We start from the raw sequence: 56860 nt of genomic DNA on the forward strand, positions 1-56860 counted from the left end.
GAGACACCTGATGTACGCACACGAGCAGCAGTCCCGGTACCGCGCCGCCGAGCTCCGCCGCCAGGCCGAGCAGCACCGGCTGGCCCGGGCGGCGAAGGCCGCCCGCAGGTCCGGCCGCGACGAGCGGGCCGACTACCGCAGCCAGTGGGTCAAGGCCGCCTGACATGGGCGGGTCGACCCCCACCCCGACGGCCCGTGACATCCTCGGGGATGCGCAGGCCATGGTCGTGAGCCCGGTGTTCGTCGGGCGCACGCACGAGATGAAGACGCTTGACTCCGCGCTCGCCCGCGCCGCCGCGGGCGAGCCGCAGGCATTGATCGTCGGCGGCGAGGCCGGCGTCGGCAAGAGCCGGCTGCTGGAGGAGTTCCTGCGCACCGCCCGTACGGCCGGTGCCGTGACCGCCGTCGGCGGCTGTCTGGAACTCGGCGCGGACGGACTGCCGTTCGCCCCCCTGGTGACGGCGCTGCGCAGGCTGCAGCGCGAGCTGGGCAGCGACGCCCTGGCGGCCGCGGCCGCCGGTCGCGAGGCCGAGCTGGCGCGGCTGCTCCCCGATCTGGCGCCCGCCCCCTCCCCGGCGGACGCCGAGGGCCGCGCCAGGCTCTACGAGGTCACCGCCCGGCTGCTGGAGCGGCTGGCCGCCGGCCGGACGGTCGTCCTCGCCCTGGAGGACCTCCACTGGGCCGACGGCTCCACCCGCGACCTCGTCGGGTATCTCTTCCGCACCCTGCAGGACACCCGGCTGCTCCTGCTGCTGACGTACCGCTCCGACGACGTCCACCGCCGCCACCCGCTGCGGCCCTTCCTCGCCGAGGCCGACCGGTCGCGCACCGTCCGCCGGATCGAACTGCCCCGGCTCACCGAGGAGGAGACCGCCGGGCAGATCGCCGGTATCCGCGGCCGGCCCGACGCGGATCTGGCCCGGCGGATCCACGCCCGCGCCGAGGGCAACCCATTCTTCGTCGAGGAGCTCGCCACCGGCTCCGGCGGCTGCATCGGCGACTCGCTGCGCGATCTGCTGCTGGTGCGCGTCGAGCGGCTCCCCGACCGGGCCCAGCAGGTGGTGCGGATCGCCGCCGAGGGCGAGTCGCGGATGGAGTACGGGCTGCTCGCCGCCGTCTGCGGACTGTCCGAGGACGACCTCCTCGACGCCCTGCGCGCGGCCGTCGCCGGACAGGTGCTGGTCCCCGTCGAGGACGATCGGGCGGGCGGCTCGTACCGCTTCCGCCACTCGCTGCTCCAGGAGGCCGTCTGCGACGACCATCTGCCCGGCGAGTGCGCCCGGCTGCACCGCCGGTTCGCCGAGGCCCTGGCCGCCGACCCCGGGCTGGTCGGCCGCGAGGAGCAGCTCACCCGGTTGGCGTGGCACTGGTACTACGGGCGGGAGCCCGCCAAGGCACTGCCCGCGGTCCTCGACGCCTCGGCCCAGGCCCGGCGGCGGTATGCCTACGCCGAGCAGTACGCGCTGCTGCACCGGGCGCTGGAGCTGTGGGACGAGGTGCCGGCGGAGGTGCGGGCCGGGGTGCGGCCGTTCGACGCCGCCGAGAACTATCCGGCCGGGTCCGCGGCCGGCGCGGTGGCCGGGGCGGACCTGCTGGCGGAGGTCGTCGTCGCGGCGCGCTACGCGGGGGAGTTCGAGCGGGCGCTGACGGTCGCGCGGCGGGCGCTGCGGCAGCTGGGGGAGGAGTATCCGGGGCTCCTCGAGGACGCCGGCGGCGCGGTCCCGGACGGGGTGCGGGAGCGGGCCGCGTGGTTCTGGCTGCAGCGCGAGCGGCTGGCCCAGGACCTGGGGCGGGGCGACGGACACGAGGAGCTCTCCCGGGCCCGGCGACTGGTCGCCGATCTCGCACCGTGCACCGTCCGGGCCGAGGTGCTCACGGCGGACGCCTGCCGGATGATGCTGACGGAGGCGGGCCCCGCCGCCCTGCGGGCCGCGGAGCGGGCCCGGACCCTCGCCGCCCGTACCGGACCCGAGGCCGTGGAGCTGGGCGCTCGCGTCACCCGGGCCGTCCTGCTCTGCGAGACGGGGGAGACCGAGCGGGGCATCACCGAGCTGACGCTGGCCCGGGAGCGGGCCCGGATCGGCGGATATCATCACGCGGCCGTCCGCGCGGAGATCAACCTCTCCGCCGAGCTCGCCGCGCTCGGCCGCTCGGCGGAGGCCGTCGAGATCGCGGTGACCGGGGCCCACACCGCGGCCGCCCAGGGACGCCGGGACTACCAGGTGTTCTGCCTGGTCAACCAGATCGAAGCGCTCATCCCGCTGGGCCGCTGGGACGAGGCCGCCGCCGTCGTCGAGCGGGCCGCGCAGATCCGCACGGCGGGTGTGGAGCCGCGCGCCGGCATCGGGTTCCACGGTGTCCGGCTCGCCCTGTGGCGCGGGCGGACCGAGGGCATGCGCGAGCGGATCGACGCGATCGCCGACGACCTCGGCCCGCTCGCGAGGCGTCCCTCCGCCGCCCTGGCGTTCGCGTCGGTGCGGATCGAGCTGGCCACTGCCCTGGGCGACTTCACCGCCGCCCGGGGCGAGGCCGAGCGCGTACTCGACATCGGCTGGACGCCCGGCACCCATGTACTCGCCTGGCCCCTGCTGCATCTCGCCGCCGCCGCGGAGTCCGCCGGCCGGGGGCTGACCGCCCTGGACGAGGGACGGCCGGAGTTCCTGCGCCGGCTGCGTGCCACCGCCGCGGGACTGCCGCGCGCCGCGCCTGTCTGGGCGGCGTACGCGCTGCTCGTCGAGGCCGAGGCGGACCGGGCCGAGGGCGTGCTGCGGCCGGGGCCGTGGCAGCGCGCGGCGGCGCTGTTCGAGTCGCTCGACCGCCCGTATCAGCTGGCCCTGGCCCGGCTGCGGCGTGCGGAGGCGCTGCTGGGGACCTCGGGGCGGCCGTCCGCCGATGCCCGCGCCCGGGCGCGGGAGCTGCTCGCGGATGTGCACGAGACGGCCGCCCGGCTGCGCGCGGTGCGGCTGCGGGAGGAGGCTGACCAGCTCGCGTCCCGCACCAGGGTGCCGTTCACGCGCATCCCCCCGCCGCCGGCCCCGGACGACCCGCTGTCGCCGTTCGGCCTCACGGCGCGGGAGCGGGACGTGCTGCGGCTGGTGTCGCTGGGGCGCACCAACCGGCAGATCGCGGGGGAGCTGTTCATCTCGCCCAAGACGGCGTCGGTGCATGTGTCGAACCTGATGGCGAAGCTCGGGGTCTCGGGGCGGGGTGAGGCGGCGGCGCTGAGCCATCGGCTGGGGGTGTTCTGAGGCGTCAGTCCCGGGTCTTCTCCGCCGCCTCGCGGGCCGCGTGCTCCAGCCGGTCCCGGTAGGCGTCCCACCACGCCGGATCGGCCGACGGCAGGGCGGAGTTGTCCGGCCGCCAGCCCGTCGCGCCGTCCAGGTGCTCGCGGAGGATGTCGGCGTGGCCCGCGTGGTGCTGGGCGTCGGCGAGCACCCGGACCAAGGCGTGGTGCAGGGTGATCGTGTCCGCGCCGGCGGGCCACCACGGCACCCGGCCGACGGTGTCCGGGGCCAGGGCGGCCACCGTCGCGTCGGCGTGCGCCCACACCCGGCGGTAGAGCCCGGTGATGTCCTCCCGCGACTCCCCGGCCGTCGCCCACATGTCGGCGTTCTCCGCCGCCTGAGCCCCGGTCCACGGCAGCGGCTCCGGGAAGGGGCGGCCGAACGCCGCGCCCAGATAGCCCGCCTCCACCCCGGCGGCGTGCTTGACGAGGCCCAGCAGATTCGTTCCGGTGGGCGTGAGCGGGCGGCGGATGTCGTACTCGCCCAGCCCGTCGAGCTTCCACAGCAGGGCGTCGCGGGCGAACTGGAGATAGCGCAGGAGATCGGCCTTGGCGTCAAAGACTGTCATGGGGCCAGTCTGACGACCGGTTTCCGGGCCGGGGTGTCTCCCCCCTCCCTGACCCCCTGTGGCATGCTCACCACGTGCACCGGACATGCGTCAGCCCCGTACTCGTCGGCCGCAGGACCGAGCTCGACCGGCTGCTCGCCGCCCTCGCGAACGCCGCCGCGGGGACGCCCCAGCGGCTGCTGATCGCCGGCGAGGCGGGCATCGGCAAGACCCGGCTGCTGGAGGAGTTCCTCGCCGCCGCCCGCCGCGACGGCGCGGTGACCGCCGTGGGCGGATGTCTGGAACTCGGCGCCGAAGGCCTGCCGTTCGCCCCCTTCGCGACCGCCCTGCGCACCCTGCACCGGTCCCTGCCCGCAGAGGTCGCCGAGGCCGCCGCCGGCCGCGAGGCGGAGCTGGCCCGCCTGCTGCCCGATCTGGCGCCCGCCCCGCCCGCTGCCGACGGCGACCGCTACGACGCCGAGAGCAAGGGACGGCTCTTCGAACTCACCGGACAGCTGCTGGAACGCCTCGCCCGGGACCGTACGGTCGTGCTGGCCGTCGAGGACCTGCACTGGTCCGACCGTTCGACCCGTGAGCTGCTGGGCTACCTGGTCCGTTCGGTGCGGAGCACCCGCCTGGCGGTGCTGGCCACGTACCGCTCCGACGACGTCCACCGCCGCCACCCCCTGCGCCCCTTCCTCGCCGAACTGGAACGGCTGCGCACCGTCGAGCGCATCGACCTCGCCCGCCTCACCCGCGACGAGGTCTCCGGCCAGCTCGCCGCCATCACCGGCCGCCCGCCGGCGCCGCGGCTGGTCGACGAGGTGTTCCGGCGCTCCGACGGCAACCCCTTCTTCGTCGAGGAACTCCTCGCGCTCACCGGCGAGGGCGGCGCCGACCTCAGCAGCTCCCTGCGCGACCTGCTGCTCGTACGCGTCGAAACCCTCCCCGAGGAGTCCCAGCGGGTGCTGCGGCTGGCCGCCGAGGCCGGCTCCACCGTCGAGTTCGGGCTGCTCCTCGCCGTGTCGGGGCTCGGCGAGGAAGAGCTTCTCGCCGCCCTGCGCCCCGCCGTCGACGCCGGACTGCTGCGCCCCGCCGAGGACACCGCCGACGGCTACCGCTTCCGGCACGCCCTGCTGCGCGAGGCCGTCGGCGACGATCTGCTGCCCGGCGAACGCCCCCGCCTCAACCGGCGCTACGCCGAGGCGCTGGAGGCCGACCCCGCCCTCGCCCGGCCGGAGGAGCGGGCCGGCCGGCTGGCCAGCTACTGGCACCGCGCCGGGGACGCCGCCCGGGCGCTGCCCGCCGCGCTGGAGGCGGCCGGGGAGGCCTGCCACCGGCATGCGTTCGCCGAACAACTCGTCATGCTGCGGCGGGCGATCGAACTGTGGGACCGGGTGCCGCGGGAAGACCTCCCCGGGCTGACCGGCGGCTGGGCCGAGGCGTACCCGGCGCGCGCGGAGAGTCACACGCCCGCCGACGACTACCTCGACCTGCTCGCCGAGGCCGCGGTCGCCGCCCGCCTCGACGACGACGTGGAGAGCTCCGCGACGCTGGTGAAGCAGGCCCTGCGGACCCTCGACGACACCCGGGACCCGGAGCGCGCGGCCTGGTTTTGGCTGGAGGCCTCCTGGCACACCATCGCCGCCGGCCGCGGCGACGGCTGGCGCGAGCTCGCCCGGGCCATCGAACTGGTCGAGGACCGGCCGCCGTCCGCCGTCAAGGCCGACGTGCTGGCCCGCGCCGCGCTGTGGCGGATGCTCAACACCCCCGACGAGGAGGGACTGCGGCTCGGCGAACAGGCGGCGGACCTCGCCCGGCACGTGGCGGCGCACGAGGTCGAGCTGCAGGCCAGGATCACCCTCGCCGTCCTGCACTCCGACACCGGGGACCACGACCGCGCCGTCCGCGAGCTGTACGGGCTGCGCGAGGAGGCCGCCCGGACGGGCGCGCCCGGGCCCATCGCCCGCGTGCACACCAATCTGACGTCCGTGCTGTGCCTCGCCGGACGCTTCCGGGAGGCGATCGAGGCGGGGCGGATCGGTCTGGAGGCAGCCGCCCGGGCGGGGCTGCGCGACGCGCTCGCGAGCATCGGGCAGAACATGGTCGACGCGCTGCTGTCCGTCGGCGAGTGGGACGAGGCCGAGCGGCGCCTCGTCCAGACCCGGCCCTACCAGGGCCAGGCCCGCAGCCGGGCGGGCGGTGACCTGGTGGCGGCGTATCTGGCGATGTACCGGGGTGACCTGGAGCGCACCGCCGAGCTCTTCGCCCGTTCCCGGACGTACATCAGTACGGAGAAGCTGGAGCCGCAGGCCGAGTTTCCCGTCGCGCTGGTCGAGGCCTGGGTGGCGCGGCAGCGGCGGCGGTTCGACGAGGCGCGGACGGTGGTACGGGACGCGCTCGCGCAGCGGCCGGAGTTCGGGCACGAGGCGAGCGTGTGGGCGCTGATGGCGTCCGCCGCCGAGGGCGAGGCGGAGGCGCAGGGTGACCCGGCGGCCGCGGCGGGCCGCGCGCGGTTCCTCGACGATCTGGCGGCGGCGGCCGCCGAGCTGCCCGCGCCGAGCACCCTGGCCCGGGCCGACGCCGCCGCGTTCGCGGCCCAGCTGGCCCGGGCGCGCGGCGGCGCCGACGCCGGCCTGTGGACGGCGGCCCTGGCGGCGCTCGAGCCCGTGGAGCGGCCGTACGAGCGGGCCCGGCTGTCGCTGCGGCTGGCGGAGACGCTGCTCGCCTCGGGCGGCAACCGGGAGCGGGCGGCCGAACTCCTGCGTCCGGCGCGGGAACTGGCGGTACGGCTCGGGGCGGAGCCGCTGCTCACGGAGGTGGACGCGGTGGCGGCGCGGGCGCGGCTCTCGTTGACCGCGGACTCGGATGCGGACTCTGTGTCGGGGGATCCGGTGGAGGCGTTCGGGCTGACGGCGCGGGAGCGGGATGTGCTGCGGTTGGTGTCGGCGGGGCGTACGAACCGGCAGATAGCGGAGGAGTTGTTCATCTCGCCGAAGACGGCGTCGGTGCATGTGTCGAATCTGATGGCGAAGCTGGGGGTCTCGGGGCGGGGAGAGGCGGCCGCGCTGGCGCACCGGATGCGGCTGTTCACCTGACGTGGTCGCGGACTAAGGCGGCTGTGGGCCCGTCTGAGGTATCGGCCTACCCCTTCTGAGGGTTTCGCCGCCGGCGAGATGCGGCAGGTGCCCGATGTGGGGCGCCCACCTGGGACGGGACGCTGGAAGCACGACGAAGGACCAGCCCCGGCCGAGGAGCCCGCCATGCTGCACCAGGACCTGATGAACGCCCGTGTGACCGCCGCCCTGTGCCGTGCCGAGCAGCGCCGGCTGGCCCGGGACGCCCGTGCCGCGGCCGGGTCCGCCGATCGTGCCGGGACGGTACGGGCCCGTCGTGACGCGTACGAGCGGGCGGCATGACCTCCCCGGCCCCGGAGTTGTCCACAGGCCTCGACGCCGAGTCGGTCCTCGATGGCATGCTCAAGGGCATGGAAACCTCCCGGACCAGCCCCGTGTTCGTCGGACGCGCCGACGAACTGCGCATCCTCGGCGAGGCCTTGACGGAGGCCGGCCGGGGCGAGCCCCGCGCCGTCCTCGTCGGCGGAGAGGCCGGCGTCGGCAAAACCCGGCTGCTGGCGGAGTTCCTGACGGCCGCCGCCGCGGACGGCGCCGTCACCGTTCTCGGCGGCTGCGTCGAGACGGGCGCCGAGGGCCTCCCGTTCCATCCGGTCGCCACGGCCCTGCGCGGGCTGCGCCGCCGGCTCGGACCCGAGCTCGCCGAGGCCGCGGCCGGACAGGAGGGCGAGCTCGCCCGGCTGCTGCCCGAGCTCGGCGAGCCGACCGCCGCCGTGTCCGACACCGACGGCCGCGCCCGGCTCTTTGAGCTCACCGTCCGGCTGCTCGAGGGCCTGGCGCAGGGCCGCACCCTCGTGCTGGCGCTGGAGGACCTGCACTGGGCGGACCGCTCCACCCGCGAGCTGCTCAGCTATCTGCTGCGCTCCGCCCGCGACAGCCGCCTCCTCGTCGTCGCCACCTACCGCTCCGACGACCTGCACCGCCGCCATCCGCTGCGCCCCGCCCTCGCCGAGTACGAACGGCTGCGCAGCGTCCGCCGGTTCGAGCTGCCCCGCTTCGACCGCGCCGAGGTCCGCAGCCAGATCGCCGCCTTCACCGGCGAGCAGCCCGCCGACCAGCTGCTCGACCGCGTCTTCGAACGCTCCGGCGGCAACGCCTTCTTCGTCGAGGAGCTCGCCCGCTCCCTCGGCGACGGCCTGCCCAGCGGCATCAGCGACTCGCTGCGCGATCTGCTGCTCGTCCGGATAGAGGGCCTGCCGGAGCCCGTGCAGCGCGTGGTGCGGATCGCCGCCCAGGGCGGCGGCGCCGTCGAGTTCCGGCTGCTCGCCACCGTCAGCGGCCTCGGTGAGGACGAACTGATCGACACCCTGCGCACCGCCGTCGGGGCCAGCGTCCTGCAGCCCTGCGACGACGAGTGCTTCTGCTTCCGCCACGCCCTGATGCGCGAGGCCGTCGCCGACGACCTGCTCCCCGGCGAGCGGACCCGCCTCAGCCGGCGCTACGCCGAGGCGCTGGAGGCCGACCCCGCCCTCGTCCGCGCCGAGGAGTTCGCCGCACGGCTCGCGGGCTACTGGTACCACGCGCACGACCCGGCCAAGGCCCTGCCCGCCGTCATATCCGCCGCGGCGGCCTCCCGCGGCCGGCACGCCTACGCCGAGCAGCTCGCCCTGCTGGAGCGGGCGCTGGAGCTGTGGGACGACACCCCCGAGGACATCCGTACGGCCGCCCTGCGGCGCGGCGTGGACGAGGGGCTGTGCCGGCCGATATCGACCGAGCACCGCGGCGACTTCGCCGATCTGCTCGCCGCCGTGGCCGTCGCCGCCCGCCACGCCGGGGAACGCGAGCGCGCCCTGGCCCTCGGCAAGCGGGCGCTGCGCCTGCTCGAGGGCGACCCGTCCCCGGCCGCCGGAGCCCGCCCGGCCGCCGCGGACCCGATCCGCGCGGCCTGGTTCTGGAGCGAGCGCTACCAGCTGATGCGCGAGCTGTCCCGCTCCGACGGCTGGGCCGAGATCGCCCGGGCCCAGGAGCTGGTCAAGGGCCTGCCGCCGTCCCCCGTCCACGCCGAGGTGCTCGCCGACGCCGCGCACTGGGGCGCCCTCCACCAGCCGGGCCCCGGCGCCCTGGAGTCCGCCCGGCAGGCGGTGGAGCTGGCCCGGATGACCGGGGCCCGCGACACCGAGCTGGCCGCGACGGTCACCCTGGGCTGGCTCACCCTGGACGCCGGCGGCGTGGACGAGGGGCTCGACCTGGTCCGCGAGGTCGCCGCCACCGAGATCGCCCCCGGCACGCTCAGCACCGTCGTGCGCTCCCACGGGAACGTGGCCGACATGCTGCTCGGCATCGGCCGGTTCACCGAGTCCGTGCGGGCCGGCGAGGAGGGCGTGGCGCTGGCCCAGTGGCACGGGCTGCCGGAGGTCGCCGCCTGGATCGGCGGCAATCTGGGCGAGGCGCTGATGGCCCTGGGCCGCTGGGACGAGGCCGACCGCGCCCTGCGCCTCGCCCACGACCGGCGGGGGATCAGCGCCCGCACCCGCGGCCAGATCGAGGGGCACCTCGCCGATCTGGCGCTGGCGCGCGGCGACTTCGCCGGGGCCCGCCGACTGCTCGAGGCCGCCGCCGCGAGCTTCGGCGACGTCTACCCCGAGCCCCAGCACACCCTGCCGTGCGCCCGTACGGCCATCGGCATCGCCGCCGCCGACGGCCGCATCCTCGACGCCCGCACCCTCGCCGAGGAGGCCGTCGGCGACGGCATCGCGCCCGGCCTGCAGCGCTACGGCTGGCCGCTGCTGTACGCGGCGGCCGCGGCGGAGGCCCGGGCGCGGGGGCTCCCGGTCGCGGAGCTGGGCCGTCCGGCCGCCGTGGACCGGCTGCGCAAGGCCATGCGACGGCTGCCGCAGTTCGTGCCGCTGTGGGCGGGGCTGGCGCTGATGACGGAGGCCGAGCTGCGCACCGCCACCGGGCAGGACGCCGTGGCCCGCTGGGAGGAGGCGGTGGCCGCGGTGCAGCCCCTGGGGTATCCGGAGCTGCTGGTCACCGCCCGGCTCAGGCTGGCGGAGGCGCTGGTCACCGAGGGCGCCGCGGACGCCCGCGGCCGGGCCGGCGAGCTGCTGCGGCCGGCCGAGTCGGGAGCCGCGTCCCTGGGCGCCGGGCCGCTGCGGACCCGCGTCGCGCAGCTCGCCGGCCGGGCCCGGATCCCGCTGCAGGAGACCGCGGCGGCGCCGCCCGCCCCGGCGGACGCGCTGGGGCTGACCGCCCGCGAGCTCGACGTCCTGCGGCTCGTCGCGGCCGGCCGGAGCAACCGGCAGATCGCCGAGGAGCTGTTCATCTCACCCAAGACGGCCAGCGTCCACGTGTCCAACATCCTCGCCAAGCTGGGCGCCTCCGGCCGCGGCGAGGCGGCGGCCCTGGCACACCGGCTGGGGGTGTTCGACCCGCCCCGCGTCAGCTGACCTCGAGCCGCAGGATCCGGTCGTCGCCCTTGCCGGGGGAGCCGCGGCCGTCGGTCTCGCTGCTGACGAGCCACAGCCCCCCGTCCTCCGTGGCCACGACGGTACGCAGCCGCCCGTACTCACCCTCCAGGAAGGCCTGCGGCTCTGCCGACGGCCGCGCCCCGGACAGCGGGATCCGCCACAGCCGCTCCCCGCGCAGCCCCGCCATCCACACCGAGCCCTTGGCGACGGCGATCCCGCTGGGCGACGCCTCGTCCGTGGACCACTGCGCGACCGGGTCCGTGAAGTCCCCGCCCCCGCCCTTGCCCTCGGCCTCGGGCCAGCCGTAGTTGTGACCCGGCTCGATCAGGTTCAGCTCGTCCCAGGTGCTCTGGCCGAACTCCGACGCCCACAGCCGCTTGTCCGCGTCCCAGGCCAGCCCCTGCACATTGCGGTGCCCCCAGCTGTACACGACCGACCCCGGATCGGGATTGCCCCGCGCCGGCTCGCCGTCCGGCGTCATCCGCAGGATCTTGCCGCCCAGCGACGACCTGTCCTGCGCCAGCTCGGTGTTCCCGGACTCGCCCGTCCCCGCGTACAGCATCCGGTCCGGGCCGAAGGCGATCCGCCCGCCGTTGTGGTTCGGGCCGTGCGGGATGCCCCGCAGCACCACGTCCGGCGCCCCTAGCTGCTGCCCCTCCGGCTCCTTCGGCCGGTACATCATCTTCACGATCCGGTTGTCCGACGCGGAGGTGAAGTACGCGTACAGCATGCCGTCGTCGGGCCCCAGCGCCAGCCCCAGCAGCCCGCCCTCGTTGTCGGGCGCCACCCCGGGCACCTCGCCGACCTCCGACTTCCGCCCGTCCTTCGCCGAGACCCGCAGGATCTTCCCGGTGTCGCGGGAGGACACCAGCAGATCGCCGCCGGGCAGCGGCGCCAGCCCCCAAGGCGAGTCGAGCCCGGTGGCCACGGTCGCCGCGACCCGCACCGTCCCCTTCGCGGGCGGTGCCTTCGGACCGGGCGCGGCGGACCCCGTGCCCCGGGCCTTCGACTCCCGCGACGGTCCCGGATCCCCGCCGTCACCCCCGTCCGACGTACAGCCCGCGAGGAGCAGTCCGACGGCGGCGAGTACGGCGGTCACAGTGCGGCGTTGCACGTCGGTTCCTCTCGTCGGGCGGTCCCGGTCAGGACATCACACCGAGAAGTTCCCCGCCCCCCGGCGCCCGGTACCGCGTCCTGTCCGTGACCCGCCCCTCATCCCAGCCGGCGTATCTCCCCGCGGATCCGGTAGAAGCCGCCCGACGCGGCGTGCACCCCGTCCACCACATAGCGCGCGCCCGGCACCCGTACGGAACGCGGGAACTGCACGTTCCAGTCCCGCTGATAGCCCTCCGACACGATGTGCACACGCACCCGTCCGCCCTCCTGCACGCACTCCAGCACCACCTCGCCGGCCGTCGGCGCGCTGACCGTGGCCACCGTCGTCGCCGGCGTGTACGTGGGCAGCGCCGCCTGGAGCTTGACGTCCACCGGGACCGGCACGCTGCCCCCCTGGGCCGCGGTGACGGCGGCCTCGCTCGCGTCGATGCAGATCAGCGACCCCTCCGTGGTGACGACGTACAGCTTCTCGTCGTGATACTGCATCGACAGCGCCGAGCCGTCGCCCGTCCCGAGCTTCCACAGCCGGGTGCCGCCCTCGTCGAAGCAGTACACCGACGACGCCGCGTCACCGGCGAACACATAGCGCCCGCCCGGCGCCGTGGCGCACGAGTAGACGGCGGAGTCGCACCGGTACTCCGCCTCCAGCACCCCACCGGCCTTCGCCAGCCGCTGCACCCGCCGGTGCGACGTCCCGGCGTACACCGCCGTGTCCTCCTGCCAGCCGAAGAGCACCCCGCCGTCGGTCCGGGTGTGCCACAGCTCCCGCCCGCCGTCGGGGGTGTAGGCCGTGACGCCCTGGGTGTGCCCGTGATACACCGCCCGGTCGTCGGCCCGTACCAGCCAGGCGTGTTCACCGGAGCTGTTGCGCGCCCACTGGTGCTCGTCCTCGTGGTCGATCACGGTGAGCCGGCCTGCGCGGTCGGCGACGTTCAGGATGCCCTCGTGGATGTCGAGCCAGAAGATGTCGACGTCCGCGTTGATGTCGTACGCCGCGAAGGGGACCTTGGAGGACAGGTCGTAGACCCGGCCGTCGTCGCACCCCGCGTAGATCCAGAACTCGTCGGCGACCAGGCACTTCACCCCCTCGGGCAGCTGGAACCGGGAATGCACCGAGCCGTCGTGGCCGAGGGTGAACACATCTCCCGCCTGGTTCCCCACCCAGCAGCGGTCCTCGTCGATGTGGATGCCGAACGCCGCCGCCCCGGTGGCGAAGCGCCACAGCACCGGCGCCGTCGCCCGCGCGGTGGAGGGCGCGGACGTCGTCTGCCGCCGGGTGACCGAGCGGGGCGCGCGCTGCCCCTGCACCGCGGGCGCGTACCCCTTGCGGACCTTCTCCCCGATCTTCTTGGCGGCGGCGGAACGGGCCTTCTGCCAGGTGGGGAAGGACGAGCGCTGCACCGAACCGGCCGCGCCGATCCGCCCGTAGCGGATGGTCACCTCGGTGCCGTCCACCACGACCTCGTAGAACTTGTGCGCGCCGCCGCCCTCTTCGGACAGCTCCAGGTACGTCCGGTCCGAGACCGTGGCAGACATGGCAGAACCCTCCCCGGGTCGCGCCCGGCGGACCTTCGCCGCGGGCACTGCACAGCAGGCTAGGGGGCACCACTGACATTCCTGCCGTCCCGGTGCCACGGAAGGACCGACCCGCGGCTCAGTCCCACGACCCCAGCGCCGGCGGCAGCCCCGCGATCTCCCCCAGATCGGCCGGCGTCAGCCGCAGGTCCGCCGCGGCCGCGTTCTCCCGCACCCACCGCTCGTGCTTCGCGCCCGGCAGCGCCACCACATGCGCCCCCTGCGCCAGCACCCACGCCAGCGCCACCTGTCCCGGCGTCGCCCCGTGCCGCCCGGCGACCCGCCGGAGCCCCGCGACGATCGGCTGGTTCGCCGCCATCATCTCCGCCGTGAACCGCGGATGCCGCGCCCGTACGTCGTCCGGCTCGAAGCCCTCACCGGGCCGCAGCGTGCCGGTGAGGAACCCGTTCCCCAGCGGCATCGCCGCCAGGAACGACACTCCCCGCGCCGCGCACCACGGCACCAGCTCCGCCAGCGCCTCCGGCGACCACACCGACAGCTCCGCCTCCACCGCGGCCACCGGGAACACCTGCTGGACGCGCCGCAGCCGGCCGATCGTCGTGTCGTGCAGCCCCGCGCCCGCGCGCCGCTGTGCCCGCGCACCCACCGCGCAGAACCCCAGCGCCCGCACCTTCCCCGCCGTCACCAGCTCCGCCATGGCGCCCCAGGTCTCCTCGACCGGCACCTCCGGATCCTCCCGGTGCAGCTGGAACAGGTCGATCACATCCGTCTGCAGCCGGCGCAGGGAGGCGTCACAGGCGCGCCGGACCCGCGACGGCCGCCCGTCGGCCACCAGATGCTGCTCACCCACGAGCAGCCCCGCCTTGGTCGACACGAACGCCTCCGCCCGGCGCTCCTTCAACACCCGCCCCAGCAGCAGCTCGTTGGTGAACGGCCCGTACATGTCGGCGGTGTCGAGCAGCGTGACCCCCAGGTCCAGCGCGGCGTTCAGGGCCCGCAGCGACTCCTCGCCGCTGCGTCGCGACGCGGTGTACGCCCAGCTCATCGGCATACAGCCGAGACCCACCGCCCCCGCCGAGAGCGCCCCCGCCCCGATCGTCCTGACCTCCACGCCCCGGACCCCCTCCTTCCGCACGCCTGCGCGAGAAGACCCTAACCGTTCGCCTGCGAACGGCTGACGTAGCCTCTGGCCATGAGCACAGCACAGGTATGGCTGCCCATCCGGCCCGAGTCCATCGACGGTCTGCCGGCGGAACTGGAGTACGTCCACTGGGACGCGGAGCCGGAGTTCCCGGCCGATCCGGCCGACTGCGTGTTCTATGTGGCGCCGTACATGAAGAAGGCCGCCGTCAAGACCCAGCCGCTGGCGCTGATGACGAACCTCAAGGTGCTCCAGACCCTGACCGCCGGCGTCGACCAGTTCCTGCCGGCCCTCCCGTCCCTGCCGCCGGGCGTACGGCTCTGCAACGCCCGCGGCGTCCACGAGGCCAGCACCGCCGAACTCGCCCTCACCCTGATCCTCGCCTCGCTGCGCGGCATCCCCGAGTTCGTCCGGCGCCAGGACAGACACGAGTGGCAGGGCGGCTTCCACCCCGCGCTCGCCGACAAGACCGTGGCGATCGTGGGGTACGGGGCCATCGGCAGCGCCGTCGAGGACCGGCTCGCGGGCTTCGAGTGCGCGCGGGTACTGCGCTTCGCGCGCTCCTCCCGTGCAACACCGCGCGGCCCCGTGCATTCGATCGACCGGATCGGCGACCTCCTCCCCGAGGCGGACGTCGTCGTCCTGGTCACCCCGCTCACCCCGGAGACGAAGGGCCTGGCCGGGGCGGAGTTCCTGGCCCGGATGAAGGACGGCGCCCTGCTCGTCAACGTCGCCCGCGGCCCCGTCGTGGACACCAAGGCCCTGCTGGCGGAAGTGGAATCCGGCCGCCTGCGCGCCGCCCTGGACGTCACCGACCCCGAACCGCTGCCGCCGGGCCACCCCCTGTGGGATGCTCCCGGCGTTCTCGTCAGCCCCCATGTCGGCGGCCCCACCTCCGCCTTCCTGCCCCGTGCCAAGCGCTTGCTGGCCGACCAGCTCCAGCGGTTCGCGGCAGGTGAACCGCTGCGTTTCGTGGTTGCGGAGAGTTAACCCCCGGAACACACCCGGAAGCTCCGCAGTTACGCTGCGTAGAAGAAGTATGTCCCTGAGTGACGAAACTGGTGTATCGTCCCGTCCAGGGGGTGCTCTCGACGAAGGCGGCGTGACGCCGTGGGCCGATGGAGACTCGAGGGGGGCGATGGGCGTGCACGGACAGTGGGCGGGATATCCGGTCGCGGGGCGGGGCAAGCGCTTCACCACGGGTGCCGGTACGGACCCGGGCGCCCGTCCCCGTCGGGAGGCGCGGTGAGTACGCTCGTCGAGCCGGTGCTCCCGGCCCCCTCCCGCCGGCCGGCGCACGGCCGGGTGAGCCTCGTGCCGCAGCTGGTCCTCGCGATCCTCTGCGGGGCGTACGCCACCGGAGCCGCCCTCGGCTGGGGCTCGGCCCGCGCGGCCCTGATCATGGGCGACTTCGGACTGAGCGCCGCCGCCCTCACGGCGTCCGTCTCCTGCCTGCTGTACGCCCGGATCCAGCACAACCGCTTCCGGCCCGCCTGGCTGATGTTCGGCGGCTCGTCCCTGATGGCGGGCCTGGGCAACGGCATCTGGGGGTGGTACGAGGTCGTGCTGGGCCGGGGCGTGCCCTCGCCCTCGGCGGCCGACTTCTGCTTCCTGCTCTTCGCGCCGCCCGCCGTGGTCGGCCTGCTCATCCTCGCCCGGCGGCCGGTGAGCCGGGCCGGCTGGGTCTGCCTCGCGCTCGACACCTGGCTGATCGGCGGTTCGCTGCTCACGATCTCGTGGAGCGTCGCGCTCGCGCACACCACGGAGCGGGCGGACGAGTCGGTGCCCGCCGTCGCGCTCTCCCTGGCGTATCCGCTGCTGGACATCGCGCTCGTGTCGATAGTGCTGGTCCTGCACTTCCGCCGCTCCGCGGCGAACCGCTCCGCCATCAACACCGCGATCGCCGCCCTGGCGCTCACGGTGCTGTGCGACGCGCTGTTCACCTCGCCGCTGCTGCACGAGAACTACCGCTCCGGCCAGATGCTCGACGCCGGCTGGTTCGCCGGTTCGCTGCTGCTGGCGTACGCGCCGTGGGTGGGCCGCCGCTCGGCCGCCGACCCGCCGCCCCCGGCCGGCGACGGACCGCCCGCCGAGCCGCCGCGGCCCCGGCGCGCGACCTCCACCCAGGTGGGCGCCCTGGCGCCGTATCTCGCGGCCGGCGTGTGCACGCTCGGGATCGTCTACAACGTGCTGAGCGGCCGCAGCATCGACCGCGTCGTCCTCCTCACGGCCTGCACGGTGGTGCTCGCGCTCGTGGTCCGCCAGGCCATCATGCTGCTCGACAACATCAGCCTCACCCAGGAGCTGGCCCAGAAGGAGAACCACTTCCGGTCCCTGGTCCAGGGCTCCAGCGACGTCATCATGATCGCCGCCCCCACCGGGGTGCTGCGCTACGTCAGCCCGGCCGCCGCCGGGGTGTACGGCGTACGGGCCGAGGCTCTCGTCGGCGCCGAGCTCGCCAGCCTGATCCACCCGGAGGACCTCGGCCGGGTGCTCCACGAGGTGCGCAGATTCCTCGCGGCGCCCGACGGGGAGGCGAGTTCGACGCGTATCGAGTGCCGCTTCCGGGCCGGGGACGGCCGGGGCGGCGACAGCGGCTGGCTCAACGTGGAGTCCACGGTCAACCGGCACCACGGCGGCCTGATCTTCAACAGCCGCGACGTCACCGAACGCGTCCGGCTCCAGGCCCAGCTCCAGCACAGTGCCTCGCACGACGCGCTCACCGACCTGCCCAACCGCGCCCTGTTCACCGAACGGGTCAACCAGGCGCTCGGCGGCCGACGGGCCTCCGACCGCGGCACGGTCAACCGCGGTACGGCGGTGCTCTTCATCGACCTCGACGGCTTCAAGTCGGTCAACGACACCGTGGGCCACCAGGCGGGCGACGAACTGCTGGTGATCGCCGGCCGCCGGCTCCAGGAGGCGGTGCGCACCGACGACATCGCCTCCCGTCTCGGCGGCGACGAGTTCGCCGTGCTCATCCACGGCCACGGCGACCACACCGACCGCGAGGTGCGGATCTACGAGATCGCCGACCGGATCCGCGCCCGGCTGTCCGAGCCGTACCCCGTGGGCAACGTCGGCGTGGCGGCCGGCGCCCCGGCCGGGAAGGAGGTCCGGGTGACCCCCAGCATCGGGGTGGCCTTCGCCGATCCCGGCGTCAGCCCCGCCGAGCTGATGCGCAACGCCGATCTGGCGATGTACCGGGCCAAGCAGGCGGGAAAGGCCCGGGTGGAGCTGTACGCCCCGCAGATGCAGGCGGACTCCTGGCTCGGGGTGCGGCGCGGCGAGCTCGCCGGACGGCTGAGCGCCGCCCTGCGCGACGGCCAGTTCTCGCTCTTCCACCAGCCGGTCGTGGAGCTGGCCACCGGCCGCACCACCTCGGTGATCGCGCACGCCCGCTGGCGCTCCGCCCAGGGCATCGTGCACACCCCGGCGGAGTTCCTCACCTTCCGCGGCGGCCAGGACGGGGCGCGGACGGCCGAGCTCGGCCGCTGGATGCTGGAGGAGGCCGTGCGGCTGGCCGCCGAGCGGCACCGCGACGGCCATCCTGTCCCGGTGACGGTACGGATCCCCGCGCTGCGCCTGACCGACCGCGGCCTGCCCCCGCAGAACATCGCGGCGCTCCTCACCCGGTACGCGTTGCCCAGCGGCGTGCTCACCCTGGAGATCTGCGACCACGACCCGCGCGCCGCGCTCGACGAGCTCGAACGGCGCATCGCCGCCCTGCGCCATCTGGGCGTACGGATCTCCCTGGACGGCTTCGGCAACGGCCATGCCGCGCTCGGCGCCCTGCGCCGGCTCTCCGTGGACGCCCTGAAGCTCGACCGCAGCCTGATCGAGGGCCTCGACGAGTCGCTGCGCCTGCGGAAGATCACTTCGGGGCTGCTGCGGATCGCGGGAGATCTGGGACTGGACTCGGTGGCCGACGGCGTCGACCGCGCCGAGCAGATCGCCGTCCTGCGCGACCTGGGCTGCCGCCACGGTCAGGGGCTGGCGTTCTCCGGCCCGCTGGACGAGCCGCAGCTGCGCCGGGCGCTGCGGAGCGGAGCCTTCGCCGTCCCCTCCGCGATGCCGGGAGGAGGTGCGTCGGCGGCGCTCCTGACGTGAGCGGTACCACAGCGGACACCCCATGGGGTGATGTACTGCTCAGATAGTGAGACTCGAATCCCATCGGCTTGACACCCCCCTTGAGGCAGGGGCAAGGTCGTGGCCATGCGCACCCGAATTCTCGTACTTGGACAGCGCGTCGGCTGACAGCACCACTCCGACGCGCTCCCCTCGCTTGCCTCCGGGCACGAGGGGTTTTTTGTTGCACAGGCACGGCACAAACACGGCACCGACGCGGCACAGGCACGACACAGCCATCCCGCCGGACCATGAAGACCCTCACGTGAAGCACCATCGAGCATCAGACGAGAAGAGAAGCCGATGACCGAGCAGGCTCCCCCCAGGAGCGAGCCCCATCCGCAGCCGCCGCGCTCGCGGAACGCGGGCCCGCAGCCCACCCCGAGCGCCGAACCGATGACGGGCGCCCAGTCCCTCATCCGGTCCCTCGAGGCCGTAGGGGTCGACACTGTCTTCGGCATCCCGGGCGGCGCGATCCTCCCCGCGTACGACCCGATGATGGACTCCGTCAAGCTCCGCCACATCCTCGTCCGCCACGAGCAGGGCGCCGGCCACGCCGCCACCGGGTACGCGCAGGCCACCGGCAAGGTCGGCGTCTGCATGGCCACCTCGGGACCGGGCGCCACCAACCTGGTCACCCCGATCGCCGACGCCCACATGGACTCCGTCCCGATCGTCGCGATCACCGGCCAGGTCACCTCCAAGTCCATCGGCACGGACGCCTTCCAGGAGGCGGACATCTGCGGCATCACAATGCCCGTCACCAAGCACAACTTCCTGGTCACCGACGCCGACGACATCCCGCGCACCATCGCCGAGGCCTTCCACATCGCGGGCACCGGCCGCCCCGGCCCGGTGCTGGTCGACATCGCCAAGGACGCCCTGCAGGCCCGTACGAACTTCAGCTGGCCGCCGAAGAACGACCTGCCCGGCTACCGCCCGGTCACCAAGCCGCACTCCAAGCAGATCCGCGAGGCCGCCCGGCTGATCACCGAGGCGAAGCGCCCCGTGCTGTACGTCGGCGGCGGCGTGCTGAAGGCCCGCGCCACGGCCGAGCTGAAGGTGCTCGCCGAGCAGACCGGCGCCCCGGTCGTCACGACGCTGATGGCGCTCGGCGCCTTCCCCGACAGCCACCGCCAGCACCTGGGCATGCCCGGCATGCACGGCTCGGTGGCCGCGGTCACGGCCCTGCAGAAGTCCGACCTGCTGATCACCCTCGGCGCCCGCTTCGACGACCGCGTCACCGGCAAGCTGGACTCCTTCGCCCCGTACGCCAAGGTCATCCACGCCGACATCGACCCGGCGGAGATCGGCAAGAACCGCGAGGCGGACGTGCCGATCGTCGGCGACGCCCGTGAGGTCATCGCCGATCTGATCGTCGCCCTCCAGGCCGAGGCCCAGCAGGGCCACACCGGCGACTACACCGACTGGTGGGAGCAGCTCAACCGCTGGCGCGAGACGTACCCGCTGGGCTACGAGAAGCCGGCCAACGGCCAGCTCTCCCCGCAGCAGGTCATCCAGCGCATCGGCCAGCTGGCCCCCGAGGGCACGGTCTTCGCCGCGGGCGTCGGCCAGCACCAGATGTGGGCCGCGCACTTCATCGACTACGACAAGCCGGCCACCTGGCTCAACTCCGGCGGCGCCGGGACCATGGGCTACGCCGTCCCGGCCGCGATGGGCGCCAAGGCCGGCCGGCCCGACACCACGGTGTGGGCGATCGACGGCGACGGCTGCTTCCAGATGACCAACCAGGAGCTGGTCACCTGTGCGCTGAACAACATCCCCATCAAGGTGGCGATCATCAACAACGGCGCGCTGGGCATGGTCCGCCAGTGGCAGACGCTGTTCTACAACCAGCGCTACTCCAACACGGTGCTGCACTCCGGCCCGGGCGCGGACGGCAAGCAGCCGAGCGCGGGCACGAGGGTCCCGGACTTCGTGAAGCTGTCCGAGGCGATGGGCTGCGTCGCGATGCGCTGCGAGTCCCCGGAGGACCTCGACAAGGTGATCGAGGAGGCCAACGCGATCAACGACCGCCCCGTCGTGATCGACTTCATCGTGCACGAGGACGCGATGGTCTGGCCGATGGTCGCCGCCGGCACCTCCAACGACGAGATCCTGGCGGCGCGCGGCGTCCGTCCGGACTTCGGCGACGGCGAAGACGACTGAGAGAGCGGAAGGTACGTATCCCATGTCCAAGCACACGCTCTCCGTCCTGGTGGAGAACAAGCCGGGCATCCTCGCCCGGATCTCCGCCCTGTTCTTCCGGCGCGGCTTCAACATCGACTCGCTCGCCGTGGGCACCACCGAACACCCCGACATCTCCCGCATGACCATTGTGGTGAATGTCGAGGACCAGCCGCTGGAGCAGGTCACCAAGCAGCTCAACAAGCTGGTCAACGTGCTGAAGATCGTCGAACTCGAGCCGACCGCTGCGATCCAGCGGGAGCTCGTCCTGGTCAAGGTCCGCGCCGACAACGAGACCCGGGGCCAGATCGTCGAGATCGTCCAGCTGTTCCGCGCCAAGACGGTCGACGTCTCCCCGGAGGCCGTCACCATCGAGGCCACGGGCAGCGCCGACAAGCTGGAGGCGATGCTCAAGATGCTGGAGCCGTACGGCATCAAGGAGCTCGTCCAGTCCGGCACGATCGCCATAGGGCGCGGCGCCCGGTCCATCACGGACCGCTCGCTGCGGGCGCTCGACCGCTCCGCCTAGGACTTCGGTTAACCCCCGTCAACAACCCCATGAAAGCTCCCCCGCCGGGCCGTGCGTACGGTGGGGGAGCGATCCGCAAGACTCAAGGAGAACCCCAAGTGGCCGAGCTGTTCTACGACGACGACGCCGACCTGTCCATCATCCAGGGCCGCAAGGTCGCGGTCCTCGGCTACGGCAGCCAGGGTCACGCCCACGCGCTGTCGCTCCGCGACTCGGGCGTCGACGTCCGCGTGGGCCTGCACGAGGGCTCGAAGTCCAAGGAGAAGGCCGAGGAGCAGGGGCTGCGCGTGGTGACCCCCGCCGAGGCCGCCGCCGAGGCCGACGTGATCATGATCCTGGTGCCGGACCCGATCCAGGCCAAGGTCTACGAGGAGTCCGTGAAGGACAACCTCAAGGACGGCGACGCGCTGTTCTTTGGACACGGTCTGAACATTCGGTACGGCTTTATCAAGCCGCCGGCGAACGTCGATGTCTGCATGGTCGCCCCGAAGGGCCCGGGCCACCTGGTGCGGCGCCAGTTCGAGGAGGGCCGCGGCGTGCCGTGCATCGTGGCCGTCGAGCAGGACGCCTCGGGCAACGCCTTCGCGCTGGCCCTGTCGTACGCCAAGGGCATCGGCGGCACCCGGGCGGGCGTCATCAAGACGACGTTCACCGAGGAGACCGAGACCGACCTGTTCGGTGAGCAGGCCGTGCTCTGCGGCGGTACGTCCGCGCTGGTGAAGGCCGGCTTCGAGACCCTCGTCGAGGCGGGCTACCAGCCGGAGATCGCCTACTTCGAGTGCCTGCACGAGCTGAAGCTCATCGTCGACCTCATGTACGAGGGCGGCCTGGAGAAGATGCGCTGGTCGATCTCCGAGACCGCCGAGTGGGGCGACTACGTCACCGGCCCGCGGATCGTGAACGAGCAGACCAAGGCCGAGATGAAGAAGGTCCTCGCCGAGATCCAGGACGGCACCTTCGCCAAGGACTGGATGGCGGAGTACGCCAACGGTCTGCCGCGGTACAACGAGTACAAGAAGCAGGACGAGAACCACCTGATCGAGACCACGGGCAAGGAGCTGCGCAAGCTCATGTCCTGGGTCGACGACAAGGCCTGAGCGAAATCCGAGCGCGCTCCCGGACGGTACGGTTCCGCCGTACTCCCGGGGGCGCGCCCCCTCGGACGAGTGATCCTTGCGCAACCCTGGCGGGGAGCCCGCCCCGCCCCGATACACTGCGAAGACAAGCGCGTGCCAGACCCACAGCGTCGTGTGTCCTCTGGGGCCCCGCAGCCCCATGCGCTGCCACCAAACCTCCACGCTGCGGCCGTCGGGACACGGCCGTCCGCATTGGATCCTGTGAGGACCACGTGAGCGATACCAGCCCGAAACCCGTCGTACTCATCGCCGAGGAGCTGTCGCCGGCCACGGTCGACGCCCTCGGTCCCGACTTCGAGATCCGCCACTGCAACGGGGCGGACCGGGCGGAGCTGATCCCGGCGATCAAGGACGTCGACGCCATCCTCGTGCGCAGTGCGACGAAGGTGGACGCCGAGGCCATCGCCGCCGCGGACAAGCTCCGCGTGATCGCCCGGGCCGGCGTCGGCCTGGACAACGTCGACGTCTCCGCCGCCACCAAGGCCGGCGTGATGGTCGTCAACGCCCCGACGTCCAACATCGTCACCGCCGCGGAGCTGGCCTGCGGCCTCATCATCGCCACCGCCCGCAACATCCCGCAGGCGAACACGGCGCTGAAGAACGGCGAGTGGAAGCGCAACAAGTACACCGGCGTCGAGCTCAGCGAGAAGACCCTCGGCGTCGTCGGCCTCGGCCGTATCGGCGTCCTGGTGGCCCAGCGGATGTCCGCCTTCGGGATGAAGGTCGTCGCCTACGACCCGTACGTGCAGCCGGCCCGCGCCGCCCAGATGGGCGTCAAGCTGCTGACGCTGGACGAGCTGCTCGAGGCGTCCGACTTCATCACGGTGCATCTGCCGAAGACGCCGGAGACGCTCGGCCTCATCGGCGACGAGGCGCTGCACAAGGTCAAGCCCGAGGTCCGCATCGTGAACGCCGCGCGCGGCGGGATCGTGGACGAGGACGCGCTGGCCGCCGCCCTCAAGGAGGGCCGCGTCGCGGGCGCCGGCCTGGACGTCTACTCGGTGGAGCCGTGCACGGACTCGCCGCTGTTCCAGTTCGACAACGTGGTGGCCACCCCGCATCTGGGCGCCTCCACGGGCGAGGCGCAGGAGAAGGCCGGTATCGCCGTCGCCCGCTCGGTGCGCCTGGCGCTGGCCGGCGAGCTGGTCCCGGACGCGGTCAACGTCCAGGGCGGGGTCATCGCCGAGGACGTACGCCCGGGTCTGCCGCTCGCCGAGAAGCTCGGCCGGATCTTCACCGCGCTGGCCGGCGAGGTCGCGGTGCGGCTGGACGTCGAGGTGCGCGGCGAGATCACGCAGCACGACGTGAAGGTGCTGGAGCTCTCTGCCCTCAAGGGTGTCTTCGAGGACGTCGTCGCCGAGACCGTCTCCTACGTCAACGCCCCGCTGTTCGCGCAGGAGCGCGGCGTCGAGGTGCGGCTGACGACGAGCAGCGAGTCGCCCGAGCACCGCAACGTGGTGACGGTGCGCGGCACCCTCTCCGGCGGCGAGGAGGTGTCCGTCTCGGGCACCCTGGCCGGCCCCAAGCACCAGCAGAAGATCGTCGGTGTCGGGGACCACGACATCGAGCTCGCGCTGGCCGACCACATGGCGTTCTTCCGCTACGCCGACCGTCCGGGCGTCGTCGGCACCCTCGGCCGGATCATCGGCGAGGCCGGGGTGAACATCGCCGGGATGCAGGTCTCCCGGGCGGAGGAGGGCGGCGAGGCGCTGGTGGCGCTCACCGTCGACTCGGTGATCCCGGCGGGCACGCTCGCGGAGATCGCGGAGGAGATCGGCGCGACCTCGGCCCGCGGGGTCAATCTGACGGACTGACGTACACGTGGGAGGGGCCGCCCGGTGAGTGCCGGGCGGCCCCTCGTCGTACGTACGTCTCACGCCGCCGCCGACAGCTCCGCCCGGCGCTCCACCTCCGCCTTGAGGTCCACCTCCGGCGCCGCCACCCGCAGCCGCCGCAGCGTCACCACGGCCACCACGGCGCCGATGAGCAGCACCGCCGCGCCGCCCGCCGCCGCCCACTGCATCCCGTGCACGAACGCCTCGCGGGCCACCGTCAGCACCGCCTCGCCGTGGGGCAGCCCGGCGGCGATCTGCGTGGCGCCGCCCAGCGTCTCGCGGATGCCGTCCATGGCCTCGGCCGGGATGCCCGCGGGGGCGCCGGACTCCACGTCGGAGCGGTAGACGGCGGTGCCGATCGACCCCAGCACCGCCATGCCCAGCGCCCCGCCGAACTCGTGCCCGGTCTCCATCAGCGCGGCGGCGGACCCGGCCTTCTCCGCCGGGGCGACGGCCAGCGCCAGATCGTTGACCAGGGCGATCACGGCGACGATCCCGCAGGCCAGCACGGCGGCGCCGATCAGCACCAGCCACAGCGAATCGGTGCCGGTGAACGTGAGGATGCCGTAGCCGGCCGCCCCGGTGACGAAGCCGCCGGTGATGACGTACGCCCGGTTGACCCGCTGGCCCAGCGCCGTCGACGCCGGGGCGGCGAAGCCCACCGCCACCGACGGCAGCAGCGACCACAGGGCGGCCTCGAGCGGGCCCATGCCCCGTACCGACTGCAGATACTGCGTGGTGAAGAACGCGGAGCCCATCATGGCGAACGTGGCCAGCGTGGTCAGCGACATCGCCGCCCCGAAGCCCTTGCCCCGGAACAGCTCCCGGCTGATCATCGCGTCCGTCCGGCGCCGCTGGCGCACGGTGAAGAGGGCACCGAAGACCAGCCCGGCGGCCAGTGACCCGGCGGACGCCGTGCTGTAGCCGTCCGCGGCGAACTCCTTCAGCCCGTAGATCAGCGGCAGCACCGCGGCCATCGACAGCGGCACGCTCACCCAGTCGAAGCGCCCGGGCGCCGGGTCCTTGAACTCCGGGACCAGTACCGGCGCCAGGACCAGCAGCATGACCATCGCCGGCACGTTGACCAGGAACACCGAGCCCCACCAGAAGTGCCCCAGCAGGAAGCCGCTCATCACCGAACCGAGCGCGATCCCGCCGGCCATCACCCCGGAGAAGAGCCCGATCGCGGTGGAGCGCTGCTTGTCGTCGCGGAACATGTTCCGCACCAGCGCCATCGTCGACGGCATCAGCGTCGCCCCGCCGACGCCCAGCAGGGCGCGCGCCGCGATCAGCATCTCGGCGCTCTGCGCGTACGCCGCGCCCACCGACGCGGTGCCGAAGGCCAGCGCGCCGAGCATCAGCAGCTTGCGGCGGCCGATGCGGTCGCCGACCGATCCCATCGTGATCAGCAGCCCGGCCAGGGCGAAGCCGTACACGTCGAAGATCCACAGCTGCTGGGTGCTGCTGACGTCCAGGGCCCTGCTGATCTCCGGGACGGCGAAGAAGAGGACGGAGACGTCCATGGAGACCAGGAGGAGGGGGAGCAGCAGAACGACCGTCGCGGTCCATTCCCTGCGTCCGGCGCGGGAGTTCACGGCTGGGTCGGGCGTCGAGTTCGTCATGCCAGGAACCATACGCACGTCTTAAACACTTGTCTAGTACGGGCGTATAAGACGCGCGTACGCTATCGTTCCGGGGTATGGGACACCGCGAAGACCTGCTGGAAGGCGCGAAGCGCTGCCTGCTCGAGAAGGGCTGGACGCGCACCACGGCCCGCGACATCGTGGCCGCGTCCGGGGCGAATCTGGCCTCGATCGGCTATCACTACGGCTCGAAGGACGAGCTGATGGGCCAGGCCTATCTGGCGCTGATCGAGGAGTGGGGGCAGCGTGTCGGCGAGCTGGTGGACGAGGCGGGGCTGCCCGACGAGCCCGGCGCCCGGCAGGCCGCGCTGTTCGACGCGATGATGCGCGGCATCTCCGAGAACCCGGGGTTCTGGAAGACGCAGCTCGAGGTCATCGGGCAGGCCTCCCACAACGAGAAGCTCATGGAGTTCTTCAGCAAGTCGATGCCGCTGGGCTGGGAGGGGATGCTCGAGCTGTTCGAGGGGATCCCCGAGGGCACCGGGGACCAGGAGCTGATCGACAGCGTCGGCTGGGTCTACAGCGCGCTGTTCGCCGGCATGTGGGTGCAGCATCTGGTGTCGCCGGAGCGGACACCGCCCGGCGCGGTCGTGATGCGGAGCCTGCAGCGGATCGTCGAGGGCAAGGTCGGACCCGCGTAGCCCTACAGCCGGGCCGCCTTCAGCGCCATGTGCAGCAGCAGCCGGTCCCCGCCGTCGTCCAGGTCGAGCCCGGTCAGCTCCGCCACCCGCCGCAGCCGGTAGTACAGCGTCTGCCGGTGGATCGCCAGCGCTGCCGCGGCCCGGCCCGCCTGCCCCGCGCAGTCCAGGAACACCTCCGCCGTACGGGCCAGCTCGGCGTGCGCCAGCAGCGGCCGTACGGCGGGGTCGGCCGCCGCGCCCGCCGGCAGCCCCGTGAGCAGCCGGTACGGGCCCAGCCGCGCCCAGTGCGCCACCGGCCCCAGCGCCGGCTCCGCCCGCCCGGCCCGGGCCGCCCCCAGCGCCTCCCGCCAGGCCGGCGCCAGCCCCCCGAGGTCCCGCCGGGTGTCGCTGACCCCGGCCGTGGGCCCGCTGCGGGGTGACTCCAGCAGCCGCAGCGCCGCCTGCTCCGCGCCGGCCGCCGTCCGTACGCGCACCAGCGCGGCCAGCACCGTCTCGGACACGTCCCGCAGCGCACACGTCGCCAGCACCGCCGACGCCGGCGGATGCCCGCCGTCCTCCTCCCCGGCCCACGGAAGCACCGCGACCAGGGCCACCGGCCCGTCCGCCGCCGCCCCCAGCGCCGCGCGCAGCGCCGCCCCGGCCCCCGGCGCCCCGCCGACGGCGTCCCGCAGCCGCGCCCCCGCCTCGGCGTCCGCGCGGGCCTCCGCCGCCAGCAGGGCCCCGATCCGGGTGGCCGTCTCCATGGCCTCCGCGATCCGGGGATCCGCCGGCGCTCCCGGCCCGCCCAGCTCCACGTCCGCCAGATGACCGTCGTCCAGCAGCCACACGTACCCCTGCACCACCCCGCCGTGCCGCGCCGGCAGACAGATCCGCCCGCGTATCACCCCGGCCGCCGGGTCCGGGGGGATCCGCAGCGGGCCCGTCGCCCGGGCGATGCCGAAGGCCTCGAACCACGAGCGGACCGCCGCCGTGGAGCGGCGCCGGAGGATCGAACGGGTGCGCACCGGGTCCATCAGCGGCGCGTCGTCGTCGCCGGTGTCGTGCTCGCCGAACGCGATCAGGCCGAAATCGCGGTCCTCCAGCGTGGCCGGCGCCGCCAGTACGGCCGAGATCTCGTCGACCAAAGGCTGATAATCCCCGCGCATACGGGCACTCTCTCATACAGATGTATGAGGCGACGGCTGCGGATGCGTGACAGGTGTCGATGGCCCAGGATCGGAGCGGTCCCTAGATTTCACGGTGGTTCACCGCGCGCGCCGCACCGGCGCCGAGACCGTCCCCAGGAGGTGCCCCGTGCTGGCTCCCGTGCTCCTCGCCGCGTCACGCAGCGCCCGGATGCGCAAGATCGTCGCCGCCGCGCCGGTCACCAGGCCCGTCGTCGACCGGTTCGTGGCCGGCGAGCGGCTCGACGACGCCATCGACGTCGTACGCGAACTCGACGCCCGGGGGCTGACGGTCACCCTGGACCATCTGGGCGAGGACGTCACCGACCCCTCCGAGGCCCTGCGCGCCCGCGACGCGTACCTCCGGCTGGCGGAGGCGCTGCACGGCGAGTCGCTGGGGGCGCGGGCCGAGATGTCCGTGAAGCTGTCCGCGTTCGGCCAGGCCCTGGCCGGCGGGCACGACATCGCGCTCGCCCACATCACCCCCGTGGTGGAGGCCGCCGCCGAGGCGAACACCACGGTGACCCTCGACATGGAGGACCACACCACCGTCGACTCCACGCTGGCGATCCTCGACGTGCTGCGGGACCGGTTCCCGCAGACCGGGGCGGTCGTCCAGTCGTACCTCTTCCGCACCGAGGAGGACTGCCGGGCGCTGGCGACGGCCGGCTCGCGCGTCCGCCTGGTGAAGGGGGCGTACAAGGAGCCCGCGACCGTCGCCTTCCAGGACAAGCGTGACGTGGACCGGGCGTATGTGCGCTGTCTGAAGATCCTGATGGCCGGCGGCGGGTACCCGATGGTCGGCTCGCACGACCCGCGCATGATCGCCATCGCCCAGGATCTGGCGCGCCGCTTCGGCCGCAAGGCCGGGGAGTACGAGTTCCAGATGCTGTACGGCATCCGCGAGGCGGAGCAGGAGCGCCTGGTGGCCGCCGGGCAGCGGGTCCGTGTCTACGTCCCGTACGGCACCGACTGGTACGGATACTTCATGCGGCGCCTCGCGGAGCGCCCGGCGAACCTCGCGTTCTTCGTCCGTTCTCTGGCCGGCCGCGGCTGAAGTCCCTCAACCCGTAAGGAGCTGCAGCAGATCATGGACGCTGTGACCCAGGTCCCCGTACCGGCGAACGAGCCGGTGCACTCGTACGCGCCCGGCAGCGCCGAGCGCGGCCGGCTGGAGGCCAGGCTCAAGGAGCTGGCCGAGAACCCGGCCGACCTGCCGATGACCATCGGCGGCGTGGAGCGGATGGCGGGCGGTGAGCCCTTCAGGGTGGTCCAGCCGCACGACCACGCGGCGGTGCTCGGCACCTCGGCCAACGCCACGCAGGCCGACGCCCGCGACGCCATCGACGCCGCCCTGGCCGCCGCGCCCGCCTGGCGCGCGATGTCCTTCGACGACCGCGCCGCGATCATCCTGAAGGCCGCCGACCTGCTCGCCGGGCCGTGGCGCGAGACCCTCGCGGCCTCCACCATGCTGGGGCAGTCGAAGACCGCGCAGCAGGCGGAGATCGACTGCCCGTGCGAGCTCATCGACTTCTGGCGGTTCAACGTCCACTTCGCCCGGCAGATCCTCGCCGAGCAGCCCCCGGCGCAGTCGCCCGGGGTGTGGAACCGGACCGACCACCGGCCCCTCGAGGGCTTCGTGTACGCGATCACGCCGTTCAACTTCTCCGCGATCGCCGGCAATCTGCCGACCGCTCCCGCGCTGATGGGCAACGTCGTGGTGTGGAAGCCGTCGCCGACGCAGACGCACGCGGCGGTGCTGCTCATGCGGCTGCTGACGGAGGCGGGGCTGCCGCCGGGCGTCATCAACCTGGTCACCGGTGACGGGGTCGCGGTCTCCGAGGTCGCGCTGGAGCACCCGGATCTGGCCGGGATCCACTTCACCGGGTCGACCAAGACCTTCCAGTACCTGTGGAAGACGGTGGGCGGCAACATCGAGAAGTTCCGTACGTATCCGCGGCTCGTCGGGGAGACGGGTGGCAAGGACTTCCTCGTCGCGCACCCGTCGGCCGACCGGGCGGTGCTGAAGACCGCGATCACCCGGGGCGCGTTCGAGTTCCAGGGGCAGAAGTGCTCGGCGCTGTCGCGGGCGTACGTGCCGGCGTCGATCTGGAACGACGGCTTCGCGGAGGAGTTGGCGGCGGAGGTCGACGGCCTGTCGATGGGGCCCGTCACCGATCTGTCCAACTTCATGTCCGCCCTCATCGACGAGCGGGCCTTCGCCAAGAACAAGGCGGCCATCGACCGTGCCGCCGCCGATCCGACCTGCACGATCGTCGCGGGCGGTACGTACGACGATTCGGTCGGGTACTTCGTCCGGCCGACGGTCATCGTGTGCACGGACCCGGAGAACGAGGTCTTCCGCACCGAGTACTTCGGCCCGATCGTCGCCGTGCACGTCTACGAGGACGCGGCGTACGACGCGATGCTGGCGCAGATGGAGTCCGTGTCCGAGTACGCGCTGACCGGCGCCGTCATCGCGCAGGACCGTGCGGCGGTGGCCCACGCCAGTGAGGCGCTGCGCTTCGCGGCGGGCAACTTCTACGTCAACGACAAGCCGACCGGTGCGGTCGTGGGCCAGCAGCCGTTCGGCGGCGGGCGGGCCTCGGGCACGAACGACAAGGCGGGCGCGGCGCAGAACCTGATGCGGTGGACGTCCACCCGCTCCATCAAGGAGACGACGGTCCCGCCCACGGACTACCGCTACCCCCACATGGGCTGACGCCCCTTGGGCTCACGCCCATCCCCTTCTCCGCCCCCGTCCGGTGTCCCCCCGGTCGGGGGCGGGGTCCTTTCGGCCGTCCGGCCGGGTTTTGTCGGCGCTTGCGCGCCTTGCCCTCAAACGCCGGGCGGGCTGGATAGGGGGTTTCTCCTTCGCTGTCGGCCTGCGGCCGGGCGGTGGGTTCGCCGCCGTCACGCCGGGGGTCGGGGCCACCCGACACACCTACGCGCGTACTGCCGCGTCGTGGTCCATTCGGGCGCGTTTCCCGTACGCGCGCAGGCGTGTCGAACGTCCCCTTGCCTGCGTCGGCGGCTACCGGATTGTCCCTGGTCACCGCTCCCTCCAGCCCGCCATCCGTGGGGGAATCCGCCGGGGCGCAGGCCCTCGTACGGTTGCCCCCCGCAGCCGTCGGCCCGGCGGCGCGCAGCGCCGACGCCTCACTCCGCATCCGAAGCCGCGCCAGCGGCTTCCCCCACTGCGAGGCGCGCAGCGCCCCGCCCTCCGCTCGCTGCCCCAAGGCGCGCAGCGCCGCAGAAACGCTCCACATCCGATGCCCCACCCCCCGCCGGCTACGCCGGCCCCGTCACCCCGAAACGGGCGGCCGTGGGTGGGCAACCGCCCCGCGCCGCAGGCGCGGGGAGCCGGCGGCCGACGCCGCACAAACCCGGACCCCCACCCAGCCGGCCGAGGAGTCGCACGCCCCGGTCCACCCGGCCGGCCATCCCGCCCCGCGGAGCCTGCCGTTCGCCGACTGGCAGGAGAACCGCTCGGCGTACACCACCGGCTGGTGGGCGGCGGCCCAGGACCGGCTGCCGCGAGGCCCTCGACGTGGGCTGCGGCAACGACTTCGCCTGCTCGGTGGCCGCGATCCACCCCGGGATGTCGTACGCCCGGGTGCGCGCCGAGGCGCGGCGCGTCCTGCCGGGGGTGCGCTACCGCCGCGGACTGCTGTGGCGGTACTCGTTGGTGTGGCGGAAGCCGGGGCCTCAGTGACCCGTGACGCCGCCGTTGTCGCGGCGGTCGAGGGCGCGCTGCAGGGCCGCGGCGGCCTCCTTGCGGGCGCGGGCCTCGGCGGTGTGGCCGGCGTGGCGGTGGCGGCGGACGGGCGTGGCGGTGGTGGGGGCCATGGTCGTCTCCTCGGACGGTGACGCGAAGCAGGGGGACGGCCGTTACGGCGGGAGACGGACGCCGCAGGGGGTGACCTGCGCGGGGCGTCTGGGCTCGACCGCGGTCGCTGGTGGGGCGACGATGCATTCCGGCTACATACAAAAGTAGGGCGTCCAAGCATTTCTGTCCCGTCGGATACTCGGACTTCCTACTATGTGAGACGAGATCTTCTGCGACCTGCGGTTTTACGGGCCCGCCCGGCGCGCCCCCGCGCCCGGCGCCGAAGCGCGGGCGCCCACCCGGCCGTACGCGGCCCCCGGCGCGAGCCGTCCACATGGCGGACGCCGGTGTCATCCTGTGGACGCGAGGCGTAGGGTTCCCCCATGTCTCGCACCATCAGCCTCGCAGTGATCCCCGGTGACGGTATCGGCCGGGAAGTCGTGGCCCAGGGCCTGAAGGTCCTCACGGCCGTTCTCCCGCACGACGTGAAGCTGGAGACCGAGACCTACGATCTCGGGGCCAAGCGCTGGCACGCCACCGGGGAGACCCTCCCCGACGCCGAGCTGGACCGCCTCAAGAACCACGACGCGATCCTCCTCGGCGCCATCGGCGACCCCTCCGTGCCCTCCGGCGTACTCGAGCGCGGCCTGCTCCTCAAGCTCCGCTTCGCGTTCGACCACTACGTGAACCTCCGCCCGTCGAAGCTCCTCCCGAGCGCCGTCACGCCGCTCGCCGGCGACCCGGAGATCGACTTCGTCGTGGTCCGCGAGGGCACCGAGGGCCCGTACACCGGCAACGGCGGCTCGCTGCGCACCGGTACGCCCGCCGAGGTCGCCACCGAGGTCAGCGTGAACACCGCCTACGGCGTGGAGCGCGTCGTCCGCGACGCCTTCGCCCGCGCCCAGGCCCGCCCGCGCAGGAAGCTGACCCTCGTCCACAAGAACAACGTGCTGGTCTACGCCGGCCACCTGTGGAAGAACATCTTCGACCGGGTCGCCACCGAGTTCCCCGACGTCACCACGGACTATCTGCACGTCGACGCCGCCACGATCTTCCTGGTGAACGACCCGGGCCGGTTCGACGTGATCGTCACCGACAACCTCTTCGGCGACATCATCACCGACCTCGCCGCCGCCGTCACCGGCGGTATCGGGCTCGCGGCCTCCGGCAACATCAACCCGGACGGCACCTTCCCGTCGATGTTCGAGCCCGTCCACGGCTCGGCCCCGGACATCGCCGGCACCGGCAAGGCCGACCCGACGGCCACGATCCTCTCGGTCGCCCTGCTGCTGCGCCACCTCGGCCACGAGGCCGAGGCCGGCCGGATCGAGGACGCGGTCGCCGCCGACCTCGCCGGGCGCGCGGGCGCCGCCGCCCGTACGACGGACGAGATCGGCGACGCGCTCGCCGCCCGAGTATCCGGCTGACCGCCGGGGGCTCCCGTACCCACAGCCGCCCCGACGGTCAGGCCGACCCGTTCCCCGTGAGGGGGAACTAAAGCCCGGCTGAGCCGACTGCTGCGCTCCGCGGCGGTCGGTGCGACGATGACCCTCGGGCCGCGCCACCCTGCTTGGCCGCGCCGCCCCGTCCCCGTAGATAATCGGAGACGGGGCCGCGGCACGAAGGAAAGCTCGGACGTCCTAGTACTGGGCGCGGTCCGCCACAGACGTAACGGTGAAGGACACCTGACTATGACGACGGCGATCGAACTCAAGCCCTCGGCACACCCCACGTCCGACGCGGAGCGGGAGGCGATCCTGGCCGCCCCCGGGTTCGGCCGGCACTTCACGGACCACATGGTCACCATCAAGTGGACCGAGGGCCGGGGCTGGCACGACGCGCAGCTCCAGCCGTACGCGCCGCTGTCCATCGACCCGGCGAACATGACGCTGCACTACGCGCAGTCGATCTTCGAGGGCCTGAAGGCCTACCGCCGCGCCGACGGCACGGTCGCCACCTTCCGCCCCGCGGCCAACGCCGAGCGCTTCCAGCGCTCCGCGCGCCGGCTGGCGATGCCCGAGCTGCCCGTCGAGACGTTCATCGCGGCGATCGACGCGCTGGTCACGCAGGACGAGGCGTGGGTGCCGAGCGGCGGCGAGGAGTCGCTGTACCTGCGCCCGTTCATGTTCGCCACCGAGGTGGGCCTGGGCGTGCGCCCGGCCAACGAGTACCTCTTCATGGTCATCGCCTCCCCGGCCGGCGCCTACTTCTCCGGCGGCCTCAAGCCCGTCTCCGTCTGGCTCTCCGAGGAGTACGTGCGCGCCGCGCCCGGCGGCACGGGCGAGGCCAAGTGCGCCGGCAACTACGCCGCCTCGCTGGTCGCCCAGGCGCAGGCCGCCGAGCACGGCTGCGACCAGGTGGTCTGGCTGGACGCGGTGGAGCGGCGCTGGATCGAGGAGATGGGCGGCATGAACCTGTACTTCGTCGAGGGGACGGGTACGGACGCCACCATCGTCACGCCGGAGCTCACCGGCACGCTGCTGCCCGGCATCACCCGCGACTCGCTGCTGCGCATCGCCGGCGACCTGGGGTACAAGACCGCCGAGCGCCGGATCTCCAAGGAGGAGTGGCAGCAGGGCAACGCCGACGGCACCATCTCCGAGGTGTTCGCCTGCGGCACCGCCGCCGTCATCACCCCCGTCGGTTCGGTGAAGTCGACCCGCGCCTCGTGGACCGTCGGCGACGGCGGTACGGGCCCGATCACCGCGCAGCTGCGCAAGGCGCTCCTGGACATCCAGACCGGCGAGGCCCCCGATGGGCACGGCTGGATGCACCGCCTCGGCCGCTGACTCCCGTACGGCGAAAAGCCCCGGCGGAGCACCACCCGCCGGGGCTTTGACCTGGGCCCCGGCGACACGCGACCGCATGATGAGACGGCCGGGCCGCTTGGGGCGGGATGTGCGAGACTTCCGATGTGCCGACCTTCGCCACGATTATTGGCAGCAGGCGCGCCGGTCCGCAGTGACCGCCCGATCCGCACCCGAACGGTGCGGCCGGCGGACACGGTGACTCAGACCCGCGCGCAGACCTCTCGTGACCAACGAGGGGTCTTTTCGTTTACCGGCCACCTTTACCGGCGGACGAAGCGGCGAAGGTCTGGGATGCGGACCGGCATCGACGGACAGCACCCGATGGACGCAGCAGCCCTGTTTGGAGCCTCCCCATGAACGCCACCCCCGAGCGACCCGACGATTCCTTCCACGTCTTCGACACCACCCTGCGCGACGGCGCGCAGCGCGAGGGCATCAACCTCTCCGTGGCGGACAAGCTCACCATCGCCCGGCAGCTGGACGAGTTCGGCGTCGGCTTCATCGAGGGCGGCTGGCCCGGGGCCGTACCGCGGGACACCGAGTTCTTCCGCCGGGCCGTGGACGAGGTCGACTTCCGGCACGCCCAGCTGGTGGCGTTCGGCTCCACCCGCAAGGCCGGCGTCGCGGTGGAGGAAGACGCGCAGGTCGCCGCGCTGCTGGAGGCCAAGGCCCCCGTCATCTGCCTGGTCGCCAAGTCACATGACCGCCATGTGGAACTGGCGCTGCGCACCACTCTCGACGAGAACCTGGCGATGGTCCGCGACACGGTGTCGTACCTGAGCGGGCAGGGCCGCCGGGTGTTCGTCGACTGCGAGCACTTCTTCGACGGCTTCAAGGCCAACCCCGACTACGCCAAGTCCGTGGTCCGCACCGCCGCCGAGGCCGGCGCCGATGTCGTCGTCCTGTGCGACACCAACGGCGGCATGCTGCCGGCCGGGGTGCACGCCGTGGTGTCCGAGGTGATCGCCGACACCGGCGCCCGCATCGGCATGCACGCCCAGGACGACACGGGCTGCGCCGTCGCCAACACCCTCGCCGCCGTCGACGCCGGCGCCACCCACGTGCAGTGCACGGCGAACGGCTACGGCGAGCGGGTCGGCAACGCGAACCTCTTCCCCGTCGTCGCCGCCCTCGAGCTCAAGTACGACCGGCGGGTGCTGCCGCCCGGCGCGCTGCGCGAGATGACCCGTATCTCGCACGCCATCGCCGAGGTTGTCAACCTCGCCCCCTCCACCCACCAGCCGTACGTCGGTGTCTCGGCCTTCGCGCACAAGGCCGGACTGCACGCCTCCGCGATCAAGGTGGACCCGGACCTCTACCAGCACACCGACCCCGAGCGGGTCGGCAACACCATGCGGATGCTGGTCTCCGACATGGCCGGCCGGGCGTCCGTCGAGCTCAAGGGCAAGGAGCTCGGCGTCGACCTCGGCGGCGACCGCGAGCTCGTCGGCCGGGTGGTCGAGCGGATCAAGCAGGCCGAGCTGCGCGGCTACACCTACGAGGCGGCGGACGCCTCCTTCGAGCTGCTGCTGCGCGAGGAGGTGGCGCGCCGCCCGCTGCGGTACTTCCGCACCGAGTCGTGGCGCGCCATCACCGAGTACCGGCCGGACGGCACCCACGCCATCGAGGCCACCGTCAAGCTCTGGGCCAAGGGCGAGCGCATCATCGCCACCGCCGAGGGCAACGGCCCCGTCAACGCCCTGGACCGGGCGCTGCGGGTGGCGCTGGAGCGGATCCACCGGGAGCTGGCGGGCTTCGAGCTCGTCGACTACAAGGTCCGCATCCTGGAGGGCACGCACGGCTCCCAGTCCACGACCCGCGTCCTGGTCACCACCAGCGACGGCCGGACGGAGTGGTCGACGGTGGGCGTCGGCGACAACATCATCGCGGCGTCCTGGCAGGCGCTGGTCGACGCGTACACCTTCGGCCTGCTGCGGGCCGGGGTGGCGGCGGACGAGGCGTAGGGCCGGCATCAGACGGCCGCCTTCCCGCGCTCCGGCCGCAGGACCGTCAGCGCGAGGACGGCGGCCGTCAGGACCAGGGCCGTACTGATGGCGAACGCCAGATGGAAGCCGCCGGTCAGGGCCTCGGCCCGGCTGTGGCCGGACGCCAGCAGTGACCGCGTGCGCCCCGCCGCCAGGGTGGACAGCACCGCGACGCCCAGCGCCGAGCCGACGGACTGGCCGGTGTTGAACAGCCCCGAGACGACCCCCGCGTCCTCGGGGCGGGCGGCCGACATGCCGAGCGTCATCATCGACGGCAGGACCAGCCCGCCCCCGCTGATCAGCAGCATCGTCGGCAGCAGATCGCGGACGAACACCGCGTCCGTCGCGGGGGTACGCAGCAGCAGGCCGAGGGCAATGGTCAGCAGGGCCAGGCCCGTCAGCAGCACCGCACGCGGGCCGTACGCGTTCATCAGCCGCGCCGACAGCCCCAGGGACACGGCGCCGATCATCAGCGCGGCCGGCAGCATCGCCAGGCCCGTCTTCCCGGCGCCGTAGCCGAGCACCTGCTGCATGTACAGGGCGACGATCACCTGGAACGAGAACATCCCGCCGATCACCAGCAGCTGGACGACGTTCGCCCCGGCGACGTCACGGGAGCGGAAGACGTGCAGCGGGAGCAGCGGGGCGGCCACCGTGGCCTGCCGGCGGACGAATGCGGCGATCAGCAGCAGGGACACGGCGCCGAGGACCAGGGTGTGCGCCGAGGCCCAGCCGTAGTGCTCGGTGCGCACGATCGTGTAGACGCCCAGCATCAGCCCGGCGGTGACGAGCACGGCGCCCGGGGCGTCGGCGCCTGCCTTGCGGCCCAGGCCCCGGTCGGCGGGCAGGACGCGGGCGGCGAGGAGGGCGGTGGCCAGGCCGATCGGCAGGTTGATGAAGAAGATCCAGTGCCAGCTGAGGGCGTCGGTGAGCACCCCGCCCAGCACCTGTCCGATGGAGGCGCCCGCCGCGCCGGTGAAGGCGAAGACGCCCATGGCCCGGGTCCGTTCCGCCGGCTCGGGGAACAGGGTGACGACCATGCCGAGTCCGACGGCCGAGCTCAGCGCGCCGCCGACGCCCTGCAGGAACCGGGCGGCGACGAGCATCCAGGGCTCGGCGGCCAGCCCGCCGGCCAGGGAGGCGAGGGTGAAGAGGGCGAGCCCGGCGAGGAAGACGTTCTTGCGGCCGACCAGGTCGCCGAGCCGTCCGGCCAGGAGCAGCAGACCGCCGAAGGCGATCATGTACGCGTTCAGGGTCCAGGTCAGTCCGGCGGGGGTGAAGCCCAGATCCCGCTGGATGGCCGGCAGGGCGACGGTGACGATGCTGCCGTCCAGGATGATCATCAGCGCTCCGGTGCTGATCACCGCGAGGGCGAGCCAACGGGAGCGGACGGGGACCGATTCGAGGGTGACGCTGTCTGCGGTCATGGCGTGACCGTAACAGATAATCCGCTACTGGACTATCTCTTAATTTCCGATCCGCATCCGGATTGTCCTGTGCGCTACCTTGGTCCCATGACCGCACGCGCCCCCGGCAACACCGTCCTGGACCTGACCGGCAGCCTCATGCACGCCGGTCATGTGCTGAACACCAAGCTCACCGCCGCCCTCGCCGAGGCCGGCATCTCGCAGCGCGAGCAGTGCGTCCTCGTGCACGCGCTGCAGGAGGAGCGGACCCAGATCCAGCTCGCGGAGCTGGCGCATCTGGACAAGACCACGATGGTCACCACCGTCGACAAGCTGGAGAAGGCCGGCCTGGCCGAGCGCCGGCCCTCCGCCACCGACCGCCGGGCCCGCATTATCGAGGTCACCGAGGCCGGACGGCGCACCGCCGAGCAGGGGCAGGAGATCGTCGACCGGGTGCACGGGGAGGTGCTCGGCGCCATTCCCGAGGCGGAACGGGAGGTCTTCCTGAGCGTGCTGGAGCGGCTCACCTCCGGCGCCCTCGCCCAGCCCGAGCCCGCCGCGACGGGCGTGCGCCGGGCCCGCGGGTCACGCTGAGCCGTCACCCGCTCGGCCCCCTGACCGGCCACTCTTTTGTGAGAGGCCCACAGGGGTGCGCCCCCGTTAGTTGGCTGGTGTGGGGGACTCTCCATGGGTATGTGTGTTCCCTGCGCAGTCTTTGCGTCCGGACGTTGTAGGGATCCGACATCGGGATCGGCGGCCCGGGCGCCGTACCGTCTTCGTATGACCACTCTCGATGACGCCCCCGCAGAGACGAACGAGGCCCGCGGGCGCGCCGCCGAGCTGCACCGGATCCGCGAGCGGGCGTTCGCCGGGCCGTCCGAGCGAGCCACCGCGGCCCAGAAGGCCAAGGGCAAGCTCACCGCACGCGAACGCATCGGCCTCCTGCTCGACGAGGGCTCCTTCCACGAGGTGGAGACGCTGCGCCGGCACCGGGCGACCGGGTTCGGCCTGGAGGGCAAGAAGCCCTACACCGACGGCGTCATCACCGGCTGGGGCACCGTGCACGGCCGTACGGTGTTCGTCTACGCACACGACTTCCGGATCTTTGGCGGCGCCCTCGGCGAGGCCCACGCCACCAAGATCCACAAGATCATGGACATGGCCATCTCGGCCGGTGCCCCGCTGGTCTCCCTCAACGACGGCGCCGGCGCCCGCATCCAGGAGGGCGTCTCCGCCCTCGCCGGCTACGGCGGCATCTTCCAGCGCAACACCCGCGCCTCCGGGGTCATCCCGCAGATCAGCGTGATGCTCGGCCCCTGCGCGGGCGGCGCGGCCTACTCGCCGGCGCTCACCGACTTCGTGTTCATGGTCCGCGAGACCTCGCAGATGTTCATCACCGGCCCGGACGTGGTCCGCGCGGTCACCGGTGAGGAGATCTCGCAGAACGGCCTGGGCGGCGCGGACGTGCACGCCGAGACCTCCGGGGTGGCGCACTTCGCGTACGACGACGAGGTGACGTGCCTGGAGGAGGTGCGCTACCTGCTGTCGATGCTCCCGCAGAACAACCGGGAGAACCCGCCGCCGGTGGAGTCCCAGGACCCGGCGGACCGGCGCGGCGACGTGCTGTTCGACCTGGTGCCCGCCGACGGGAACCGGCCGTACGACATGCACAAGGTCATCGAGGAGATCGTCGACGACGGCGACTTCCTCGAGGTCCACGAGCGCTGGGCGCGCAACATCATCTGCGCGCTGGCCCGCTTCGACGGCCAGGTCGTCGGCATCATCGCCAACCAGCCGTCCACCCTGGCCGGCGTGCTGGACATCGAGGCGAGCGAGAAGGCCGCCCGCTTCGTCCAGATGTGCGACGCGTTCAACATCCCGATCGTCACGCTGCTGGACGTCCCCGGCTTCCTGCCCGGCGTCAGCCAGGAGCACGGCGGGATCATCCGGCACGGGGCGAAGCTGCTCTACGCCTACTGCAACGCCACCGTCCCGCGGATCTCGATCGTCCTGCGCAAGGCCTACGGCGGCGCGTACATCGTCATGGACTCGCAGTCCATCGGCGCCGACCTGACGTACGCGTGGCCCACCAACGAGATCGCCGTGATGGGCGCCGAGGGCGCCGCCAACGTCATCTTCCGCAAGCAGATCGCCGAGGCCGACGACCCGGACGCCGAGCGCGCCCTGATGGTCAAGCAGTACAAGGCCGAGCTGATGCACCCGTACTACGCGGCCGAGCGGGGCCTGGTCGACGACGTCATCGACCCGGCGCAGACCCGCGAGGTCCTGATCCGCTCGCTGGCCATGCTGCGGACGAAGCACGCCGACCTGCCGTCCCGCAAGCACGGCAACCCGCCGCAGTGACGTCATCCGCGGTCGACCCCGCCGTAACCCGCCCGGCCCACTTTGGAGATGTGGATATGGAGAAGAACGTGAGCTCTGAGGCCGCGTCGGCCAACCTGGTCCGTGTCGAGAAGGGCTCCGCCAGCGAGGAGGAGCTCGCCGCCCTCACCGCGGTGCTGCTCGCCCGCGCCGCGAGCCGCCCGGCCGCCGCCCCCCGCCACCCGGGCTCCGCCCGCTGGCGCCGGCTGGAGCGCACGCCCGGCTTCCGCGCGCCGCACAGCTGGCAGGGCTGACCCTCCCGTACGACGCCGGACCCCCGCCCTTCCTCCCCGGGCGGGGGTCCGGCGTTGTCGTACCCCTTCGTTAGGGTGCCAGTTATCCGACGAAGGGTGATGCGCCATGGCCGAGATCGTGCTCTTCCACCACGCCTGCGGGCTGACCCCCGGGATCGTCGCGTTCGCGGACGGGCTGCGGGCCGCCGGGCACACCGTGCATACGCCGGACCTGTACGAGGGCCGGACCTTCGGCACCCTCGAGGAGGGCGTCGCCCACGCGGGGGAGATCGGCTTCGGCGAGCTGCGTGAGCGCGGGGTGCGGGCGGCCGAGGGGCTGCGGCCGGAGGTGGTGTACGCCGGGTTCTCGATCGGGGCGATGCCGGCGCAGCGGCTCGCGCAGACCCGGGCGGGGGCGCGGGGGGCGCTTCTGTTCGACGCCTGTGTGCCGGTGACGGAGTTCTCCGCCGCGTGGCCGGCGGGGGTGCCGGTGCAGGTGCACGCGATGGACGCCGACCCGTTCTTCACCGAGGACGGCGACATCGACGCGGCGCGGGCGCTGGTGGCGGGGACGGGGGAGGCGGAGCTGTTCCTCTACCCCGGCGAGCGGCACATCTTTGCCGACAGCTCCCTCGACTCGTACGACAAGGCGGCGGCGGAGCTGCTCGGCGAGCGGGTACGGGCCTTCCTCGCCGACGAGGAGCGGATGGCGCAGGTCGACGAGCACGGCCGCCCCGAACCGCCGGTGGCGGCCGGGGAGACGGCGACGCTGCTCGGGTTCCTCGACTTCCAGCGGGCGACGTTCGCGTGGAAGTGCGCGGATCTGGACGCGGCCGGTCTGGACGTGTCCGTCGCGGCCTCGTCGATGACGCTGGGCGGGATGCTCAAGCATCTGGCCTACGTGGAGGACCACTGGTTCACGCGGATGCTGGCCGACGCCCCGTATCCGGCGCCGTGGGACACCGTCGACTGGGCGGCGGACGCCGACTGGGACTGGCACTCGGCGGCCGGGGACACCCCCGGCGAGCTGCGCGCCCTGTGGGACGCCTCGGTCGCCCGGTCCCGTGACCGCGTCGCCGAGGCCCTGCGCGACGGCGGACCCGGGCAGCCGGCCCGCCGCGGCTGGCGGGACGGGCGGTCGCCGAGCCTGCGCTGGATCCTGTGCCACATGATCGAGGAGTACGCCCGGCACAACGGCCACGCGGACCTCGTCCGTGAGTCCGTGGACGGGCGGACGGGGGAGTAGCGGCGGCCGGGCTCAGCCCGGGGCCACGCCCAGGTCGATCGTGCGGCCGGCCGGGGGCGGCTTCACCGTGACCGGCTCGTCGAACTCCGACATCGTGATCGTCAGCGCCATCGTGCCGTCGTCGGTGGTGCTCGTCGTGCGCAGCGGATACGGGGTGCCCTCGGTGGCCACGTAGACGTGGTTCTCGGTGCCGCCCTGCTCCGCCGACACATCGACCACGGGCGTGCCGTCCACCGTGGCCGTGCCGCCCTTGTCCAGCGGGGTGCCGGCGGTGGGCGCCGGGAACTGGCGCATCTGGCCGCGCAGGGCGTCCAGATCGCAGAACTGGGCCACCTCGGCGGCGGCGGGATGCGTGGCCGGTACGTGCAGATAGGTGCCGTCCAGCAGCGCCTTCCGGACGTCCGCCGGCAGCCCGGGGAACTTCACCGCGAGCCACTCCGCGTCCGGCCGCAGCCACAGGTCCTCGCCCTGCCGCAGCACCTCGACGCCCGCCTTCCCCGGCTTCAGCCACACCCGCCCGGTGCACCGGCCCCGGTCGTCGAGCCGCAGGTCCCACGCCGCGGGGATCCCGTCGGGCAGCCCCTCGCCGGTCATCCTCGCGTGCATCGAGCCGGCCGTGCCGAAGGCGTCCCGCGCCTCGCGGACGATCCCCCTGGCCCCGAGCTCGCCGACCCCGTTGTCGTCGGCGGCCACGGCGGACCCGCCGAACGCGAGGGCGCACAGAGCGGCGGGTACAGCCGCCTTACGGATTCCGAGCATGCCCGACCTCCACTGCCTTCCCGGGGGCAACCCCCCGGACCCCCGGCCGAACGGCGGTTCCGCCGGGAACCCCGACGCGGACGGAATCGCGCAGAATGCACGTAAATGCTACGTTCATTCGCCCGCCTCCGCATCCGCAACCGCCCGCCGCACCGCCTCCGTCGTCGGCCCCGGGAAGCGGCGGGCCGACTCCTCCGCCTCCGCCAGCCGGCGCAGCGCCAGCAGTACCGGCTCGAACAGCACCGTGAGCGCCACCACCGCCTCCACCTGCTCCGCCGGCGACTCGTACGACGCGATCAGCGACAGCTCCGGCCCCGCCAGCCCCTGCGCCGCCCGGGCGTACGGCGTGAGGTGTGCCACGTCGTACGGATAGCCCAGCCGCGCCAGCCCGGCCACCGCCGCCACGAGCATCCGGAACGCGGGCGACTCGTCGCCGAGCCCCCGGGCGAACGTCCAGCCCATCGCCTCCAGCAGCCGGCCGGCCTCCCGGCGCGCCGCCGCGGTCTCCGGCGCCGACTCGTCCGGCTCCGGACCGTGCGGCAGCGCCCAGACGGCGGCGCCGAGCCGGTTGTTGTGCTCCTGCTCCTCGTCGTCGACCGCGGCCAGCACCTCACGCGCGGCGGCCACCTGCACCCGGCCCACCTGGATCAGGGCCCGGACCAGCCGCAGCCGGCGCAGATGCTCCTCGTCGTACTCGGCCTGTGTGGCGCTCACCCGCCGCCCCGGGGGCAGCAGGCCCTCCCGCAGGTAGTACTTGATCGTCGCGGTGCTCACGCCGCTGCGCTCGCTCAGCTCGGCCAGTCGCATGCGCCCTCGTACGCCCTTCCCTCGCCCGTGCCCTTGCGCCCTCCGTTGGAGAGTGGCACTATCTAAACATGGATAGCGACGCTATCCAACGAGTGGCGCGCGAGGGGAGCGACGGCACATGGGAGCCGAGCCGGTCTACGAGAGGGTCACCGCGGACACCGACGGCGAGGTGGTGGTCTTCCTCATCGGGATGCGCATCAACCGCTTCCGTTCGGTGCGCAGTTGGTGGCCGGCCTTCAGGGCCATGCCGCGGATGCTGAAGGAGCTGACGAAGGACCCGGACAGCGGGCTGCTGCACCACATCCTGCTGACGGGGAACCCGCGGACCTACTACGTGGTCCAGTACTGGGAGTCCAAGGAGAAGCTCTTCGCCTACGCGTCCCGGCAGGAGAGCGAGCACCGTCCCGCCTGGGCGGCGTTCAACCGGGCCGTGCGGGCCGGGAACGGACGGGTGGGCATCTGGCACGAGACCTACTCGGTCCCGGCGGGCCACTACGAGAACATCTACTTCGGGATGCCGCCGGCGGGCCTGGGCGCCGCGTACGGCACGGTCCCGGTGGGCCGGCGCGGTGAGCGGGCCGCGCAGCGGCTGGCGGCCGCGGGGAAGCCGGCGGGAGAGGCGGCGTAACGCCGCGGGAGGGCCGTCCGTCCGTCGCCACAGCGCTGGAGCGCCGGAAGGAGGCAGGGGGTGGTACGGGAAGGGGGCGAAGCCGTCAGTTGCCGCGCCGCAGGGCCTCGGACAGCCGCCCGGCGGCGTCCACCACGGCCTGGGCGTGCATCCGCCCCGGGTGCCGGGTCAGCCGCTCGATCGGTCCGGAGACCGAGACGGCGGCGACCACCCGGTTGGACGGTCCCCGCACCGGCGCCGAGACGGACGCCACACCGGGCTCCCGCTCGCCGACCGACTGGGCCCAGCCCCGGCGCCGTACGCCGGAGAGCGCGGTGGCCGTGAAGCGGGCGCCCTGCAGCCCGCGGTGCAGCCGCTCCGGCTCCTCCCAGGCGAGCAGCACCTGGGCCGCCGACCCGGCCTTCATGGGCAGCGTCGAGCCCACCGGCACCGTGTCCCGCAGACCCGACAGCCGCTCGGCGGCGGCCACACAGATCCGCATGTCTCCCTGCCGGCGGTAGAGCTGCGCGCTCTCCCCGGTCACATCCCGTACATGCGTGAGCACCGGGCCCGCCGTCGCGAGCAGCCGGTCCTCACCCGCGGCCGCCGCCAGCTCCGAGAGCCGCGGGCCGAGGATGAAGCGCCCCTGCATGTCCCTTGCCACCATGCGATGGTGTTCGAGCGCCACTGCGAGGCGGTGAGCCGTGGGCCGGGCCAGCCCGGTCGCCGAGACGAGCCCGGCCAAAGTGGCAGGTCCGCTCTCCAGTGCGCTGAGAACCACCGCGGCCTTGTCGAGTACGCCGACGCCGCTAGAGTTGTCCATGCAACGATATTCGCGTCTCACACTGTGAAACGCAAGTTCAAATTTCCGTGAGACCAGCCACTCTGGAGTGCACGGGTCACCGTCCGACGCGTGGGGGAACGGGCGGAGCCCCCGTACGCCCTGGCACGACACGCAATCAACGATGGGAAAGCGATGGGACGGACACTCGCGCAGAAGGTCTGGGACGACCACGTCGTCAGGCACGCCGAAGGCGAGCCGGACCTTCTCTACATCGATCTCCACCTGCTGCACGAGGTCACCAGCCCGCAGGCATTCGACGGGCTGCGCAAGGCCGGCCGGCAGGTGCGCCGCACCGACCTGACCATCGCGACCGAGGACCACAACACCCCCACGGTCGACATCGACAAGCCGATCGCCGACCCGGTCTCGCGCACCCAGTTGGAGACCCTGCGCAAGAACTGCGCGGACTTCGGTGTCCGGCTGCATCCGCTCGGTGACGTCGAGCAGGGCGTCGTCCACGTGGTCGGGCCGCAGCTGGGCCTGACCCAGCCCGGGATGACCGTGGTCTGCGGCGACAGCCACACCTCCACGCACGGCGCGTTCGGCGGGCTGGCGTTCGGTATCGGCACCTCCCAGGTGGAGCACGTGCTGGCCACCCAGACGCTGCCGATGGCCCGCCCGAAGACCATGGCGATCACCGTCAACGGCGAACTGCCGGACGGTGTCACCGCCAAGGACCTGATCCTGGCGATCATCGCCCGGATCGGTACGGGCGGCGGCCAGGGCTACGTCCTGGAGTACCGCGGCGAGGCCGTCGAGAAGCTCTCGATGGAGGCCCGGATGACGATCTGCAACATGTCGATCGAGGCGGGCGCCCGGGCCGGCATGATCGCCCCGGACGAGACGACCTTCGCGTATCTGGAGGGCCGCGAGCACGCCCCGAAGGGCGCGGACTGGGACGCCGCCGTCGCGTACTGGAAGACCCTGAAGTCCGACCCGGACGCCGAATTCGACGCCGAGGTCGTCATCGAGGCCGCCGAGCTGGCGCCGTTCGTCACCTGGGGCACCAACCCGGGCCAGGGCGCCCCGCTGTCGGCGAGCGTGCCCGACCCGGCCTCCTTCGAGGACCCCAGCGAGCGGCTCGCCGCCGAGAACGCGCTGGCGTACATGGGCCTTGAGGCCGGGCAGCGGCTGCGGGACATCGCGGTCGACACCGTCTTCGTCGGCTCCTGCACCAACGGCCGGATCGAGGACCTGCGCGCGGCCGCCGCGATCGTCGACGGGCGCAAGGTCGCCGACGGCGTACGGATGCTGGTCGTCCCCGGCTCGGTGCGCGTGGCGCTGCAGGCCGTCGAGGAGGGCCTGGACCAGGTGTTCACCGCCGCCGGTGCCGAATGGCGGCACGCCGGCTGCTCGATGTGCCTGGGCATGAACCCCGACCAGCTCGCCCCCGGCGAGCGCTCCGCCTCCACCTCGAACCGCAACTTCGAGGGCAGGCAGGGCAAGGGCGGCCGTACGCACCTGGTCTCCCCGCAGGTGGCCGCGGCGACCGCCGTGGCGGGCCACCTGGCCTCGCCGGCCGATCTGTCCGACGTCCGCACGCCCGCAGGAGTCTGAGCGCCATGGAAGCCTTCACCACCCACACAGGCCGGGGCGTTCCGCTGCGCCGCGGCAACGTCGACACCGACCAGATCATTCCCGCGCACTGGCTGAAGAAGGTCACCCGCGACGGGTTCGAGGACGGGCTCTTCGAGGCCTGGCGCAAGGACCCGGAGTTCGTGCTGAACCGGCCCGAGCGCGCCGGCGCCACCGTGCTGGTCGCCGGACCCGACTTCGGCACCGGCTCCTCCCGTGAGCACGCCGTCTGGGCGCTCCAGAACTACGGTTTCAAGACGGTCATCTCGTCGCGCTTCGCCGACATCTTCCGCGGCAACTCGCTGAAGAACGGTTTGCTGACCGTCGTACTCGACCAGAAGGTCGTTGACGCCCTCTGGGACGTCATCGAGGCGGACCCGACGGCGGAAATCACCGTTGACCTGGTCGAACGCCAGGTACGGGCGGACGGTGTGACCGCGGACTTCGAGCTCGACGAGAACGCCCGCTGGCGGCTGCTCAACGGTCTCGACGACATTTCCATCACCCTTCGGAACGAGTCCGACGTCGCGGCGTACGAAAAGTTGCGCCCCGCGTTCAAGCCCCGCACAATCCAGGCCTGACCCGCGCGACCGCCGTCCGCGGTCGCACGCGCCCCCTGCTCAGACACCGTCCGGGCCGGGGGCGCCGCCATGTCCGGGACCCGGCCGGTTGGCGCGGCGCCGGTCGACAACTCGCCCCAGATGACACAATCGGCGCATGGAGGACGACGGTCAACTCGCGCTGTACGAGGCGCTGGCCGCACGTCTGAAGGAGACGCACGCGCGAGTTCGCGCGTTGGACGCGCCGGATTCCGAACGGGCCTCGTACACCCGCCGGTTGCTGGCCGTCACCGCGGCCGCCAAGCACGATCCGGTGGCTGCCCTCCGCCGGCTCGACGCGCTCGCCGCCGAGCTGGACAGCCGTTCCTGAGGGTTTGAGATGTTGCGACACGAGAGTGATTAGACCGTTTCGCGTTTGATTTGCGGTATATCTCTGCCTAACGTGCGAAAAGGCTTGAACAATTCGTTCATAGCAATGTCTCCGAAGGGGAAGACGTGAACAAGGCACAGCTCGTTGAAGCGATCGCCGACAAAATGGGTGGTCGGCAGCAGGCGGAGCACGCGGTCGACGCGGTACTCGACGGGATCATCCGTGCGGTCTGCTCGGGCGACCGGGTCTCCGTCACCGGGTTCGGCTCCTTTGAGAAGGTCGAGCGCCCGGCCCGCTACGCCCGTAACCCGCAGACCGGCGAGCGCGTCCGGGTCAAGAAGACGTCGGTGCCGCGCTTCCGCGCAGGCCAGGGCTTCAAGGACCTGGTGAGCGGCGCCAAGAAGCTGCCCAAGGCCGGCGAGACCTCGGTGAAGAAGGCGCCGAAGGGTTCCCTCAGCGGCGGTACGGCCACGAAGAAGGCCACCACCAAGCGGGCCACCACCAAGCGCGCCGTCGCCAAGAAGACGGTGGCGAAGAAGACCACGGCCAAGAAGGCCGTCGCGAAGAAGACCACCGCCGCCAAGAAGACCGCGGCGAAGAAGACCACGGCGGCCGCCAAGAAGACCACCGCGAAGAAGACCACGGCCAAGAAGGCCACCGCCAAGAAGGCGCCGGCGAAGAAGGCCACCGCCAAGAAGGCGCCGGCCCGCAAGGCCGCCACGCGCAAGACCACCGCGAAGCGGGCGACCGCCAAGAAGTGAACGCCGTCGCGCGGACACGACCGGCGGCGACGTCGGCGACAGCAGGGCCGGGCCCCCTCGGGGGTGTCCGGCCCGCCGTCGTTCGAGGCCGTCCCGATACGGTGGGCGCATGCAGGCCACCGCGTACACCTATGACGCCCCGACCCGGACCGGCAGCGTGCTGCTGGACGACGGGACCCCCGTGTCCTTCGGCGCCGCCGCGTTCGACGCCGGGGGTCTGCGGCTGCTGCGGCCCGGGCAGCGGGTGCGCATCGAGGTCGAGGGGACCGGCGACGACCGGCGGATCACCCTGGTGACGCTGCAGACGTTCTGACGGCCGCCGCCGTGCGCGGGCCCACCCCCAACGCCAGCGCCGCGTCCAGGTTCGCCCGCGTGTCCACGTCCCGCCGTACCGACTCCACCCCCGCCGGCGTGAGCTCCACCGCCCCCGACGCCCGGTGCCGCGCCCGCGAGGCGCCGCCGAAGGCCGGGGCGAGGTCCGCCCCCGGCGCCGCGGTGAGCAGCGTGGTCCCCACCCCGTCCGCGTCGGCCAGGAACCCCCGCCCCGCCTCCGGGGCCGCCGCGAGGGCCACGGCGAGCTCCGCCGGGCGCAGCGCGGGCAGATCGGCGTTGAGGGCGGCCACCGGCGCCCCGGGCCGGCGCGCGCGCACCGCGGCGGCGCCGTGGGCCAGCGCCGCGTTCAGCCCGTCCGCGGGGGTGTCCGCCACTATCCGCGCCCCCAGCGCGGCGAGCGCGGCACCGGCCGCCGGATCGTCGGTGACCACGGTCACATCACGCACCGCGCGGCAGGCGAGCGCGGCGGACACCGTGTCCACGGCGAACGCCAGCGCCAGCTCCGCCCGCACGGCGGCGCCGGCCGTCAGCCGCGTCTTGGCCAGCGGCAGCGGCTTCAGCGGTACGACGAGGCTCCATCCGGCGTCCACGGTCACCGCCCCATTGTCCCGCCGGGCGCGGCGGCCCGGCTCCGCGCCCCCCGCCCGCGCGAAGCCACCGGACGGCCGGGGACACACGCCGGTACCGTGCGCTCGTATAGGCGTACGGTGTTCTCGACAGACTGATGACCTGGGGCGACACTTGTGCGGCTCCCCAGCACCCGCGAAACGAGGAGACAAGATCCGTGTCCCGGCACCGAATCGGTTTCTGGTACCGCCTGGCCGCGGTGATCGTAAAGCCACCGCTCCTGCTCTTCTTCAAGCGTGACTGGCGGGGCGCGGAGCACATGCCGGCCGAGGGCGGCTTCATCACCGTCGTCAACCACAACTCGGCCCTGGATCCGCTGTCGTACGCGCACTTCCAGTACAACACCGGCCGCGTCCCGCGATTCCTCGCCAAGGACCCGCTGTTCAAGAAGGGCTTCGTCGGCGCCATGATGCGCGGCACCGGACAGATCCCCGTGTACCGGGAGTCGACCGACGCCGCCGCCGCGTTCCGGGCCGCCGTCGCGGCGATCGAGAAGGGGGAGTGCGTAGCCTTCTACCCGGAGGCCACCCTCACCCGCGATCCGGACCTGTGGCCCATGACCGGCAAGACCGGCGCCGCCCGGGTCGCCCTGCAGACCAAGGTCCCGGTGATCCCGGTCGCCCAGTGGGGCGCGAACCACGCGCTGCCCCCGTACGGCAAGCCGCGGCTGTTCCCCCGCAAGACCTTCTCCGTGCTGGCCGGCGAGCCGGTGGACCTCTCCGCGTACTACGGCAAGGACCCCACGCCGGACGTGCTGAAGGAGGTCACGGAGGTCCTGATGGACGCCGTGACCCGGCTGCTGGAGGAGCTGCGCGGGGAGAAGGCCCCCGCCGAGCGGTACGACCCGGTCAAGGTGCGGGCGGAGCAGCGGCGCAGGAGCGCGGCGGCGAAGAAGACGGGCACGGACAAGGCCGAGGACAAGGAGAGCAAGTGACGCGGGTTGCGGTCTTCGGTACGGGATCGTGGGGCACCGCCTTCTCCATGGTGCTCGCCGACGCCGGCTGCGAGGTGGCCATGTGGGGCCGCCGGGCGGACGCGGTGGACGCGATCAACACCACCCGGACCAACCCCGACTACCTCCCCGGGATCGGCCTCCCCGCCCGGATCCGGGCGACCACCGACCCGGCCGAGGCCGCCGACGGCGCCGACTTCACGGTCCTGGCGGTCCCCTCGCAGACCCTGCGCGGCAATCTGGCCCGCTGGGTGCCCGTCCTCGCCCCGGACACCGTGCTCGTCAGCCTGATGAAGGGCATCGAGCTGGGCACCGTGAAGCGGATGAGCGAGGTGATCGAGGAGGTCGCCAAGGTCCCCGCCGACCGCGTCGCCGTCCTCTCCGGTCCCAACCTCGCCCGTGAGATCGCCCGCCGCCAGCCCGCCGCCGCCGTCGTGGCCTGCGCGGACGAGACGGTGGCCCAGCGGCTGCAGGGCGCCTGCATGACGCCGTACTTCCGCCCGTACACGATCACCGACGTCGTCGGCTGCGAGCTGGGCGGCGCGGTGAAGAACGTGATCGGGCTGGCGGTCGGCATCGCCGACGGCATGGGCCTCGGGGACAACGCGAAGGCGTCGCTGATCACCCGGGGGCTCGCCGAGACCATGCGGCTGGGCAGCGCGCTCGGCGCCGACCAGCGTACGTTCGCCGGACTGGCGGGCATGGGCGACCTGGTCGCCACCTGCTCCTCGCCGCTCTCGCGCAACCACACCTTCGGCATGAACCTCGGCCGCGGCATGACCCTCGCGGAGACCATCGCCGTCACCAAGCAGACCGCGGAGGGCGTGAAGTCCTGCGAGTCGGTGCAGGATCTGGCCCGGCGCAACGGGGTCGACATGCCCATCACCGACACGGTTGTCTCGATCGTCCACGACGGCAAGCAGCCCCTCGTCGCCGTCAAGGAGCTCATGACGCGCAGCGCCAAGGCCGAGGGACACTGACGGACGGCAAAAGACCAGGTAGGGTCGTCGCGATATGAGCACCGTGCACTCCTCCCACAGCCATGACAAGAAGCCCCGCGTCGCCGTCGTCTTCGGCGGACGCAGCTCCGAGCACGGCATCTCCGTGGTCACCGCGGGAGCCGTGATGGCGGCCATCGACCGTACGAAGTACGAGGTGCTGCCCATCGGCATCACCGCGGACGGCCGCTGGGCGCTCACCGCCGACGACCCCGAACGGATGGCGATCGACGGCCGCAAGGTGCCCAGTGTCGAGGAACTGGTGGAGTCCGACACGGGCGGCGTGATCATGCCGCTGAGCCCCGGCTCCCGCGACGTCGTCTACAGCGAGCCCGGCCAGGTGCCCAAGGCGCTCGGCGAGGTGGACGTTGTTTTCCCCGTGCTGCACGGCCCGTACGGCGAGGACGGCACCATCCAGGGCATGCTCGACCTGGCGGGCGTCCCGTACGTCGGCTGCGGCGTGCTGGCCTCCGCGGTCGGCATGGACAAGGAGTACATGAAGCGGATCTTCACCTCGTACGGACTGCCCGTCGGCCCGTACGTCGTGATCCGCGCCCGCGAGTGGGAGCAGGACCCCTCCGCCGCCCGCAAGAAGATCGTGGACCTCGCCGGGGAGCACGGCTGGCCGCTGTTCGTGAAGCCGTCGCGGGCCGGGTCCTCCATGGGCATCACGAAGGTCGACGACCTCGCCGGCCTGGAGGAGGCCATCGAGCGGGCAAGGCGGCACGACCCGAAGGTCATCGTCGAGGCCGCGCTGCACGGGCGGGAGATCGAGTGCGGCGTCCTTGAGTTCGAGGACGGTCCGCGCGCGAGCGTCCCGGCGGAGATCCCGCCGGTGTCCGCGCACGACTTCTACGACTTCGAGGCGAAGTACATCGACTCCGCCGACGGCCTCGTCCCGGCGCCGCTGACGGCCGCGGAGACCGCGCGGGTCCAGGAGCTGGCGGTCCAGGCGTTCGAGGCGGTGTCGTGCGAGGGTCTGGTGCGGGCGGACTTCTTCCTCACGGACGCCGGGGAGTTCGTCATCAACGAGATCAACACCATGCCCGGGTTCACCCCGATCTCCATGTACCCGCGGATGTGGCGGGAGAGCGGCGTGACGTACCAGGAGCTCGTCGACCGGCTGATCCAGGCGGCCCTGCGCCGCCCGACCGGTCTGCGCTAGAGCTCGGTCGGGACCGTCGCCCGCACGGCCGCCGAGATGCCGCCGGCGACGATCCCGATCTCCGGGGCGTAGTGCTCGGGGACCGCGACCTCGACGAACGTACGGCGGCCCACCGTCGTGAAGCGATAGCCCTCGTCGGTGTCCTCGAGCAGCCAGTCCACCCCGTCCACCTCGGCCGTGTCCGCGGACGGGTTGTAGAGTTCTGTGCCCGGTGTGAGGACCGCGGGCCGGCGTACTCCGCAGCGCAGGACGACCGCCGGGTCGCCCCATGCCGCGGTGTAGCGGGACTCCGGTTTCACCGTACGCCGGCGCAGGTCGTCGTCCAGCGCCCGCGGCAGCCGTTTCGCGAGCGCGGCGCAGTGCGCCACGGCCTCGCCGGACGGCCGCGGCGCGGGCACGGCGACCTTGCCGTCATCGTCCGGTGAACAGCCGGCGGCCAGCGCCACGGCGAGCAGAAGGACGGCGGGACGTGCGGAACCGATCACCGGTTGAGCATACGGGGGGATCAGATATGGACGACGGGGCAGGTCAGGGTTCGCGTGATGGACTCCAGTTGCTGCACCTTGGCGACGACGAGACGGCCCAGGTCGTCGACCGTGTCCGCCTGGGCGCGCACGATGACGTCGTAGGGGCCCGTGACATCCTCGGCCTGGATGACGCCCGGAATCTTCGCGATCATCTCGGCCACGGCCGACGCCTTGCCGACTTCGGTCTGGATCAGGATGTACGCCTGTACCACGGGACCTCCACAGGGCGGCTTCGCGGATCATGTGGGAAGGGGAAGGCAACGCTATCGCGTCGGGGTGTACGGGGGCGAGACTTCTGCCGGGCCCCACAGGAGGAGCGGGGCCGCGGAATGTTGACGACAATGGCGTGCGGACCACTGCAGAGCGAGGAGTCGTACCGGTGAAGGGAACAGTGGGCGAGCTGGGGGAGTTCGGCCTCATCCGCGAGCTCACGTCGCGGCTGACGACCACCCCGGCGGTCCGGCTCGGACCCGGCGACGACGCCGCCGTGATCAGCGCGCCCGACCGGCGTGTCGTGGCCAGCACGGACGTCCTGCTGGAGGGGCGGCACTTCCGCCGGGACTGGTCCACCGCGTACGACGTGGGGCGCAAGTCCGCCGCGCAGAACCTCGCGGACATCGCCGCGATGGGGGCGGTGCCGACCGCGCTGCTGCTGGGGCTGATCGTGCCGGCGGAGCTGCCGGCGACATGGGCCACGGAGCTGATGGACGGGCTGCGCGACGAGTGCCAGGTCGCCGGGGCGGCCGTGGTGGGCGGCGATGTGGTGCGGGGCGAGAAGATCACCGTCGCGATCACCGCGCTCGGTGATCTGCAGGGCCAGGAGCCGGTCACCCGGGCGGGCGCCCGGCCCGGGGACATCGTGGCGGTGACCGGCTGGCTGGGCTGGTCGGCGGCGGGGCACGCGGTGCTCGCCCGGGGCTTCCGCTCGCCGCGGGCGTTCGTCGAGGCGCACCGGCGGCCGGAGCCCCCGTACCAGGCGGGGCCGGCGGCGGCCGTGCTCGGGGCGACGGCGATGACGGACGTGTCGGACGGGCTGCTGGCGGACCTGGGGCATGTGGCGGCGGCCAGCAAGGTCCGGATCGACCTGCGCTCCGACGCCTTCGACATCCCGACCCAGATGGCGGACATCGGGCGGGCGGTGGGCGTGCAGCCGCTGCAGTGGGTGCTGACGGGCGGCGAGGACCACGCGATCGTCGCGACGTTCCCGCCGCGGTGCCAGCTGCCCGCGCGCTGGCGGGTGGTCGGCGAGGTGCTGGGCTGCCCCAGCAGCTCGGCCGCCGCGCACGTCATGGTCGACGGCAAGCCGTGGGCGTCGGCCGGCGGCTGGGACCACTTCGGCGCGGAGGGCTGATGCGGCTGCCCCCGGTGCTGACCGTGGCCGGCTCCGACTCCGGGGGCGGGGCGGGGATCCAGGCCGACCTGAAGACGATGCTGGCGCTGGGCGTGCACGGCACGAGCGTGCTGACGGCGGTCACCGCGCAGAACTCCCTGGGCGTGCACGGCGTGTGGGAGCTGCCGGTGGAGGCGGTGCGCGCCCAGTACCGCGGCGTGGTGGACGACATCGGGGCGGCGGCGGTGAAGACCGGGATGCTGTCGTCGGCGCCGCTGGTGTCCGCCGTCGCGGAGCTCCTCGCCGGTACGGACGCGCCGGCCGTGGTGGACCCGGTGGGGGTGTCCAAGCACGGTGACCCGCTGCTGGCGGCCTCCGCGCTGGACGCGGTGCGGCGGGAGCTGCTGCCGGCGGCCACCGTCGCGACGCCGAATCTGGACGAGGTCGCGCAGCTCACGGGGGTCGTGGTGCGCGTGCCGGAGGAGATGCCGGGGGCGGCGCGGGCGGTGCTGGAGTTCGGGCCGCGGTGGGTGCTGGTCAAGGGTGGCCATCTGGGCACGGGCGACGCGGTGGACCTGCTCACGGACGGCACCGCCGAGCACTGGCTGCGGGCGCCCCGCCACCCCAACCGGCACACGCACGGCACCGGTTGCACGCTGGCCAGCGCGATCGCGTCGAGGCTGGCGCTGGGCGACGACGTGCCGGCGGCGGTCCGGGCGGCGAAGGAGTACGTGACGGGGGCGATAGCGGCGGGGTTCGCGGCGGGGGCGGGGGTCGGGCCGGTGGATCACGGGTGGCGGCTGCGGGGGTGAGCGCGGTCCTGGCCGCGTTGTCCGGGGGACGCCCCCGGACCCCCGGCCGCACTCCGGCGCGGTTCACCGCTCCAGGAACATCAGGCGGGCGTGCTTCGCCGGGAGTCGTACGTCCGGGAGGTCGATCTCCGGGAGCAGCACCTCGGGGCCCTCGGCGAAGCCCGTACGCGTGAGGCGCGCGATCGCTGCCGCGTTGGCCGTGTCCGGGTCGGCGATCAGGCGCCGGCACTCCGGGTCCGCGAAGACGAAGCCCAGCACCGCGTCCAGGACCTCGCCGGTGAACCCCGGCCGGGGGGTGCCCTCGGCGGGGGCCAGCAGCAGGTGCAGGCCCCGGTCGCCGGGGAGCGCGTCGTACGTCTCGCTCACGCGGTCGGCGGTCGGCTCGTACGTCTGGACGAGGGCGACGGGGACGCCGTCGCGGCGTACGAGGTACGCGTGGTGGGTGTCCAGGCCGTCGAGGTGCGCGTAGATCTCCCCGACCTCCTCACGCGTCGCCCCGGTCATGCCCCAGAAGCGGGCGCGGTCCTGGCTCACCCAGCCGTACAGCACGTCGAGGTCGGCGACGGGGTCGACGGGGGTGATCCGCAGCTCGGGCTCCTTCGCGAGCAGGGCGAAGTCGGTGACGACGGGGACGAGTTCACCGGCCGCCCACAGCGGGAGCTGGTCGCGGGCGTGGGGACGGCCGGGAATGCCGGACGCGCCGAGGGGGACGATCCAGCGGCTGTCCTCGCGCCGCCCCAGGTCCCAGACGTAGCGGGCGGACGGTCCGCGCAGGAACCGGTCGGTGACGCCCGGCACGGCGGAGGTGGCCAGCACGCAGTCGTGGTCGCCGCCGAGCCCCGGCCACGTGACGTCGTCGTCCGCGAGGGGCAGCGCCTGCCAGGGGGCGAGCCGGTGGACCTCGCCCCACGGCTTTGGGGCCGGGGCGGCGGCGGCGGTCTCGTCGAGGGCCGCGCGGACCAGGGCGGGGCGGTCGACCGGGAGCGTGCGGTCGGTGAGGAGGTGCTCCAGGGCGTAGCCGATGCGGGGGAGGAGGGCCAGCCAGGGGTGGAACACCTCGGGCCAGGGCGGGGGTTCGGCCAGGGGGCGCAGGACGGGATGCGCGGCGAGGCGGCGTACGACGGCGCTGCGCAGGGCGGCGTAGGCCGTGGCGTCGGTGCTCGCGGCGTCCATCCGCCGGTCCCAGGCCAGCAGCCGGGCGCGCAACGCGGCGGAGGCGGGGGCGAGTTCGCCGAGGCCGGCCACGAGGTCCAGCAGGGGGGCCGCGGAGGCGAGGTGGGTGTCGGTGTGCACCCGCGCCATGTCCGCGGCCGTCCGGCCGGCGCCCTCCGTCAGCAGTGCGCGGATGCGGTCGGCGCGGTGCGGCGGCGCGAACTCGGTGCCCAGCGGCGCCGCGATCCCCCGCTCGTTGGCCATCACCGCGACCGCCCCGGCCTCCGCCCGTGGCATCGCCTCGTACCCCTCCCAGACGTACGCGGGGTCCCAGGCCGGCACCACCCCCAGCCGGTTGCCGGGATGCCGGCGCGGTACGAGCCCCGCCACCCGGTGCAGCACCCCGCCGGCGGTGTCGGCGGCCAGCACGGTGTTCACCGGCTCCGCCCACCCGTCCAGCGCCCGGTCCACGTCGGCGACCGTACGGGCCGCCAGCAGCGCCGGCAGCACGGCGAACCCGGCGTCCTCCCGCACCCGCGAGGGGCACCGCAGGCTCACGGCCCGCTCCTCGCCGACCCCGCCCGCCACCACCGGCCCGCGGTCGGTCTCGACGACCTCGACCCGCACGGGGTCCGCGCCGGCCACCGCGATCTCCTCGGTACGGGACCGGGCGGGGCGCCAGCCGTCGGGGCCCAGGGCCTCGACGCGGCCGGCGCGGCGGCGCAGGCGCTCGTCGTACAGGTCCTGGTGGTCGGCCATGGCGTTGGTGATCGCCCAGGCGACGCCCCCGGTGTGGCCGAAGTGCGCGATGCCCGGCACCCCGGGAACGGCCAGGCCCACCACGTCGTACTCGGGGCAGACGAGGTGGATCTGCTGGTAGAGGCCCGGGCTCTCGACGAAGCGGTGCGGATCCCCGGCCAGGATCGGTGCGCCCCCGGCGGTCAGCCCGCCGCCGACCAGCCAGCCGTTGCTGCCCGGCGTCAGGGGTCCGTCGGTGGCGAACAGCCCGATCGCGTCCGGCCCCAGGTGCCGGGCGACCGACTCGCGCCACAGCTTGGCGGGGAAGGACCCGAACAGCAGATGGTGCCCCAGCCACACGGCGAGCGGCGTCCACGCCCGCCACCGCCCGGCCGCCACCCCCGCCGCGGCGAACTCCGGCGCGCGGCGGGCGCCCTCGGCCAGCGCGGAGTTGACGCCCTCGACGTAGCTCCACACCCAGCGGGCGGTGCCCGGATCGAGCGCGGCGTAGCACCGCCGGGCGGTGTCGTCGATCATCGCCCGGCGCGCGAACACGTCCCACGCCACGGCGCCGGCGCCCAGGAAGGAGGCGGAGGTGCCCTGCGTCCGGTGCCGCTCGACC

General features: G+C 73.2%; 48 protein-coding genes and 1 pseudogene (1 of these 49 only partly in view). 34 read left to right on the forward strand and 15 right to left on the reverse strand.

Annotated features, from left to right (window positions below):
* Window positions 1-10 precede the first annotated feature (10 nt).
* Window positions 11-163 carry a hypothetical protein gene (locus SRB5_RS11445; protein ID WP_153451510.1) on the forward strand — a complete coding sequence of 51 codons (153 nt, stop codon included), beginning with the start codon at window positions 11-13 and terminating at the stop codon, window positions 161-163.
* 1 nt (window position 164) lies between these two features.
* Window positions 165-3248: a helix-turn-helix transcriptional regulator gene (locus tag SRB5_RS37470; protein ID WP_323377729.1), complete on the forward strand. Its 3084-nt coding sequence runs from the start codon at window positions 165-167 to the stop codon at window positions 3246-3248.
* Window positions 3249-3252: 4 nt separating this feature from the next.
* On the opposite strand, the gene SRB5_RS11455 is transcribed toward SRB5_RS37470, so the two are convergent.
* On the reverse strand, window positions 3253-3852 hold the full coding sequence (locus SRB5_RS11455; RefSeq protein WP_153451512.1) for a DinB family protein: 600 nt from the start codon (window positions 3850-3852) through the stop codon (window positions 3253-3255).
* Window positions 3853-3926: 74 nt separating this feature from the next.
* Between SRB5_RS11455 and SRB5_RS11460 the strand changes: the two genes are divergently transcribed.
* The 3 genes from SRB5_RS11460 (at window position 3927) to SRB5_RS11470 (ending at window position 10354) form a co-directional block, all read left to right on the forward strand.
* Complete coding sequence (locus SRB5_RS11460) at window positions 3927-6929, forward strand: helix-turn-helix transcriptional regulator (RefSeq protein ID WP_323377731.1); 3003 nt, start codon at window positions 3927-3929, stop codon at window positions 6927-6929.
* A gap of 165 nt (window positions 6930-7094) precedes the next feature.
* Window positions 7095-7250 (forward strand): hypothetical protein, encoded by a 156-nt coding sequence (locus tag SRB5_RS11465; protein ID WP_153451516.1) that lies wholly within the window; start codon window positions 7095-7097, stop codon window positions 7248-7250.
* On the forward strand, window positions 7247-10354 hold the full coding sequence (locus SRB5_RS11470; RefSeq protein WP_228389953.1) for a helix-turn-helix transcriptional regulator: 3108 nt from the start codon (window positions 7247-7249) through the stop codon (window positions 10352-10354). Before SRB5_RS11465 ends, SRB5_RS11470 begins: the two co-directional genes overlap by 4 nt.
* Here the strand turns inward: SRB5_RS11470 and SRB5_RS11475 are convergent.
* The 3 genes from SRB5_RS11475 to SRB5_RS11485 form a co-directional block, all read right to left on the reverse strand.
* A complete protein-coding gene (locus SRB5_RS11475) occupies window positions 10347-11489 on the reverse strand; it encodes a PQQ-dependent sugar dehydrogenase (protein ID WP_323377732.1) in 1143 nt (380 codons plus the stop codon). The genes SRB5_RS11470 and SRB5_RS11475 overlap by 8 nt on opposite strands.
* Window positions 11490-11587: 98 nt before the next feature.
* Window positions 11588-13027, reverse strand: a complete 1440-nt coding sequence (locus SRB5_RS11480; RefSeq protein WP_153451518.1) for a WGR domain-containing protein — start codon at window positions 13025-13027, stop codon at window positions 11588-11590.
* A 118-nt stretch (window positions 13028-13145) separates the two neighbouring features.
* A complete protein-coding gene (locus SRB5_RS11485; protein ID WP_323377733.1) occupies window positions 13146-14138 on the reverse strand; it encodes an aldo/keto reductase in 993 nt (330 codons plus the stop codon).
* 81 nt (window positions 14139-14219) lie between these two features.
* On the opposite strand from SRB5_RS11485, the gene SRB5_RS11490 reads away from it, so the two are divergent.
* The 6 genes from SRB5_RS11490 (at window position 14220) to serA (ending at window position 23962) form a co-directional block, all read left to right on the forward strand.
* Window positions 14220-15158: a 2-hydroxyacid dehydrogenase gene (locus tag SRB5_RS11490; protein WP_153451519.1), complete on the forward strand. Its 939-nt coding sequence runs from the start codon at window positions 14220-14222 to the stop codon at window positions 15156-15158.
* 255 nt (window positions 15159-15413) lie between these two features.
* Window positions 15414-18278: a putative bifunctional diguanylate cyclase/phosphodiesterase gene (locus tag SRB5_RS11495; protein WP_407703904.1), complete on the forward strand. Its 2865-nt coding sequence runs from the start codon at window positions 15414-15416 to the stop codon at window positions 18276-18278.
* 321 nt (window positions 18279-18599) lie between these two features.
* Window positions 18600-20465 carry an acetolactate synthase large subunit gene (locus tag SRB5_RS11500; protein WP_153451521.1) on the forward strand — a complete coding sequence of 622 codons (1866 nt, stop codon included), beginning with the start codon at window positions 18600-18602 and terminating at the stop codon, window positions 20463-20465.
* Between the two features lie 22 nt (window positions 20466-20487).
* Window positions 20488-21012: an acetolactate synthase small subunit gene (gene ilvN / locus SRB5_RS11505; protein WP_153451523.1), complete on the forward strand. Its 525-nt coding sequence runs from the start codon at window positions 20488-20490 to the stop codon at window positions 21010-21012.
* A 98-nt stretch (window positions 21013-21110) separates the two neighbouring features.
* The gene (gene ilvC / locus SRB5_RS11510) at window positions 21111-22109 is read left to right on the forward strand and encodes a ketol-acid reductoisomerase (RefSeq protein WP_323377734.1); all 999 of its coding nucleotides are present in this window, start codon (window positions 21111-21113) and stop codon (window positions 22107-22109) included.
* Window positions 22110-22360: 251 nt separating this feature from the next.
* Window positions 22361-23962, forward strand: coding sequence for a phosphoglycerate dehydrogenase (gene serA, locus SRB5_RS11515; protein WP_323377735.1), 1602 nt, complete (start codon window positions 22361-22363; stop codon window positions 23960-23962).
* Between the two features lie 59 nt (window positions 23963-24021).
* Here serA and SRB5_RS11520 read toward each other — a convergent pair whose 3' ends face one another.
* Window positions 24022-25605, reverse strand: a complete 1584-nt coding sequence (locus SRB5_RS11520) for an MFS transporter (RefSeq protein ID WP_153451524.1) — start codon at window positions 25603-25605, stop codon at window positions 24022-24024.
* Between the two features lie 77 nt (window positions 25606-25682).
* Between SRB5_RS11520 and SRB5_RS11525 the strand changes: the two genes are divergently transcribed.
* Window positions 25683-26267, forward strand: coding sequence for a TetR/AcrR family transcriptional regulator (locus SRB5_RS11525; RefSeq protein WP_153451526.1), 585 nt, complete (start codon window positions 25683-25685; stop codon window positions 26265-26267).
* Window positions 26268-26269: 2 nt separating this feature from the next.
* Here the strand turns inward: SRB5_RS11525 and SRB5_RS11530 are convergent, their stop codons facing one another.
* Entirely contained in the window at window positions 26270-27412 is a 1143-nt protein-coding gene (locus tag SRB5_RS11530; protein ID WP_153451527.1) for a PucR family transcriptional regulator, read from the reverse strand.
* A 148-nt stretch (window positions 27413-27560) separates the two neighbouring features.
* On the opposite strand from SRB5_RS11530, the gene SRB5_RS11535 reads away from it, so the two are divergent.
* The 3 genes from SRB5_RS11535 to SRB5_RS11545 all read left to right on the forward strand — a co-directional run bounded on the left by SRB5_RS11535 (window position 27561) and on the right by SRB5_RS11545 (window position 31145).
* Entirely contained in the window at window positions 27561-28487 is a 927-nt protein-coding gene (locus SRB5_RS11535; RefSeq protein ID WP_323377736.1) for a proline dehydrogenase family protein, read from the forward strand.
* Between the two features lie 33 nt (window positions 28488-28520).
* On the forward strand, window positions 28521-30152 hold the full coding sequence (pruA, locus tag SRB5_RS11540) for an L-glutamate gamma-semialdehyde dehydrogenase (protein ID WP_153451528.1): 1632 nt from the start codon (window positions 28521-28523) through the stop codon (window positions 30150-30152).
* Window positions 30153-30980: 828 nt separating this feature from the next.
* Window positions 30981-31145 carry a hypothetical protein gene (locus SRB5_RS11545; RefSeq protein WP_153451530.1) on the forward strand — a complete coding sequence of 55 codons (165 nt, stop codon included), beginning with the start codon at window positions 30981-30983 and terminating at the stop codon, window positions 31143-31145.
* Here SRB5_RS11545 and SRB5_RS35860 read toward each other — a convergent pair.
* On the reverse strand, window positions 31139-31279 hold the full coding sequence (locus SRB5_RS35860) for a hypothetical protein (protein ID WP_194292900.1): 141 nt from the start codon (window positions 31277-31279) through the stop codon (window positions 31139-31141). The two genes, SRB5_RS11545 and SRB5_RS35860, sit on opposite strands and share 7 nt — an antisense overlap.
* A gap of 363 nt (window positions 31280-31642) precedes the next feature.
* On the opposite strand from SRB5_RS35860, the gene SRB5_RS11550 reads away from it, so the two are divergent.
* The 3 genes from SRB5_RS11550 (at window position 31643) to cimA (ending at window position 36033) form a co-directional block, all read left to right on the forward strand.
* Window positions 31643-32686 carry a 3-isopropylmalate dehydrogenase gene (locus SRB5_RS11550; protein ID WP_153451532.1) on the forward strand — a complete coding sequence of 348 codons (1044 nt, stop codon included), beginning with the start codon at window positions 31643-31645 and terminating at the stop codon, window positions 32684-32686.
* A gap of 264 nt (window positions 32687-32950) precedes the next feature.
* A complete protein-coding gene (locus tag SRB5_RS11555; RefSeq protein WP_153451533.1) occupies window positions 32951-34048 on the forward strand; it encodes a branched-chain amino acid aminotransferase in 1098 nt (365 codons plus the stop codon).
* A gap of 374 nt (window positions 34049-34422) precedes the next feature.
* Entirely contained in the window at window positions 34423-36033 is a 1611-nt protein-coding gene (gene cimA / locus SRB5_RS11560) for a citramalate synthase (RefSeq protein ID WP_153451535.1), read from the forward strand.
* Window positions 36034-36041: 8 nt separating this feature from the next.
* On the opposite strand, the gene SRB5_RS11565 is transcribed toward cimA, so the two are convergent.
* On the reverse strand, window positions 36042-37481 hold the full coding sequence (locus SRB5_RS11565) for an MFS transporter (protein WP_153451537.1): 1440 nt from the start codon (window positions 37479-37481) through the stop codon (window positions 36042-36044).
* Between the two features lie 87 nt (window positions 37482-37568).
* Between SRB5_RS11565 and SRB5_RS11570 the strand changes: the two genes are divergently transcribed.
* The 5 genes and pseudogenes from SRB5_RS11570 (at window position 37569) to SRB5_RS11590 (ending at window position 41321) form a co-directional block, all read left to right on the forward strand.
* Complete coding sequence (locus SRB5_RS11570) at window positions 37569-38054, forward strand: MarR family winged helix-turn-helix transcriptional regulator (RefSeq protein ID WP_153451538.1); 486 nt, start codon at window positions 37569-37571, stop codon at window positions 38052-38054.
* A 186-nt stretch (window positions 38055-38240) separates the two neighbouring features.
* Entirely contained in the window at window positions 38241-39824 is a 1584-nt protein-coding gene (locus SRB5_RS11575) for an acyl-CoA carboxylase subunit beta (protein WP_153451540.1), read from the forward strand.
* A gap of 56 nt (window positions 39825-39880) precedes the next feature.
* A complete protein-coding gene (locus SRB5_RS11580) occupies window positions 39881-40096 on the forward strand; it encodes an acyl-CoA carboxylase epsilon subunit (protein ID WP_153451541.1) in 216 nt (71 codons plus the stop codon).
* Between the two features lie 106 nt (window positions 40097-40202).
* Window positions 40203-40769, forward strand: a pseudogene (locus SRB5_RS11585) (dienelactone hydrolase family protein); the annotation flags it as partial.
* Between the two features lie 12 nt (window positions 40770-40781).
* On the forward strand, window positions 40782-41321 hold the full coding sequence (locus tag SRB5_RS11590) for a DinB family protein (RefSeq protein WP_153451714.1): 540 nt from the start codon (window positions 40782-40784) through the stop codon (window positions 41319-41321).
* 12 nt (window positions 41322-41333) lie between these two features.
* Here SRB5_RS11590 and SRB5_RS11595 read toward each other — a convergent pair whose 3' ends face one another.
* A complete protein-coding gene (locus SRB5_RS11595; protein WP_153451543.1) occupies window positions 41334-42080 on the reverse strand; it encodes a hypothetical protein in 747 nt (248 codons plus the stop codon).
* Between the two features lie 114 nt (window positions 42081-42194).
* Window positions 42195-42887 carry a MerR family transcriptional regulator gene (locus SRB5_RS11600; RefSeq protein ID WP_153451545.1) on the reverse strand — a complete coding sequence of 231 codons (693 nt, stop codon included), beginning with the start codon at window positions 42885-42887 and terminating at the stop codon, window positions 42195-42197.
* A gap of 118 nt (window positions 42888-43005) precedes the next feature.
* Here SRB5_RS11600 and SRB5_RS11605 point away from each other — a divergent pair, with 118 nt between their 5' ends.
* Entirely contained in the window at window positions 43006-43515 is a 510-nt protein-coding gene (locus tag SRB5_RS11605; RefSeq protein ID WP_153451546.1) for a DUF4188 domain-containing protein, read from the forward strand.
* Window positions 43516-43600: 85 nt separating this feature from the next.
* Here the strand turns inward: SRB5_RS11605 and ndgR are convergent, their stop codons facing one another.
* Window positions 43601-44317, reverse strand: a complete 717-nt coding sequence (gene ndgR / locus SRB5_RS11610) for an IclR family transcriptional regulator NdgR (RefSeq protein WP_153451548.1) — start codon at window positions 44315-44317, stop codon at window positions 43601-43603.
* Window positions 44318-44470: 153 nt separating this feature from the next.
* Between ndgR and leuC the strand changes: the two genes are divergently transcribed.
* The 5 genes from leuC (at window position 44471) to SRB5_RS11635 (ending at window position 47917) form a co-directional block, all read left to right on the forward strand.
* A complete protein-coding gene (leuC, locus tag SRB5_RS11615) occupies window positions 44471-45895 on the forward strand; it encodes a 3-isopropylmalate dehydratase large subunit (protein WP_153451550.1) in 1425 nt (474 codons plus the stop codon).
* A 5-nt stretch (window positions 45896-45900) separates the two neighbouring features.
* On the forward strand, window positions 45901-46494 hold the full coding sequence (leuD, locus tag SRB5_RS11620) for a 3-isopropylmalate dehydratase small subunit (protein ID WP_153451552.1): 594 nt from the start codon (window positions 45901-45903) through the stop codon (window positions 46492-46494).
* 136 nt (window positions 46495-46630) lie between these two features.
* Window positions 46631-46843, forward strand: coding sequence for an SCO5555 family protein (locus tag SRB5_RS11625; RefSeq protein WP_153451554.1), 213 nt, complete (start codon window positions 46631-46633; stop codon window positions 46841-46843).
* Window positions 46844-46968: 125 nt separating this feature from the next.
* Entirely contained in the window at window positions 46969-47604 is a 636-nt protein-coding gene (locus SRB5_RS11630) for an HU family DNA-binding protein (RefSeq protein WP_323377738.1), read from the forward strand.
* 109 nt (window positions 47605-47713) lie between these two features.
* Window positions 47714-47917, forward strand: a complete 204-nt coding sequence (locus tag SRB5_RS11635; protein ID WP_153451555.1) for a hypothetical protein — start codon at window positions 47714-47716, stop codon at window positions 47915-47917.
* Here the strand turns inward: SRB5_RS11635 and cofC are convergent.
* A complete protein-coding gene (cofC, locus tag SRB5_RS11640) occupies window positions 47889-48533 on the reverse strand; it encodes a 2-phospho-L-lactate guanylyltransferase (protein WP_323377740.1) in 645 nt (214 codons plus the stop codon). The two genes, SRB5_RS11635 and cofC, sit on opposite strands and share 29 nt — an antisense overlap.
* A 188-nt stretch (window positions 48534-48721) precedes the next feature.
* On the opposite strand from cofC, the gene SRB5_RS11645 reads away from it, so the two are divergent.
* Genes SRB5_RS11645 through SRB5_RS11655 form a run of 3 tightly spaced genes read left to right on the forward strand, consistent with a single transcriptional unit; the run spans window position 48722 to window position 51679 of the window.
* Entirely contained in the window at window positions 48722-49498 is a 777-nt protein-coding gene (locus SRB5_RS11645) for a lysophospholipid acyltransferase family protein (protein WP_323377742.1), read from the forward strand.
* Window positions 49495-50496, forward strand: a complete 1002-nt coding sequence (locus tag SRB5_RS11650) for an NAD(P)H-dependent glycerol-3-phosphate dehydrogenase (protein WP_323377743.1) — start codon at window positions 49495-49497, stop codon at window positions 50494-50496. Before SRB5_RS11645 ends, SRB5_RS11650 begins: the two co-directional genes overlap by 4 nt.
* 34 nt (window positions 50497-50530) lie before the next feature.
* Complete coding sequence (locus tag SRB5_RS11655) at window positions 50531-51679, forward strand: D-alanine--D-alanine ligase family protein (protein ID WP_153451557.1); 1149 nt, start codon at window positions 50531-50533, stop codon at window positions 51677-51679.
* Here the strand turns inward: SRB5_RS11655 and SRB5_RS11660 are convergent.
* Together SRB5_RS11660 and SRB5_RS11665 are read right to left on the reverse strand one after the other, a co-directional pair.
* Window positions 51676-52164, reverse strand: a complete 489-nt coding sequence (locus tag SRB5_RS11660; RefSeq protein WP_323377744.1) for a DUF3515 domain-containing protein — start codon at window positions 52162-52164, stop codon at window positions 51676-51678. The genes SRB5_RS11655 and SRB5_RS11660 overlap by 4 nt on opposite strands.
* 20 nt (window positions 52165-52184) lie before the next feature.
* Window positions 52185-52418, reverse strand: coding sequence for an Lrp/AsnC family transcriptional regulator (locus SRB5_RS11665; protein WP_323377745.1), 234 nt, complete (start codon window positions 52416-52418; stop codon window positions 52185-52187).
* A 167-nt stretch (window positions 52419-52585) separates the two neighbouring features.
* On the opposite strand from SRB5_RS11665, the gene SRB5_RS11670 reads away from it, so the two are divergent.
* A complete protein-coding gene (locus SRB5_RS11670) occupies window positions 52586-53557 on the forward strand; it encodes a thiamine-phosphate kinase (RefSeq protein WP_323377746.1) in 972 nt (323 codons plus the stop codon).
* Window positions 53557-54348, forward strand: coding sequence for a bifunctional hydroxymethylpyrimidine kinase/phosphomethylpyrimidine kinase (gene thiD, locus SRB5_RS11675; protein ID WP_153451561.1), 792 nt, complete (start codon window positions 53557-53559; stop codon window positions 54346-54348). The genes SRB5_RS11670 and thiD overlap by 1 nt, the downstream gene beginning before the upstream one ends.
* A 63-nt stretch (window positions 54349-54411) precedes the next feature.
* On the opposite strand, the gene SRB5_RS11680 is transcribed toward thiD, so the two are convergent.
* Window positions 54412-56860, reverse strand: the 3' portion of a protein-coding gene (locus SRB5_RS11680) for a GNAT family N-acetyltransferase (RefSeq protein ID WP_323377747.1). It continues 119 nt past the right edge of the window; the window shows 2449 of its 2568 coding nt (coding positions 120-2568); its start codon lies beyond the right edge, outside the window — the gene reads right to left on this strand; it ends in the stop codon at window positions 54412-54414.

The sequence above is a fragment of the Streptomyces smaragdinus genome, assembly GCF_009604385.1.
GTDB classification, from domain to species: domain Bacteria; phylum Actinomycetota; class Actinomycetes; order Streptomycetales; family Streptomycetaceae; genus Streptomyces; species Streptomyces smaragdinus.

What these genes read in the sequence shown, in the direction of transcription:
- SRB5_RS11595 (WP_153451543.1), bottom strand. Translation starts at nt 42,080, where the DNA reads ATGCTCGGAATCCGTAAGGCGGCTGTACCCGCCGCTCTGTGCGCCCTC.
- SRB5_RS11570 (WP_153451538.1), top strand. Translation starts at nt 37,569, where the DNA reads ATGACCGCACGCGCCCCCGGCAACACCGTCCTGGACCTGACCGGCAGC.
- SRB5_RS11465 (WP_153451516.1), top strand. Translation starts at nt 7,095, where the DNA reads ATGCTGCACCAGGACCTGATGAACGCCCGTGTGACCGCCGCCCTGTGC.
- SRB5_RS11655 (WP_153451557.1), top strand. Translation starts at nt 50,531, where the DNA reads ATGAGCACCGTGCACTCCTCCCACAGCCATGACAAGAAGCCCCGCGTC.
- SRB5_RS37470 (WP_323377729.1), top strand. Translation starts at nt 165, where the DNA reads ATGGGCGGGTCGACCCCCACCCCGACGGCCCGTGACATCCTCGGGGAT.
- ndgR (WP_153451548.1), bottom strand. Translation starts at nt 44,317, where the DNA reads ATGGACAACTCTAGCGGCGTCGGCGTACTCGACAAGGCCGCGGTGGTT.
- SRB5_RS11635 (WP_153451555.1), top strand. Translation starts at nt 47,714, where the DNA reads ATGCAGGCCACCGCGTACACCTATGACGCCCCGACCCGGACCGGCAGC.
- SRB5_RS11530 (WP_153451527.1), bottom strand. Translation starts at nt 27,412, where the DNA reads ATGCGCGGGGATTATCAGCCTTTGGTCGACGAGATCTCGGCCGTACTG.
- leuD (WP_153451552.1), top strand. Translation starts at nt 45,901, where the DNA reads ATGGAAGCCTTCACCACCCACACAGGCCGGGGCGTTCCGCTGCGCCGC.
- pruA (WP_153451528.1), top strand. Translation starts at nt 28,521, where the DNA reads ATGGACGCTGTGACCCAGGTCCCCGTACCGGCGAACGAGCCGGTGCAC.
- SRB5_RS11550 (WP_153451532.1), top strand. Translation starts at nt 31,643, where the DNA reads ATGTCTCGCACCATCAGCCTCGCAGTGATCCCCGGTGACGGTATCGGC.
- SRB5_RS35860 (WP_194292900.1), bottom strand. Translation starts at nt 31,279, where the DNA reads ATGGCCCCCACCACCGCCACGCCCGTCCGCCGCCACCGCCACGCCGGC.
- SRB5_RS11455 (WP_153451512.1), bottom strand. Translation starts at nt 3,852, where the DNA reads ATGACAGTCTTTGACGCCAAGGCCGATCTCCTGCGCTATCTCCAGTTC.
- thiD (WP_153451561.1), top strand. Translation starts at nt 53,557, where the DNA reads ATGCGGCTGCCCCCGGTGCTGACCGTGGCCGGCTCCGACTCCGGGGGC.
- SRB5_RS11520 (WP_153451524.1), bottom strand. Translation starts at nt 25,605, where the DNA reads ATGACGAACTCGACGCCCGACCCAGCCGTGAACTCCCGCGCCGGACGC.
- SRB5_RS11525 (WP_153451526.1), top strand. Translation starts at nt 25,683, where the DNA reads ATGGGACACCGCGAAGACCTGCTGGAAGGCGCGAAGCGCTGCCTGCTC.
- SRB5_RS11580 (WP_153451541.1), top strand. Translation starts at nt 39,881, where the DNA reads ATGGAGAAGAACGTGAGCTCTGAGGCCGCGTCGGCCAACCTGGTCCGT.
- SRB5_RS11500 (WP_153451521.1), top strand. Translation starts at nt 18,600, where the DNA reads ATGACCGAGCAGGCTCCCCCCAGGAGCGAGCCCCATCCGCAGCCGCCG.
- SRB5_RS11600 (WP_153451545.1), bottom strand. Translation starts at nt 42,887, where the DNA reads ATGCGACTGGCCGAGCTGAGCGAGCGCAGCGGCGTGAGCACCGCGACG.
- SRB5_RS11565 (WP_153451537.1), bottom strand. Translation starts at nt 37,481, where the DNA reads ATGACCGCAGACAGCGTCACCCTCGAATCGGTCCCCGTCCGCTCCCGT.
- SRB5_RS11490 (WP_153451519.1), top strand. Translation starts at nt 14,220, where the DNA reads ATGAGCACAGCACAGGTATGGCTGCCCATCCGGCCCGAGTCCATCGAC.
- cimA (WP_153451535.1), top strand. Translation starts at nt 34,423, where the DNA reads ATGAACGCCACCCCCGAGCGACCCGACGATTCCTTCCACGTCTTCGAC.
- SRB5_RS11605 (WP_153451546.1), top strand. Translation starts at nt 43,006, where the DNA reads ATGGGAGCCGAGCCGGTCTACGAGAGGGTCACCGCGGACACCGACGGC.
- SRB5_RS11555 (WP_153451533.1), top strand. Translation starts at nt 32,951, where the DNA reads ATGACGACGGCGATCGAACTCAAGCCCTCGGCACACCCCACGTCCGAC.
- SRB5_RS11470 (WP_228389953.1), top strand. Translation starts at nt 7,247, where the DNA reads ATGACCTCCCCGGCCCCGGAGTTGTCCACAGGCCTCGACGCCGAGTCG.
- SRB5_RS11445 (WP_153451510.1), top strand. Translation starts at nt 11, where the DNA reads ATGTACGCACACGAGCAGCAGTCCCGGTACCGCGCCGCCGAGCTCCGC.
- SRB5_RS11480 (WP_153451518.1), bottom strand. Translation starts at nt 13,027, where the DNA reads ATGTCTGCCACGGTCTCGGACCGGACGTACCTGGAGCTGTCCGAAGAG.
- SRB5_RS11575 (WP_153451540.1), top strand. Translation starts at nt 38,241, where the DNA reads ATGACCACTCTCGATGACGCCCCCGCAGAGACGAACGAGGCCCGCGGG.
- SRB5_RS11590 (WP_153451714.1), top strand. Translation starts at nt 40,782, where the DNA reads ATGGCGCAGGTCGACGAGCACGGCCGCCCCGAACCGCCGGTGGCGGCC.
- SRB5_RS11625 (WP_153451554.1), top strand. Translation starts at nt 46,631, where the DNA reads ATGGAGGACGACGGTCAACTCGCGCTGTACGAGGCGCTGGCCGCACGT.
- ilvN (WP_153451523.1), top strand. Translation starts at nt 20,488, where the DNA reads ATGTCCAAGCACACGCTCTCCGTCCTGGTGGAGAACAAGCCGGGCATC.
- leuC (WP_153451550.1), top strand. Translation starts at nt 44,471, where the DNA reads ATGGGACGGACACTCGCGCAGAAGGTCTGGGACGACCACGTCGTCAGG.